Below are 57,671 nucleotides of genomic sequence, written 5' to 3' on the forward strand. Positions count from 1 at the left end.
TTGGTGAACACGCTGCCGAGTCCAACCTCCTGCACCAGCCACAGCGCGACGCGCTTCTTGGTGCCGAATTCCTCGTCGGTCCAGGACGGCATTGCCACCACCATGCTCTTCGGATCCTCTCGTGTACAGCGCAGTGACGGCCCTAGTGGGCTGTCAGCGGGCCGGTTCCGCCTGCTCCTCAAGCGAAGCGCATGCCCCAGGGGCAGGGGAAGGCTTCCCTGTCCCTCGGTGTCCCTCCTCGCCCGGTGTCCCGGCGTGTCCCTGCCGCGCCACAGGACCCCTCAACTGTCGTAAGCGTTTGCCAAGATGGGCTGACACTTCGTCGACCCCCTACCCTCGGGGAGTTTCCTTTGCCTCCACGCGGACAGATGAAGGCCCTTCCGCCCTCCGTTTCCCCGGCGCGCCGCGAACTCGCCCAGGCGGTGCGCACCCTGCTCAGCGCCACGGGCGGGTCGCTGCGCAGCGTGGCAGATCAGATCCACAGCTCCCGCTCGGCCCTCAACCGGCTCGCGTCGGGAAAGGTCCTGTTTCCCGACGCGGACACGGTCATCGAGCTCCACAGACTCGCGGAGCACAAGGACCGCGCCGGGGTGCTGGCTTTGGCAGACCTGAAGTGCCTCGTGCAGCGCGTCTCGGACGAGTACGAGGCCGCTGCTGCCGGAACCAGCAGTGCCGAAGTCGCCGGGCCGGCCGCGGACACCGTTGCTAGCACGCGCGGTGGGGCACCGGCGGCACTGGCGGGCGGGACCGGCGTGACGTCCGCTGCGCCGGTCCCGCCCGCCGAGGGGGACCGGCGCAACGGCTCGGCCGCGGAGCTGCAGTGGCCGGTTGAGGAGCTGGCGCTGCACCTGGACAGCGGCCGCTACGAACACGCCGTCGGCATGCTGGACTATGCCGGCGACGAGGCGCCTGCGGTGGAGTCCGCCGCCGCGATCCAGAGGTGCCGCAGCCGGGGCCTCACAGAGGCCGTAGATACTCTCCTGCGGAAGGTCGGCAGTCGGCCCGACGGGTTCGTCCTCGCAGTGGTCGGCTACCTGATGGACGCCGGCAGCCACGCGGACGCCCGGGCACTGATCAGCTGCAGCGCACACTCGGCGTAAGCCGTCCTGATCCCGGCCCGTTGGCCCGGGCCTGCGCACGCTCCGCGTCCAGGACATCCCTGGAACCAGACGCTGGGCTAGACCAGACCCCGGCTTCATGACTCGGCGTCGGCTGACCGATGGACATGGTGGTAATCGCTGTCCACACCTAGCTCCGTCTCGCCTGGCCGCTCGTCGCCGACCGCGGGAGCCGTGGAAGCGGGCGGCGGAACCGAACAAGCACTGACTATCAGCCACAAGTGCTGATGGTGTAAGCAAGTACGTTGATCGCTGCCGCACTGTTCGATGGAGGCCAGCCCGATGCCGCAACTCGCACTCTCCGTCTCCTTCTGGGAGCAGTACGAGCAGCTGGAGAAGCATGTCCGCTCCGGGGTGCGGAAGGCGGTGGTGAAGTTCCAGCAGCTGAGCGCCGCAGAGCTGCACAAGGACAAGGGCCTGCACCTGGAGTCGGTCGAGAACGCCAGGGATCCCCGGCTGCGGACGATCCGAATCACTGGTTTCTGGCGTGGCGTCGTACTTGCGCCGGACGACGGGGGTGCGACGTTCCTACTGGTGAATGTGTTGCAGCACGACAAGGCATACGAGTGGGCCGCGAAGCGGATCTTCAGCGTAAACTCGGCGACCCGGGGGCTGGAGGTGCGGAACGTCGAGGCCATCGAGCAGATCACACCGCTGCTGGAACGGGTGGCCGCCGCCGCGCCGCGCCGGCTCTTCGACGCCTACTCGGACACGGTGCTGCGTGACCTCGGTATCGACAGCGGTCTGCTGCCGGCCGTGCGCTCGCTCACGGACCAGGCCCAGCTCGACGCCTTCGTACCGATGTTCCCCGAGGACCAGTGCGAGGTGCTGCAGTACCTCGCCGAAGGGTTCACTCCGGAGGAGGTGTGGAGCGACATCGTCTCGCAGCGCCGTCCGGCCGACCCCGGGCCGCTGGACTCGCGCGACGTGTCCACCGCCATCGCGAACACCGCCAGCCGCATCGTCGTAGTGTCCCGGCCGGACGAGCTCGAGTACATGCTCTCCCAGCCGTTCGCCGCCTGGCGGGTGTTCCTGCACCCCAATCAGCGGCGGGTCGCGTACCGCGAGTCCTACAGTGGGCCTGCCCAGGTCTCCGGCGGCCCCGGCACGGGCAAGACGGTCGTCGCACTCCACCGCGTCAAGCACCTGCTGGGCCGACCGACGAATGGCGACCGGCCCCACGTTCTGCTGACTACCTACACGAACGCGCTCGCCGCGATCCTGCGGGAGAACCTGGCCCTGCTGCTTGACGACCCGGCAGCGCTCGCCCGCGTCGAGACCGGGACCGTCAACTCCCTTGCCTTCAAGGTCCTGCGCGAGCACACCGGCCGCGCGCCGCAGGCGGTCGACGACAGCGACGAGCGTAACCGGTGGCGGGCGCTCGGCACGAAGCTCAACCTGCCGTGGTCCGGCGAGTTCCTGATGCAGGAGTACCGCCACGTTATCCTCGCCCAGGACCTGCTCACCGAGGAGGAGTACACCGCCGCGGAGCGCAGGGGACGGGGCGGTCAACTGGCGCCGTCGAAGCGCCCGCTACTCTGGCAGGCGGTGGCCGAGTTCACCCGCCAGCTCGATGCAGAAGGACGCAGCACCCAGCTTCGGCTGTGCGCGGAGGCGGCCCGGGTACTGCGGGCGGCAGGGTCCGGCGCATCCCGCTATCGCCACATCGTGGTCGACGAAGCCCAGGACCTCCACCCTGCCCAGTGGCGCCTCCTGCGTGCCGCCGTGGCCGAGGGGCCCGACGACATCTTCCTCACCGGTGATCCTCACCAGCGGATCTACGACTCTCGGGTGTCTTTTGCGGCGCTCGGTATTCCGGTTGCCGGGCGGAGCTTCCGGCTGCGGCTCAACTACCGCAATACCGAGGAGATCCTGCGCTGGTCCGGGGCGGTGCTGTCTGAGCAGACAGTGAACGACCTGTCGGGAGACCAGCGGGACGGGGGCCTCGCTGATTACGTCTCGCTCCTTCACGGCACTCGACCGACCGCCTGCGGCTACGACTCGGAGGATGCCGAGCTGACGGCGCTCGTCGACCGTGTGCAGCAGTGGCTGGCCGCCGACGTGCCCTCGGCAGAGATCGCCGTGTGCACTAGGTTCCGGCAGCTCGGGAACAAGGTGATGTCCCGTCTGAAGGCGGCGGGAATCGACGCCGTGCTGCTGAAGGACAGTCCTGGTGCTGATGAGGCGGGCGTGCGCGTGGCCACGATGCACGCCATGAAGGGGTTGGAGTTCCGCTGTGTCGCCGTGCTCGGCGCCTCGGAGTCGGCTCTGCCGCTGTTGTCGGCGGTGACTCCGGCAGAGGCCGATTCGATCCAGCACGCGACTGACCTCCTCGCCGAGCGGTGCTTGCTGTTCGTCGCGTGCACCCGGGCGCGGGATGCCATGGCGGTCAGCTGGAGCGGCGCCCCCAGCCCCTTCCTTGCGGACCTGGTGGGCGGGGAAGAGCTGCTCTGAGCCGTTGGCAAGCTGTCAGGATGCCAGGAACTGGGACTCCCCGTTGACGGTCACCGAGGGGTCGGCGATCGGCGCGCGACTGGCGGCTTCCTCCCCGGGCGCCTCCGTACTACCAGTGGCCGGCCCGGGTGCGGAAGCCTTCGGAGTATCGGGAAACGGCCGTACGGTGTGGGCGAGCAGCCTGGTGAGCTCGCCTTCCAGGCCGTCTTGCAGCGGGGTGCCGTCGGGGCCGAAGGAGTCGATCTCGCGTTCGGCCAGAAGCTGTCCGGTGATGGCGTGGGTCGCGGTGAAGCGGAGGATTCCGCTTTCGTTGTAGCGGAAGCGGATGGTGATTTTATTGTGGGCAGGATCGTTTTCCGCCCGCGGCAGCGGGACGTCGAACGCGGCGAGCGGGAACGCCCGGTCGCTGTCGGCCGAGTGCCCGTACTCGCCTTCGACGATCTCGACATGCACGGACGTGGCCCCGGGGGCGGAGGGCTGGAAGACCGACGTGCCCTCGGCTGGGAGAGTGGCGTTGCGGCGGATGATCGACTGGAAGCCGCGCGTCCGGCCGGCGTTGAAAGCGGAGCCCAGGTCGTAGTTGCTCACCAAGGAGAAATCGCTGAGATCGTCTAGCTCCCCGTCGAGCGAGGCCGCGTAGATGGCCGCACCTCGGGCGACGGCCGTCATGGGCCTGCACAGCCGCGGATCGACGATCCGGTCGTGGCCCAGCATTCTTCCGAGGGTTTCGCGCACCAGCGGGATCTGGGAGGTCCCGCCGATCAGCAGGACGGAGTCGATCCCCTGGGCACTGGTGCCCAGGTCGTCGAGAGCCTGCTCGACCGGTCTCAACGCCTGTTCGACCAGCGGGGCGATCGCGGCGTTGTACTCCTCGACCGTGATCTTCGCGTTGTTGACGCTGCGGCCGGACCGCTCGCTCGGCGGGGACTCGAAGAGGGCGTAGCCGTCGGGAGGCAGATGGGAGAGTTCGATCTTGGTGAGCTCGACATGCCGGCGCCACTGCCGGCGCTGCGCCATGCTGAGCCGCTCCGGGACGGTGCCCAGTTTGCGCAGAATCAGCTTGGCGAGCTCCTCGTCGAACTCCAGGCCCCCGAGGGCAGTGATGCCGCGTGACGTCCGTTCCTCGAACAGCCCGTCCACGTAATCAAGCACGGTGACGTCTATGGTGCCGCCGCCCCAGTCGAAGACCAGGAACCGGCCCGGGATGGGGTAGTCGTAGGCATACGAGATCGCCGCCGCAGTCGGCTCGTTGATCAGAGCCTTGACCTTGACGCCGCCGAGCACGGCGGCCGCGCGCGTGCGGTAGCGGGCCCCGCCGGTCGCGTTGGCGGGGACGGTGACGACGGCCTCGGACAGCTCGAGCAGCTCGTCAGCGGCTCCTTCCCGCATGCGGCTGAAGAGCGAGGCGGCGGCCGCCGTGCTCCGGAACTGCTCGCCGCCGATCCACACCCGGTGTTCCTCCAGATGCGGAAGCGCCTCCTCGCCGGCGTCCGCCGCCCGGTCCGCACTGGAACGGGTGCCGAGCATGCGCTTGACGGCATCGAGCGGGTCGCTGGTACCAGTCTTTGCCGCCCACCCGAAGCAGAGCGTGCGGCGGACGTCGCGTACGGAGACGACGGAAGGGAAAAGCTGCCCGAACTCCGGCCGCCGCCAGTTCGCGGGTACGTTTCCGCCGTCCACCGGGACGACCTCGGCGGCCAGCCCGTTCCAGCGTGCGACAACCGAGTTACTGGTACCGAAGTCGATGCCGAAGCTCATCGAGTGCCTTCCGGTGCTATTTGGTGCGGTGGTTCCCGGCAGCGTCGCGGTGCGGGGCGGCATGGGTGCGGGACAGGGGCGATCCGTCCGGCGTGCGGTCCTCCCGGGGGCGGTCCGGTACTGCTGCGGCCCCGGAAGCCCCTTCGGCAGCGGGCTGGGGCGGCCCCGGACGGGCGGAAGGCCCCTTGCGGTGCGGCTTCTTGAGCGCTCCCTGTGTCTTTGCCGGAGCGGGAGGGGCTTGCGGGTGCCGTTCCCGGTCAGGGTGCTGCTGGCGCTTCTTGCGGGGCGTCAAGCTCCTCGGCTGGTCCTCAGGCCGGTCACCGTCCTCGACCCGCAGCCAGCCGATTTCCACAACCCGGCCAGACTCCCGGTCGGTGTAGGCGGGGGCGACTACGGAATAGGCCGGGGCCTCGCTATCGCCGGTGCGGTCCTGGTCCGGGTTCACCAGGCTGAAGAGCGACAGATCCCCGGGCTCGGCGACCCGGACCAGGCCTGCTTTCGTGATCTCGTGGTCGATCCGTGCCTGCAGTGATGTCAGCTTCGATGCCTGGTGCGCGGCGCGGTCGATGACCGCTAGCTGGGCCAGGTGCATCTGCCGCGCGCGGATTCCGTCTACGACGGCTCCGCGGACTGCTTCGGTGAACTGGGGGACGAGACGGCGCGTGAGCTCAGTGCGGATCACGGCCGCTAGGTCGCCGTCCTCAGCGGCGGGCACCGACGCGGCGAGGGAGCAGGCGATCTGCTCGAGCTGCATATCGATCACGGGGCGCAGGGATTCCGTGACGGATGCCAGCAGGGCAGCTGCATCGAAGGTGCCAGGAGCGATTTCCGGCAGTCGGCTCTCTTCTGTCCAGCGGCTGCGCTCGGAGCCTTCGGAGCGGACCTGCGGTTCAGAGATAAGGCGGTCGGAGAGGCTGCGGCGGCTGCCGCCCCTTCCGGAACGTGCCGCCCCCTTGCTTCTGCGGTCGGCGCTTGGCGGGGGCTTGCTAGTCACGATGAGCTGCTCTCTGCTGGTCGAGGTCCGGAAGAACAGGAGGCTGGGACAGGAGGCCCGCGGCGGCCTCGATTATCTCGCGAGCGGCAGCTTCCCGTGCCCAGGCCCGGTCGGCCTCGGATGGGGGCTCGGTCAGCCGCCGCATCGGCTCGGCGGGGAGCTCAAGGAGCCGGCTGACGCCCGGTGGCACTGCCCAGCGGTGCGGGGCGAGGGGGAGCACGAAGCGTGCCACCTCCCCTTGCCCGCGCTCGGCGGCTTCGATGGCGTCCTTGGCCTGGTTGACCGCGACGTTCCCTGATTCGTCGAGTTCGTGGCGGAGTCTGCGCCAGGACTGCTTCCAGTCCGGTGAGGCGTCCTCGACACCCAGCACGAGGTAGGGGTTCAACGGCCCGTTGCGCTCGGAGCGGGGGCCGCTCTTCAGGTAGCGGCGGTTGCGCTGCAGTGAATGGGCGGCGGACTCGCCCAGTTCCCGGAACCGGGGCGGCCGGGACTCTGCATCGAGCTCCAGCCAGGACGCCGCCCTGCCGGGATCGTCCGCGGCCAGCAGGTAGGCGCGCACATTCCTCGCTTCCCACCGGACGGTCTGCGGTCCGTGCTCGAGCCGGTCGGCGGATTCCCAGGCAGCCGCCCGCATCCGCTCCGCGCGCTCCGTCTCGCCGTGGAGTGCGGCACGATGGGCATGGCGGATAGCCCTCAGCATCCTCCTGACACTGAGCCAGCCGGTGAACTGCCGCGAGCCGCCGCGGCCGTCGGGGGCCAGGCGCTCGAGGAGCAGCCAGAGCGAGCGGTCGGCAGCGAGATCCTGGCTCACATAGCCGGTCCGGCGTACCTCCCGGAGTTCATCGAGGAGCTTGCGCACACCCTGCGGGAGTCCGAACCACTCCTCGGTCACGGCTCCGGCGTCGGCCTGCTGCAGCCGGGACAGCAGCCGCCAGGAGTCCGGCCAGTCGGGCCCGGGCTCGGTGCCCGTTCCGGCTGTCCGACGCTCGCGCTCCAATGGCCAGTCCAGCTGCGACAGCTCCTCGTCGGTGAGGGTGTCCGGGGCGAGCCGTGCCCGGAGGTAGACGGCCTGGGGTGAGCCGTCCGGCTCCGGGACCGCGGTGATCCACTCCTCGTCGACGAAGTCGTCCAGGACGGCGAGCGGAAGTACGGAGAGCAGTGCCTTCTGCCGGGTCTCGGAGATGTGGAACTCGTCGATGGACTGCTCGTCCTGGTAGACCTGCCAGGCGCTCCCGGCTGCCCCTGGTACGACGGCGGGTGTGCCTGCGAGCAGGGCACGTGCCCGGGCGGCAGCAGGCGGATCCAGGACGGGAATCCCATGGCCGTCCGCTTCGGTGAGCACAGCCACGCCGGCGACCGGTGCCAGCTGCGAAGCAGCCCGGATGATCTCCGCAGCCAGCTGGCGGGCCATCAGGTCCGGGGCGGGACTGGCATCTGGGGGCGGCCCGCCGAGGACCCGCCGGGCGAAAGCCAAGGCCTCCGCCCACGCCCTGGCGTCGGCGAAACCTTCGGGGACCCGCACAGGGTCCGCGGCCACGCTCCCCACCGGGCCGTGGCGCCGCTCGGCTGCCGCTGGGGACGCGCCGCGGCCCGAGCGCAGCGCAGGCCGCTCGCCGCGCTCGCGTGCTTCGGCTAGCGCTCTGCGCCGGGCCAGCTCACGCCGACGGAGCTCCTCCAGCTCGTCGGCGGGGCCGGTGGCGCCGCCGCCGTATATGACACCGGTGCTCTCCGCCATCACTCCTCCGCGAACCTGCGGACCTCGTCGATCACAGCCGCCGGGGTCCGGTCCAGGCAGTACGCGTCGACGAACGCCAGCCGGTCGGCGATGCCCGCATCGGACACCTCCTTCCGCAGCCGCTCCAGGCGCGGTGCCTCGCAGGCGACGGTGGAGGATTCCAGCGGATGCTTGACTGCGACGGCGACGGGCTCGCCGGTGAAGTCCGAGGTGTGGACGCAGACCAGGCCGCTTCCGGTCTCCGCCAGGCGGACGGCGGGGTCCTCCTTCGCCCAGCCGCGCAGGAGTTCCTCGTGCCGGGACGGTTCCGGCTGGAGATCCCGGCCGCGCAGGGCGCCGACGAGGTCCCGGGCGAGGCGCCAGTCCAGCAGGGGGTGCAGGCGCATGTTCGTGTAGTCCCGGAGGCACGAGTAGCAGGAGCTGCTGCACGCCTCCGCGTGCCGGCTGTCCTCCCCGAACTGGGCGAGGTAGTCGTCCACCGCGTCGAGGAACCCGTTGATCTGGTCGGGCGCTCCCAGGTGGGTGCTGAAACCCGCGCCGTTGTCGAGGCTGTCGGCGAGGTAGGCCATGACCGGTGCCGCCACCGGTGCAGGGGAGCCGTGGATGCCGCTCAGCAGCTCATCAGGCTGGACGTCGAGGTACGGCGCGGCCGCGCGGCGCAGCAGGGCGGCGAGGGAGTACCAGGCGGCACGGCGCCCGTGGTAGGCGTCGGCGAAGCCGTCAGGCTGCGCGGAACGCGAGATGTCGAACCGCAGGCCCCGCCGCTCGTCCACGGCCGCCTTCGCTCCGAGGAACAGCATGTCGGTGTGCTGGGTGGCACCGAGGGCGGTCTGCAGGTCCGCGTCGGCCCTCGGGTTCTCGACGTGCCAGTAGCCCTTCCACTTGCCGGTGTCCTTGCGGAAGCGGAACAGCCTGCCGCCGTTGCTGTTGACCATGTAGCGGTCCCCGCTGCCGCAGTGCACCACCAGCCAGTCGTCCGCCGACCGCAGCACCCGGGGTGCGGTGTTCTCCAGATCGGCGGCGGTGCGCGTGCTGGTCGAACTGCTGCCCCAGTCGCGTGTGCCGTCGTAGTCCCGCGGGTCGGGTGCGGCACGGAAGCCGGCCGGCTCCCGGAACGGGACGACGCGGTAGTTCTTGCCCTCTGCGCCGCAGGCCGGGCAGCGGTCCGGGGGCTCGGCGCCGTCGGGCACCGGATCGATGTTGGCGCAGATCCTGCACATCGCAACCAGCTGCTCCGGGCCGAAAGGGTCCTCGGCGGCGTAGACCCGGCGTGCACCTGGGCTGAGCGAGACGATGCCTGTCGAGCGGAGCAGGCGGCCGTCGCGCGGGGTCTCGCTGCCGGGCGCGAATTTGCTCAGCGCCACGGCGAGATCGCGGTTGATCGAGTCTGAGGGCGGCCACGGGAATGGCTTGTCGGGGAAGCTGGAGTACAGCAGGCGCGCCCTGGTCGGGAACCCGAACATCGGCAGCAGCCCTGTCTCGGCGAGCCGCTGGCTCAGTTCGGCGTGGCCGACCCGCTCCGCGGAGACTGTGTCGATCCGGTCCAGCAGGTCGGCGATGCATGCCACCGGGTCGATCGAGGAGACTGCCTCGGGGGTGCGGGCCTGCAGGGCGGCGGCGGCCGCCCGGATGCGGTCGGGGTGTACGGCGGTCCAGCTCCTGATTGCGTCACGGTGGTCCGCCCAGCCGGCTGAGAGGCCGAACTGGCCGTGGACGTTGTTCGTCAGCGACGGCGTGTCATCGGTGTCGGCGGCGGACAGCGCTTCGAAGGCCTGCCGCAGGACCTCGCCGAGCAGCACGCGCTTGAAGATCGCGGGCATTCCCAGCGCCAGGTAGGGCGGCGGCGTCGGGCTGTTGGTGATGGCCTCGGGGCGGGCGAAGTAGTGCTCGTCGTGACTGCGCCCGCGGCAGACCGTGAGCGCGACCGCGACCGGGCTGTTCCGTCGGCCGGCCCGGCCCACACGCTGCTGGTAGTTGAAGCGGGTCGGCGGCATGTTGGCGAGGAGCACGGTGTTCAGCGGGCCGACGTCGACGCCGGCCTCCATGGTGGTGGTCACCGACAGGAGCTCGAGCCCGTCGGCTTCCTCGACGTCGTGTTCGCCGAGGAAGACATCCTGGAAGATGCTCTGGCGGCGCTGGGCCTCCAGCCGGTCGGTCTGCCCGGTCAGCTCCGCCGTTCGCAGCGCGAAGTTCCCCGTTCCGTGCTCGGCCTTCCATGCGTAGTAGTCGTCGGCGAGTGCCCCCTCGAACTCCTCGGGCTGTGACGGGAGTTCGATGCGGCACTTGGTGCAGATCCCTGCGCCCGGGTGGAGGTGCGGGCGGCGGCAGCCAGTGCACGTCCAGACCTTGCCGATGCCGGTACGGAGCGCCACCTTCTCGGGGTTGATCACATACTCGACCACGGCGTCCTTCCAGATGCCGAGCACGCGGTCCCTGACCGATTCCAGGTCGGTGCCATCGCGGGTCGCCACCTCCTGCCAGAAGTGCTTCAGCGGAGCGGGCGGATTCTGCAGCCCGCTGCGCATCTGGTGGAAGCGGCGCATCTGGCCGAGGATCCGCAGGCTGGCCCGGGCAAGTCCGTCGTCGCCGCCGACGGCCGCCTCGACCGGTGCGCGGTCGTCCTGGAGGCAGAGCCACCCCAGCCCCAGGGACTCGAAGTCGCGTCCCGCGCTGGAGAAGAGCCCGTTCAGGAACTCGGTGCGCAGTCGCTTGCGGATCCGGTCCAGCAGCTCCTCCTGGGCCTGCGTCTCGGCGGCCGACTCCCGGTTGCGCTTCCAGTTGAAGAGCACGGTCCAGCTCTGCCCTGCGGAGGTCTGCTGCAGCGAGGCGGACGGGCCGCCGGGGTTGGTGCCGCAGCCGACGAGCAGCCCCTCGAGGCCGCCGGGGAGGGAATCGAGCGACGGGAGGTTGGCGAAGCGGCGCTCAAGATCGGGCAGCAGCTCCGGCTCGGCGTCGAGGTCGTCCGTCAGGATGGCCTTCAGCTTGCCCCAGTCGGCCGGATGCCGGTCGCGCAGCCGGAGCATGGCGGCCTTGGCCGCTGCGGGTTCGACCTGCTCGCCCGCGTAGTGGGCCTTTACCAGCTGCAGGTCCGCGAACGGGTCGCCCTGCTCACGGACGGCCTTGGCGGTGAGCAGCCGCAGCAGGTCCTGGTAATGGCGCAGCGCGAGGCCGCTGGCGAGTTCGGACGCGTCGTCGCGGCTGTCAGAGAAGGCGATCGCCTTTCGTTCGTCCGCCGGGAGGTGGCCGAGTGCCTCGGTGGCGAGCACCTGGTTGATCTTGTCGAAACCGGTCCGCATGCGGCGCACCGGGGCGCTGCGGAGCCTGGCGGGGTCCTCCAGCGGGATGGGCCGGCCGTCGCGGTCCCGCCGGATCTCCCAGTCGTCGCCGCACGAGGGGCAGTGTGTCGGGAACGGCCGCAGCTGCGCGGGGTCGAGGACAGGCTCCCCTGAGTCCTTGCCGTCCGGCACGGTGATGTGGAACGACCAGCCGCTGTGCCCGACATCCTTGTTGACAAGGCGTCCGGTGGCGGGCTGGTATGCGCTGCGCCGGAACTCGAAGCCGACGCTGCCCCCGCTGTTCGACAGCCCGGCTGACCAGTCCGGCTTGTCCAGGCCGAGGGCCTTCGGCCTGGGCCAGTACACGATGTAGTTCGCCGCTGTCGGGACGCCGCTGGCCTCGTCCGGCAGCAGGTCGAGTTCGGGGAAGTCGGTGTGCAGCGCGCCGGTGAACCTCCGCTTCCGGGTGTCCTCAGGGCTGGCGTACCCGCCGAGCATCAGGTCGCCGCAGGTCTGGCAGTACAGCAGTTCCAGCACCCGGGCGCCGCAGCTGCAGCGGGAGGCTGGTTCGGCGAACAGGCGGCCGACCCGGCGGTCCTTGTCCGCCTCCACCGGGATGTCTGGGCACTGCGGGTCCGAGCAGGCCCAGATGCCGCCGATGTTGCGGAAGAAGAGGTGGGCCCGCAGCTTGGGCAGGTCGGGGTCCTCGGCCGCACCGAGCACCCGCAGCGCTCCGTGCAGGGCCGCCTCGCGCTGCTCCGGGGCCGCGATGCCCGGGAAGAGCTGCTCGGCGAGTGCGGAGATCCGCAGTGTCCGGGGCGTCCCGCCGGGGGAGAGCACGTGGGGGATCGCACCGCCGAGGCCGGTGGCTTCGGCCAGGCCGCGCGCCTGGTCCTGGCGCAGCTCATCGTTCGCGGCTGTGGCGAGGAGCTGCGCGTGGGCGGTCAGGTCGGTGCTGGCGCGCTTCGGCAGCAGGGCGGTGCCGGGGATGATCCTGCACCGGGACCGGGGGAGCGCGAAGAAGTCCTCAAGGAACGCGTCGTCGCGTCCCTCCTCCAGCGACGCGGAGGCCGCCAGTACCCGGAACTTCTCCGGGGCGGAGTCCAGCCCGAGTCGGTGCCGCAGGTTGCGGAGCAGGTACGCGACCTCGGTGCCGGCCGTGCCGCGGTACATGTGGAGCTCGTCGAGGACGAGCGTGAACCGGGCGTCCGGCGTGGTCTCCAGCCATCGGCGGGTGGCCGCGAACAGGCCTGCCTCCTGCGGGCGCAGGAGCATGATGTTGAGCATCGAATAGTTGGTGACCATGACGTCCGGCGGTGCGGCCTGCATGTCCCAGCGGCTCTGCATCTCCGCCCCGCCCAGGCGGGGGATGAATGCGTGGTGGCGGCTGTCCGCGCGCTGCTCGCGCGCGTCCAGGGCCCGCAGGTACTCGCGCAGCCTGGCCGCGGCGGGTGCGGACGTGCTGGCGCCCGGTACGGGTGTGGCGCCGGTGTAGCGGCCGAAGTAGAAGCGGTGGCCGTTCCGGTTGGCGTCGAGCCATGTGCGGGCCCCCTCGCCGTCCAGTGCCTTGCGCAGCCGCATCATCTGGTCGTCGGCGAGGGCGTTGGTGGGGTAGAGGATCAGGGCCCGGACTGCCGCGGGGTGGCCGTTCTCTCCCGTGCGGCTCGGGCGGTACTCGTCCTCTCCTCGCCACCACGTGATCTGTGCGGCGCGGGTGCCGGTCCAGGAGGCGGACTCGGCAACCAGGTCGGCCAGCACCGGCAGCAGGAACGCCTCGGTCTTGCCCGAGCCGGTTCCGGCCGTGACGACGAAGTCCTTGCCGTCCCGGCAGGCCGCCACCAGAGCTTCGTGCTGGTGGCGGTAGAGGCTCGATACCCCGTCGGGCAGTGCGAACCGGGCGAAGCCGGCGGCTTCCGGGTGAGCTGCGGCAGCGGCGAACGACTCGGGGACGGTCATCCCGCTGGCCTCGTACTGGGGGCGCAGCTCGATCAGCGGCTCGCGCCAGGCGCCGTTGTCGCGGTCCAGCAGCAGGCGGCGCTCCTCCATCACCGAGACGTCGTCGACACCGAACGGGGTGTCGTAGTAGCGGAACAGTGCCCGGCGGAGATCGCCGAAGGTGGCGATTACGTCGCCGGGTGCCGCACTTCCGGTCGAAATGCCCTTGTCGGCGCTCAATGTGCCCTCCCGGGTACGGCCGCCAGCGGCGGCAGGATCTCCAGGTCCTGTAGCAGCGAGGCAGCCACGGCCTCGGCCAGGACTTGCGGGACGTTGTCGTAGGCCAGGGTCTGACCCTGGCTTCCTCTGATCGGCGGCAGACCCGTGCACAGCACGGCAGCACGGGCGTGGAGCGGCGGCAGCGGGGAGTTGCAGTCCACGAACAGCCGCCCGAGACGGGCACGTCCTTCGGCCGCCTCCGGGCGCCAGCGCACGGCGTTCTCATGGTGGCGGGCGAGTTCGAGGTAGATACCCGTCTCGTGTTCGGTCCGGGTGAAGCGGCCGTCGCGCAGCAGCCGCACCAGCCGGGCGTGGTCGGCGCCACGCCAGCGGTACAGTCCGTCCTCGGTGTGCGAATCGGCCGGGACGAAGCGCCGCGAAGCAAGGTCGTAGCGCTCCACGGTGTCCAGCCCGGCGCCGCCCGGAGGGGCCGCCTCGGCCCCTGTCTGGGCAGGCGGCAGGAGCGCGGCCAACTGGAGTGCCGCACAGGGGACGTAAGCGGCCCCGATGCGCGCGGCCAGCTCGTCCAGCCGTGCTGCGTCGTCGTACTGGACCATCAGTGTTGCGGGCAGCGGCACGGCCCTCTCGCGGGTCTCGCCGGGGATCTCCAGCAATTCCAGCCAGTCCGCAGCGGCGGACCCGAGGGCCGCACGCACCGCCGCCGTACGGGCACCGGTGATCAGTGCCAGACCGTCGGAGAACGGCAGGCGGGTGAGGACCAGCGGAGCGGCGGACCACCGGTCCGCCCGGATGTCCGCATCCAGGAATCCGAGCGAGGACACGGCGCGCACCCATTCCCAGTCCGCGTACTCGGCGGTGTCGATGCCGTATGCCCGCACCGTGCTGCGGACACCCTCCCGCAATGTCGTTACCGAACCGCCCTGCCGCTCGCTCAGCCAGCGCAGCAGCAGATCGCCGATCGTCTCAGTGCTCACCGGGCTGCCTCCTTCGCCGCGTGAACGTAGGCGGCCCACCTCGAATCCGCTGTGCAGTCCCTTGCCGCGAGGACCGCCTCGGCCCAGGTGCTGACGTTCGGCGACGAGGCCGGCTCCGGGATGCCGGGGCTGACGGCGCGCCCGCGCCAGCGCCCGGCGCGGCGCTCCAGCAGCCAGCCGCCGACATCGTGCAGCTCAACCTCGAACAGGTACGGCGCTGACGCCTGCGGCAGCCGCTCTGCCAGCCAGGTGGGCGGCTCGGGAGCGGTGATGCGCCACAGCCTCCCGTCGGAGGCAGCGAACAGCAGCTCGTCGGCGCCCCGGCGGCTGAGGACCACTTCGGGGACAGCACCAACCCGGTGCCCGGCGCAGTCCGCCCCGGACAGCGCCGCCCCGCTCCCGCACACCGCCGGGTACGCCGAAGCCTTGAAGCCGGACACCTCGAATCCGCAGCGGCGCTCCGCCGCCGCAGGGACGGGGAGCCCCTCGGCCGTGGTGAACCGGACGGCACTGGCACCGAGTGAGACCGTGTGGACGCCAGCGGGAAGGCCGAGCCCCGCCAGCGGCACCAGACCGCCGAGGGCCCTTGCCCCGTTCAGCTCCGGGCGCGCGGTCCCGTCGACGAGGAGCGTCTCCGACGCGTCGTCCGGGATGACAACGGAGGGCTCACCCCCGACGAGATAGAGCTGCCGCTCCAGTACTGGGGCGAGGCGTAGGCCGCCGACCAGCCGCAGGTCGAATTCTTGGGTGGGCCGCAGTGAATCGACGGCGCCCTGGATCTCACTGACGGCCCGCCGCAGTGTCACGGCACTGTTGAAGACCACTCCCGTGTGGACGGCCCAGCCCTCAGGGACCCACGGCAGCCTCCCTCCCTCCCTGGGCCGGCCTGGAGACGCGGCCCGGTCCAGGAGGCGCCGCACGTCCGACTGTGCCTCAGGCGCCGCCAGCACTATGTATTCCTCACCGGGGACAAAGGCGCTGGCACTCACCCAGGTGCCCAGGACATCGTCGCGCCCGAGCGCCAGCACGGGTGTCGGCGACCGGTTCAGCGCTGCCTCATCGGAGCTGGCGTTCAGCCAACGGTTCAGGTTCCGTGCATCTGGCACGCCCAGCCCGTCGACCGAGTAGTAGGCGGTGTCAGCGAGCCGTTCCAGGACCACTCCACCGGAAAGGCTGATGTGCGGCGCCCCCGCATTTGGGACGCGAGCGAGCCAGGACAGCCTGCCGGCCTCGAACTTCACAAGCAGCTCGGTCCGCCCGCTGCCGCGGCTCGCCTTGAATGCCGTGCTGTCCCAGGACACAGCGAGTTTGCCCAGGAGCCGGGCTATGTGTGAACGGAAATCGGGAACCTTCTTCGCCCGTCGGAAGCCGGCCGAGAACCTGCTGTCCCAGCCCCACTGTTCCAGAGTGGCCAGCAAGGTCTCTCCGTCAAGGGGCCAGGCGCCGGAGTTGTGGCTTCGCAGCTTTGCGAAGATCTCCGGAAGTGCCTGCCGGTCGCCGCCGTTCAGCAGTGCCTGGGACAGCGGGAAGCCGATCCTCGACTGGTTGCGCGGCAGGTCCGCGGCGGCGGGGATGGTGCAGACACCACGGGCCGTGCCCTGGCTGTGCTGCCACCGCGCAAGGACCTGCCACATCTGTGACACTGCTTCGAACTCTTCACCGCGAAGGAGGTCTTCACGGTTGGTCAGCAGCTCGGAGAAGCGGACGTGATAGGCGCTCACCGGGTGGTGCCCGTCATTCACCATCCTCGTTGCCGCGAGCACGGAGGCGGCGAGCAGTGGCAGGAACGCAGGGATCGCTTCCTTGTCTTCCTTCCACTTCCGCCAGCGGTATGTCTCCACTGGGGCGTAGGGCCGATCCGTGCCAGAGTTGAGGAAACGGCCCACACACTCGGCTAGCGGCACACCGATACCGTAGCGCTTCCGGAGCTCCCGCTCGACATCGTCATCGACATAGAACAAGGTCGGGCGGCCAGCCTGCGCTGAGCCGAAGAATTCGTCCTCCAGCGCCTGCTGCCACGCCTGGTAGGGGAGGTCCAAACTATCCTCACGAGGTGTGCGGTGTTGCTGACTTCAAGTCAGCGCTGCTGCTCATCAAGCCTATCGCGCGAGGGTACTGCGATGTGTCCCCAAGCGCGGGCTAAACGGTGCGTCCGGGTGCGGGCCGCCTCAAAGCTCAGTCGTGACTGGGTGTCGTCCGGGTGCCGAGAAAGACCAGGTTGGCGAGAGCGGCCATCGGGCCGGTCGGGAGTTCGACGGCAAGCTCCCGAGCGTAAGCCGCCGGCCCTGACGCCCCGCACGACAAGCCCTCCGCAGGTGGCTCTGACACCGATCAGCTGGGGCAGTCGGCACCGGGGCGGACTACTGCGAGGGCTGATCCAGTTCGCGCGAGAAGGGCACGGCAGCGCGGGCAGTGGTGACGGCGCCCTCAGGTGAGTCCCGCGTAGCCGAGGTCGGCCGGACCAGCCTCCTGCTTCCGCGGCTTGAGGCAGATCCGGGTTGCAGCCAGCCGGGGGACTGCCAGGGACCACGCGCTGCGCACCACCACGCACCGAGGTGTGCTTCGGTCAACGGACAGCGCGTGCTGTCTACGGTCTGACGTGCAGCGATGCACATCGCCGGGCGACTGGGGGTCAAGGGGTCGCAGGTTCAAATCCTGTCGTCCCGACAGAATGTCGGAAGGCCGCTGGCCGGGAGAAATCCCAGGTTGGCGGCCTTTTGCGTTACATGGCGCCAGAATCAACAAACGGTTGTTCGCATGAGACTGGGGACCGGCCGGGGAGCAAGCGGTCTCGAAGTGGTCGCATCCGGGGGTCAAGGGGTCTCTCAGTGGGCATTTCTGTCTCGAAACCGACCACCCAAGGTGACCGAGACCGAATCGTAGCCATCGATCTTTCGACACCCCCATGACGCAATCCGGCGATGTTTTCCGGCAGTTGCGCGACCGACTCCGAATCTTTCAAGACGTCAGCCGGTTCCGTGGCCTCACGCCGGAGGCGTCGCGCGGCCTCTCCCGGACGCCTCCGCAGGCCCGCTCGGGGACCTGTCTGCGACCCCTGATCATCTACGCACGGTGACCATCGGTGCGACAGCGCGAGTGGGAGAATCGGCCGACGACCGCGAGCGCGCGGAGGCCGCAGAGGGCTGGCAGGCGAGTTCCGGCACAAGGGAGCCGGCCCACTGCCGGGCGCTTGACGGCCCGGCGAGCGGGAAGAGGGGTCCGCGGATGCGAGTCGTGATCCGACCGACGGGCCGACGTCGCCTCGGCGGCTGCCTCCATCGGGTCCCCCCGTTGCCCCGACCGCCTCATGAGGATCCCGGCGGGGACGCACCTGGGAGGAGGCGCCGGGGCCACGGTCTCGGTCCGGTCCTACCGGCCGTCGGAGAAGTTGTGCACTCCCCACCAGCCGGTTTCGTCGTGGTAGATGCCGACGCCGACCTCGGTGAACGAGGCGTTGGTCTGGGCCTTGTAGTGGCCGGGGCTGTGGCGCCACATCGACTGGAACTTCTCCGCCGCCTCCTGGGCGGTCATCGAGGCGTCGCTCCACCACACGATGTTCTCGCCGATCCAGGTCCGGGTGCCGGTCACCAGGTACTGGGAGTCGGTGTTGCTGGAGTGGCCGAAGCCGTTGTCGCGCATGTGGTGGGCCCAGTTGCGGGCGTAGTCGCTCAGGTCGGCCTTGAGGGTCAGGGGAGGGAGCCCGACCGTGGCGCGCTCGCCGTTGAGCAGTTGCAGGGACTCGGCCTCGGCGTCGGTGACGGACTGGGAGGACGAGCGTGGGCCCGGGAGCACCGGGTCCGGTCCGACCGGTCCGGCGGCGAGACCGGCGGGACCGGCGGGGGCTTGGGGGGCCGGCGCGATGGCCGCGGGCTTCGGGTCCGGTCCAGTGGTGGTGGCTGTCGAGGGGTGTGCGGCTCGCGCGGGCGTTGGCACGGGCCGGGGCGTGGGCTTGAGGGGGGAGGGGGTGCTGGTGGGTGACGGGGTCGCCGAAGGGGACGGGGCCGCGGGAGCCGTAAGCGAGGTCGGAGTGGGGGTCAAAACCGTGGTGACCGGGGTGGCAAGGTCCGTTGCGGTCGGTGCTACCGCCGCGCTGATCGGGGCGCCGTGGCTACCGGCCGTGTTCGACGCCGGGTCCGTCGTGGTGACCAGGACGACGCCGGCGAAGGACAGGCCGGCGGCGCCGATGACGGACAGGCCGATGGTGACTCGTCTCGTGTTCCGGTTGTCGCGGCGGCGTCCGCGGCCCTTTTCGCGGTGACCGTCGGGGGACCGGCCGTCTCCGCTTACCGGGGGCATGTGCTGGGTCGGCCGGTCTTCGTGGAACTGCATGTGTCGTTGCTCCGTGTGGTCCAGGGAACGCCGGTGGGAGGGCCGGCGATGAAGGAGAACGGAACGGAGCGTGGAGATAACGCTTTCCCGCAGCTGGGCCGAGTCCCGCCGGGAGCGGGCCACGGGGCGGCGGGCCGGATCGGTGCACGGCGGCGGGCCCGGGGCGCACTGCCCCGGGCCCGCCGTCCCCGGCCGTCGGTGTGGGGCCGGGATCAGAGCCCGGCGTTCACGGTGGCGCTGACGACGGCACCGTTGCCCACGTTCCACCTGTCGAGGATCTTCTGGTAGGTACCGTTGCTGACCAGCTGGTCGACCGCGCGGGACAGCACGTCCGACAGGTCCTTCCGGTCCCGGCTGACCACGATCCCGTAGAGGTTCGACTCCTGGTATTTGCCGACCAGTTGGAACATTCCTCTGCGGTTCGGCGCGGTGGTGTTGTAGGAGGCGGCGGGGTAGTCGTTGAGGTCGGCGACGGCGGTTCCGGAGGAGACCTCGGCCACGGCCTGGCCGTCGGTGTCCGTGGAGTCGATCCTGAGCGGTCTGCCGGTCCGGGTACAGGCGGCGGACTGCGCCTTGGCGACTTTGATCTGGACCGAGTTGGTCTGTACGGCGATGGTGTGGCCGCACAGGCTGTCCAGGGTGGACAGGCCCAGCGGGTTGCCCGCCTTGACCAGGATCGAGGTGCCGGTGAGGAAGTAGTCGACGAAGTCCACGCCGGGGTTGGTGACGTGACCGGTGGCGTCCGTGCCCTGCTGGCGGTCGCGGGTGTCGATGACGGCCGACATCGCCAGATCGAGTTTCCCGGACTGGACGGCCGGGATGAGGTCGCTGAAGGGCATGTCGAGGATCTTGACGCGCAGGCCGAGGTAGGAGCCGAGGGCTGCGGCGAGTTCCGGGTCGAGGCCGGTGGGCGCGCCGCCGCCGTCCTTGAACTCGACCGGGACGTAGTTGAGGTAGGAGCCGATGCGCAGTTCACCGGTGGCGCGGATCGACTGCGGCAGCCGGGCCCGCAGGGCCGCGGGCGAGTTGTCGGGGGCCTGACCGGAGGCGCAGCTGCCGGCCAGCAGGCCGCAGAGGCCGGTGGCGGCCAGGGCTGCCCGGCGGGCGGAAGTTCGGGGCATGGGTGAGTCCTGGGCGCGGGTGACGTGGGGTGGTGGGTGGACACGCTGCGGCGGTGGGCGGGGAGGTTCCGCCCACCGCCGAGTGGTGGGTCAGCCGCGGGCGAGCTGGTCGGCCTGGTGGATCAGGTCCTCGGCCTGGCGGGCGAGGTTCCTGGCCGTTGCCGGGGTGAGCCGGCCGGATCCGGGGGCGGTGGGGTCGAGGAGGTCGCCGATCTGCCGGGCGAGGCGGTCGCGCTGTTCGCCGAGGCTGACGAGCTTGGCTTCGGTGTCCTTGTAGCGGGTGTCGCCGGGGGTGTCGGAGGCGGCGGCCGTGGTGGCGGCGGCGAGCGTGGCGGAGGCGAACTCTCCAACTCCGGCGTTGAGTTGCTTGTAGTCGGCGGCCAGCCGCCGGTTGTCGGCCTGGTCCGCGGCGCGCAGACTCCTCGGGAGTGCGCGGGGGGCGAGGAACTCGGTCAGGACGCGGCCGTCGTGGGCGTAGACGTCGTGCAGACCGAGCAGGGCGAGCATGGTGGGGCGGATGTCGGTGTGGTCGGACCAGACGGCGCCGGTCGCGCCGAGGCGCCTGACGCCGGGGCCGGCCAGGCCGAGCCAGGTGGTGTTGATGTCGGGAGCGAAGTCGCCGTGGTTCCAGGCCTCCTCCGCGTTCAGGCCCACGCAGGGGGTCGCGCAGTTCGCGGCGCCGGCGACGGCGAGGTAGTTCGGGTCGAGGAAGTCGGTGAAGGTGGCGGTGCGCAGGGGATCGCCGGTGACCATGTGGAGGAGCTTCATCTCGGCGCGGTCGGCGAGTCGGTGGCTGATCGCGTCGGTGGTGCCGGTGAGCGGGTTGACCGCGGTCAGTTCGGAGACGGCGCGTTCGAAGTCGCGGGTGGTGGTGGCGTCGGGGGCGGGGTTGCCGTCGAGGTAGAAGCTCGGGGCGGACTCGGACTTCAGCTGGAAGGGGGTGGTGAGGTGTTGCTGGGTGGCGAGCAGTCCGCGGACGTTGGCGTTGATCTCGCCGATCCGCTGATAGCTGCAGGGGGTGGTGACGCCGTCGCAGCCGGCCGGGCTGGGCTTGCCGCCCACGAAGTGGTCGTTCTCGTCGGAGGTGACGACGAAGAGGCTGTTGGCGGGAGTGATGCCGTCCTTGGCCAGGCGCTGGAAGAAGCCGTCGAAGGCCTGGTCGTAGGCTTTGAGCTGGGCGACGTATCCGGCTTCGCCGGGGCCGTAGGCGCTGCCGCCGGGGTAGCGGTCGTGGGCGTCCGAGATGTAGCCGTAGGTGACGGGCACGCCGGCTTCCTGCATGGTGGCGAGGTAGCCGAGGGTGTTGTCGGCGGAGGTCGAGTCGAAGCCGGGGAATCCGGGGTTTCCGGCCTTGTCCGTGACGGGGGCTCCGCCGATCGCGCGGACCGGGTGGTCGGGGGAGATCACGGCGTCGACGCTGCGGGCGCCGTAGAGGGCCCGGTATCCGTGGTAGCCGCCGGGTTCGTCGGGCAGCAGGTCCGGCCGGGCGGCGGGCGTGGCGCAGTGCGCGGAGCCCTGCGCGCAGTGGACGCCGATGCCGACGATGTCGGCCTGGGCCCGGACGGGGTCGGCCTTGGCCTCGGCGGCCTCGGGGGAGCCGGGGCCGAAGACCTTGTCGATGTCGGAGGTGGTGTTCTCCAGCACGGTGTTGGCCGTGGAGACCGTTCCGAAGTCGCAGCCCGCCCGGGTGTAGGCGGTCCAGGGGGCGGGGGTGTTCCGGCCGTCCGGGGTGACCATGGTCGGCGCGGTGTCGCCGGGGGTGGGGGTGGCCGGGTCGGCGATGCCGTCGGTCCAGTAGGCGAAGGTCCGGGCGGAGGCGCTCGTCCCGTCCGGCTTGTAGTAGCGGTAGGAGTTGGAGACCGGCTGTCCGTGGTTGCCGCCGTACAGGCCGGTGAGCTGGGTGAGGATGTCGTTGCCGGTGTGGGCGATCAGCGGGGTGTGGTGCGCACTGTCCAGGGTGCCGTTGTGCTCCAGGAAGTCGAGCAGGTGTGGCATCTGCTCCAGGTCGGAGGGCACGTTCGGGTTGTCGCGGGTGAAGTGCACGTTGTCGAACGTCAGGTAGATGACGTGGTCGACCGGGTGGTCTCCGGCTCGCATGACGCATCCGCTCTCGCGATGGTGGGCGTCGGGGTGCTCGCCGGCGGCGAGGGCCTGAGGGGCGGCGAGCAGGCCTGCGCCGAGGGCTGCGGCTGCGGCCAGGGCGACGACGGTGGGGCGTCGGGGGCCCATGCTGACTCCTTGTGAGGCGGGGAAGGGGGTACGCGTGAACGGCAGTGCGCGGGCACGACGATGTGCGGGCACGGCGGCGCGTAGGAAGGGCAGCGCGCGGGGACGACGGTGCGCGTCGACCGGGTGGTGATCCGGCGAAGTGGACGAAAGGTTGCCACAGCCTGAACTCCTGGCAACAGTCTGTAGAAGGCAATCGGGTTGATATTCCATCTACTGAGACGCGATCCGTTCGGCATCGCGCGTAGACCATGCGCGTAGACGTGTCTTGACCTGCCAGGTTCACCGACCCTACGGTGCGGGGCAGCACGGAGCCGCCGCACAGCTCGACGGGCGAGTCGCGTCCCTCGTGGCGCGCGGCAGAAGGAGCCAACCCTCATGCGTAGAAGTACCCTGACGTCACCTGCCCGCGGCCTGGCCGCCCTTGCCGTCGGCGTGGTCGCCGGCGCGGTGGTGGCCGGCGGAGGACTTGCGTCGGCGGATGCCAAAGCACCCCGGACCGACCGTCAGATCACCAACATGACCGACGAGGTGGCCGCGATCAAGGCGTACTACGGTGACACCGTCGACGCCAACGGCGAGCACTGGCCCTCCTCCGACGGCAACTACGCCGTGCAGGTGCGCGGCATCGAGAACCAGGCCGAGAAGTACCTGGCCCAGCGCGCGAAGCGCGATCACGGCGAGCACCGGGCCATCGTCCTCGACGTCGACGACACCTCGCTGTCCACGTACAACTACGAGCTGGAGACGACGTTCGTCTACAACCCCGTCAGCAACGCCCAGTACATCGCCACCAAGACCATGCCGGCCGTCTTCGGCATGAACGACCTGGCGACCCGGGCGCAGCAGCAGGGCTACACGGTCTTCTACGTCACCGGCCGTCCCGAGTCCCAGCGCGCCGCCACTGCGGCCAACCTCGCCGCCGTCGGCTTCCCCGCCGCGGACTCGGCGCACCTGTTCATGAAGGACAAGAGCACGCCTCCGTCCTACCTGCCCTGCGGCGCGAACTGCTCCGTCGTGGAGTACAAGTCCGGTACCCGGGCCCACATAGAGAGCCTCGGCTACGACATCGTGGGCAACTTCGGCGACCAGCAGAGCGACCTGTCCGGCGGTCACGCCGACCGGACGTTCAAGCTGCCGAACCCGATGTACTTCCTGCCGTAGCCGGGGAGTGCCGCTGAGCCGGCCCGATGCCACCCGTCGGCGGCATCGGGCCATCGGCGCCGTCGCTGCCCGTGCCGGACTCAGCTGCTGGTGACGCTGATCTCGGAGGTCTGCGTGCCGTCGGAGAAGTCCACCACGAGCGAGGTGGGGCCGGGCTGTTTCACCTTCATCGTGTAGCCGGAGGCCGGCACCGCGGACACCAGGCAGATGACGCCGGGGTCCACCGCGACGGTCGCCGTACCGCCGGCGGCCTGGTACGTCCTCAGCACGGCGTCCTGGGAGCAGCCGGACGGACCGCGGTCGGCCGACGGGTGCCGGGAACGGCCGGTGGTCGGTTCCACCCTGCCCATCGAGATCCTCGGGGTGGCAAGCGTCGGTGCGGGCGTGGACGTCGCCTGCTCGGACGGCGTGGCGGAGAGGGCGGCGCCGGCAGTCGGCGTCGGGCCCGCGGTGGCCGTCGGCGTCGTCGTTGCCGGCACGGGGGTCACCGTGACGACGGTGGTGGGGATCGAACGGGCTGCCGGAACACCGGCCGTGGCGGGACGGATCGCCGCACGTACCGTCAGGGCGACCGCGGTGACGCCGATGGCCGTGCACCCCAGCCAGATGAGCGGATAGCGCAATGCGGGCTTCATGGGGACATCCTGGCCCATCGGTTACGGTGTGCCGCATGACGTCCGTCCTCGTCGTCGAAGACGACCCGATCATTCGAACATCGCTGGTCAAGGCGCTGACCGCGAGCGGTCGCACGGTGCGCGGCGTCGCCGCCGGATTCAGCGCCCTGCAGGAGATCACCCAGTGCCCGCCGGACGCGGTCGTGCTGGACCTCGGGCTTCCGGACCTGGACGGCGAGAACGTCCTGCGCATGATCCGCGGCCTGTCCCGTGTCCCGGTTCTGGTGGCCACCGCACGCGACGACGAGCGGGAGATCATCAGGATTCTCGAAGCCGGCGCCGACGACTACCTGGTCAAGCCCTTCTCCGGAGCCCAGTTGGCCGCCCGCCTGTCCGCCGTGCTGCGCCGCTGCGCACCCGTGGCGGCCGGGGCGGAAGCGCCGGCCAGGGCGTACGGGCCGCATTCCGCTGCCGCCGGCGGGGCGTCGGACGCGGCCGACGGGGAGCGGCCGCCGGTTGTCGTCGGCGAGTTGCGCGTCGACCCGCTCGCGCGTACCGCGCACCTGGCGGGTCAGGAGATCCGGTTGACGCGCCGTGAGTTCGACCTGCTCGCCTTCCTGGCGGAGAACGCCGGGCGGGTGGTGTCCCGCAAGCGGATCCTCGCCGAGGTGTGGCGCCAGCCCTACGTGGACGAGCAGACCGTCGACGTCCATCTCTCCTGCCTGCGGCGCAAGCTCGGCGAGCGCGCCGCGAGGCCGCGCTACCTGCACACCGTTCACGGCGTCGGTGTGAAGCTGGTCTCTCCGCTGTGAGAGCCACCCTGGCCATGGTCGCACTGGCTGTGACCTCCATGGTGGCGCTGTCCTTCCTGATCCCCCTCGGTCTGTTGTTGAGCACCCAGGTGCACAGTCAGGCGACGCAGTCGGCGCAGCAGCGTGCCGCTGTACTGGCGCCCGTTCTGGCGGTGTCCACCGATCCGGCGGCGGTGCGCCAGGTGGTGGCGGGCCTCGACGCGTCGGACCGGCTCTGTGTCCATCTGCCGGATGGCACCGTGATCGGTGTCGGCCATGCCTCCGAGCGGCAGCTGAGCGTGGCGGCGGCCGACCGCGAGTCGGCGGGCCGCGACGTGCCCGGCGGCTGGGACTATCTGCAGCCCGTGTTGCTGGGCGGCGACCGGGTCGCTGTGGTCGAGGCGTTCGTTCCGGAGGAGGAGCTGGTCCGGGGGGTGGCCACCGGCTGGACGGTGATGTCCGTGCTGGCCGCACTGCTGGTGGCCGGTTCGGTGCTGGTCGCCGACCGGCTCGGCTCCAGGGTCGTGCGCTCCTCGCGCGGCCTGTCCCAGGCCGCGAACGCGCTCGGGGCGGGCGATCTGGACGTCCGGGTGGAGCCCGCCGGTCCCAGGGAACTCCACGAGGCGGGCTCGGCGTTCAACGCGATGGCCGAGCGGATCGTGCAACTGCTCGACAACGAACGGGAGCTGATCGCCGATCTGTCGCACCGGCTGAGGACACCGCTGACCGCACTGCACCTGGCCGACGAACAGGTCGGCGATGTGCCTGGTGCGGAGCGGATGACCACTGCGATCCGCCAGTTGGAGTCGGAAGTGGACTCGATCATCCGCACTGCCCGGACGCGGCCCGCCCGGCACCTGTCCGGGCAGGACGGGGCGTCGGAGGCACGTCCCGCTCGGCGGGACGACGGGGGCTGCGAGGTCTCCGCAGTGGTGCGTCAACGGGTCCGTTTCTGGTCGGTTTTGGCGGCACAGCAGGACCGGGAGTGCGTTTTCACGGCCACCGGTGTTCCGACGCCCGTGGCCCTGTCGGCGGATGAACTCGGCGCGGTCGTGGATTCCCTGGTGGGCAACGTCTTCCGGCACACCGCCCGGGGGACGGCCCTGCGCGTGAGCGTCCTGCCCGCAGCGCGGGGCGCCTGCCTGGTGGTCGAGGACGACGGGGACGGGATCCCGGATCCGGGCCTGGCCCTGTCGCGGGGCGCCAGCACGGGCGGGTCCACCGGGCTGGGCCTGGACATAGCCCGGCGTGCGGCCTCGTCGACCGGTGGTGAGCTGCGCATTCTGCGCGGTGCGGCGGGCGGCGCCCGGGTGGAGGTCGAGCTCGGCCGTGCCACGGTTCAGGACCACCGGGCCGCCGACGCGGGCCGTCCGGGGCGGGGACGGTGGCGATGGCGACGCCCGACGGGCGGGTGAGCAGAACCTTATGGGTTCTTTAGGGCCTTCTGTGAGCGGCGATCCGTGCGTGTCCGAGTTGCCTACGATCGGTCCCGTCGGCCCGCCCTCCCCCGGGGTGGCCGACTCGCTCCGTCGGCGACGGACGGCACACTCCCCCGCCGTTCCGGCACCGGTCGTCGAGCGCTCGCGGGCGTCCCTGATGTGGGATGCCGTTCAGGGACGCCCGCCCGGACGAGAAGGCAAGGACTGATCCTGACCATGTTTGCTGAAGCGGCGCCGCACGTGCTGTCCGTGCTCCTCGGGGCGCACGGGGCCGGAGCGGCCCCGATCCCCGGCTCGCCGCTGGACGCGTACGAGAAGCACGTGACGTACGACTCGGGCGTCCACAGGATCGCCCGGCTGATGGCGCTGATCTCCTACGTGCTCATGGTGGTCGCGGTCGTCCTCGGCGCGGTGCTGCGCATGCGCTGGTTCCAGCGGATCGTCAACCGGCCCACGGTGTACGGCGCGCACATGACCATCGCCCTCGCCGCCCTGATCTTCGGAGGGGTCCACGGGGTGACCTTCCGCTACCAGCCGGTCTGGGAGATCGGCGCGCACGAACTCGTCGTTCCGTTCACCGGTGGCCTGCAGAGGGTCCCCGTGGGCTTCGGCATCCTGGGCACCGAGCTCGGCATCGCGGTCGGGTGCTCGGTCTGGCTGCAACGGCGCCTCGGGTACCGGCGCTGGCTGAGGTTCCACCAGCTCGGGTACGCGGCGTTCGCGCTCGTCTGGTTGCACATCTTCACCGTGCATCCGGAGCCGCGCCACTTCGACCGGGTGGCGGTGACGGTCGCCGCCGGTGCGGGCACCTGCCTCTTCGTCTTCATGACCCGGGTGCTGCCCTCGGAGTCCAGGCTCCGTCGGCGCGTCTTCGACAACGACCCGGGCAGCGCACGGTGATCGGCACGCCGGATCCGGTCCTGCCTCCGCCGACGTCGGTCCGCCCCTGGCCCGTCCTGCCGGTCCGGCCCGAACTTCTGGCCGAGAGCGGGCCGGTGAAGGTCAGCGTGGACAACAGCCGCTGCCACGTCTACGGCATCTGCCAGCAGGAGGCCCCCGAGGTTTTCCGGATCTCGGAGAGCGGCTCACTGCACTACACGGCGAACCTCCCGGCCCGGCTCGCCGCCCAGGCCCGCCAGGCGGCTCGCTGCTGCCCGATGCAGGCGATCACCGTCCGGGCCGGCGCCCGTCCCGGTGCGGGGCGTCGTACCGGTCGGCGCCGCCCCGGCGCCTCGTCCGGCGGTCGGCGGATCGTGGTCGCCGGAGGTGGCCTGGCCGGGCTGAGCGCAGCGGCCCGCCTGCGCGAACGCGGCTTCGACGGTGAACTCGTGCTCGTGGGAGAGGAGTTGCACCGGCCGTACAGCCGGCCGCCACTGTCGAAGCAGTTCCTCTCCGGCAAGCTGAACCGCGCGGACCTCGCCTTCCGGGCCGACGAGCCGCTGGACGCCCACCGACTGCTCGGCACCCACCTGACCGGGCTCGACCCGGTGAGCCGGTACGTGCTCCTCCGGGGCGGTGAACGGCTGTACTACGACGGACTGGTCATCGCCACCGGCGTGGACGCGAAGCGCCTGCCGGAGACCCCGGTCGCCAGTGAACGCATCCGCACCGTGCGGACGTCGGAGGACGCCGATGCCATCCGGCAGGCCGTGTACGCGGCCCGCGCCCGCCGCGTGCTGATCCTCGGCGGTGGCTTCGTGGGCTGCGAACTCGCCTGCACGTTCCGGGAGATGGGACTGGACGTCACGCTCGTGGTGCACAGCGCGCCGCTGCTGCGGAGGGTGCTGGGCACCCGGCTCGGCCGGGTGGTCGGGCGCATCCAGGCACGGGCCGGTGTCGATGTCCGGCTGAGCACCCGGATCACCGAGTGGACCGACACCGGTGACGGCCTGCGTCTGCGGCTGGACGACGGTGGGACGGTCGAGGCCGACTTCGCCGTCCTCGGCCTGGGCGGTGTGCCCCGGACGGACTGGCTGGCCGGCAGCGGACTGGACGTCTCCGACGGTGTCCTGTGCAGCGCGGGCTGCCACGCCGTGGACCGGGCAGGGCGACTCGTTCCGGACATCGTGGCGGCGGGCGATGTCGCCCGCTGGCCCAACCTTCGTTTCGACGCCGTGCCCCGCCGGGTCGAACACCTCATCCACGCGGTCGAGATGGGCCAGCACGCCGCGGACTCGCTGCTGTGGGGGCCCGACCGGGCGATGCCGTTCACTCCCGCCCCCCGGTTCTGGTCGGAGCAGCACGGCACGCGCCTGCAGGCCGTCGGGCTCCCGGCGTTGGGGGAGCGGATCGAGGTCGTGGAGGGTTCGTTGCGCTCCGAGCGCTTCGTCGCCACCTACCACCGCGACACCCCGCTGGGCGAACAGACGGTGGCCGCGGTCGCGTTCGACATGCCGAGGGAGCTGCTGGACCACCGCGACCGCATCGGCTCGATCCGTCCCGGGTCCTCCCCGCCAGCGCCGAGGGCGGCGGGCGGGAGGGGGTCGCGATGAACCATCGGGCACCTCGGCGCCGACACCGGACCGACCTGCCGCCGGGCGGATCGCTGCGGTCGCTGCCGGCCCTGCTCGGCATTCGCCGACCGTTCATTCTTGTCGCGACAGCCGCGGCCATGGGCCTGTACGCGCATGTCCTGCTCACTGCGCCACCCATGCCGCCGAGTCGGCCACCCGTGCCCGCTGCCACCTCCCGATAGGCGGTCGGCGGACCCGCGGACGTGCGCCCACGCGCCCACCCGCCCCGCTGCCGTTCCCTGCCAGGAGAGGAGTTCCATGCCTGCCGCCAGACAGCCGAGCCGTCACCGCCGTCGCTTTCGGGGCCGCCGGTTCGCCCTGCTGAGCGTCTCGCTCGGCTGCGCGCGCGCCGTCGGCTGGCAGTCTTGCACGCCAGCCTCGGCCGCCCGCAGGCCGGCGCCGCCGGCCAGGCCGCAGCACCGCCGTCCGGGGCAGCAGCGACGAGCGGGTACGAGGCCATCGGCCCCGCCCGGGTGGCGCGCGCGGTGGGAACGGGCACGGACGGACGACCTTTCCTGGCAGCCGCCCTGGCGGCCCCGTCGGGCCCGGTGGGATGTCCCCCCGTCCCGCCGCGCCCGGTTGACCGGCGACGTCGACCGGCCGGGCGCGGCAGTGGAGAGACCGATGAAGAGAGCGGACGACAGATGCTGACTGCGAGCGGGCCCGGGGTGCGGGCGCGGTCCGAGGACGACGAGACGACCGCTCGGCTCCTCGCCGAGGCGCTGCCCCTGGCCTACAACATCGTCGGGCGGGCACTCGACGGGTGTCCGGGCACAGATGAGGCGGTGCGTGCCGCCGTAGCCCGTGCGACGGTGGTGCGGGCGATAAGGGCGCATGGTGGCCCCGACGCCGCAGCCCGGCTCCGGCTACGGCTGGCGGCGATCGCGGTGGACGAGGTCCGGCGGCACAGCCGGACCGTCCCTCCGCCCTCCGCCGCCCCGGGCGGCGGAGGGTTGGAGGAACCGGCCCCGCCCACCGTCGACTTCGTCGACCTCACGGTCGTACGGCTGGAGCTGACCGGCGAGCGGCGGGAGATCGCGGAGGCCACCAGGTGGCTCGGCGACACCGGGTGGGACGTGCTGGCCCTGTGGTGGCTGGAGTCCTGCGGCGTCCTGGACCGGCCCGAGCTGGCTGAGGCGCTGGACCTCTCGCGCCAACACGCGGCGGTACTGCTGGACCGGTTGGCAGGCGGCCTCACCTCCGCCCGGGTTGCTCAGCGGGCGCTGGCGGCCGTGCCCGGCTGCAGGGAGCTGAGAGCCCTGGTCGAGGCCTGGAGCGGCGTGCCGGACCCCGGCTGGCGCGAGCGGATCGCCGACCACGCCGCCGGGTGCGTGGCCTGCTTCCGGTGCTCCGGTGCCATGATGCCTGCCGAGGTCGTGCTCGGGGGACTGCCGCTGGTACCGCTGCCCGGTGCTCTGGCGGCGGGGGTGTCCTTGGGTGCGCCCGCCGGCGAGGGATATCGCCGCCGCCGTTCGGGCAGGCGACGGCCGGCTGCCGCGGTGCCGATGCGCGTGTGGGTCTGGCTGTCGGCAGCGGGCGCGGTGGCCGGCGTCTGTGCTCTCGCCGCCCTCGGCTGCGGGGGCCCGGCGCAGGCACCGTCCGTCGTGCTGGTGGGCCCGGTCGACGCGCCGCAGGCCGCGGCGGCTCGTCCCGCGCCGCCCGACGGGCCCCCTGCCATGGCCGCTGCCGGGTCCGCGTCACCGGCGGCCTCCGCCGCCGTTCCCATGGGGACGCAGAGCCCGTCCGGTATCCCGTCGGCCGCCGCATCGGTCACCTCGCCGGTCACGCCGGCGGCTGCCCCGTCGGCCGGGTCGTCCCCGCGCGCCAGCGCTTCCCCGGCGCTGCGCCCGTCCGCCACACCCACGCCGTCGTCGACCACGCCGGCCCCGGCCCGGGGACCGGCCCCCGAGGTGGTCACGATGCTGAACGCGCAGCGCCGGGACCTCGGGTGTGCTCCCCTCCGCACCGATGCACGGCTCCAGTACGTCGCCCAACGGCACGCGGACGACATGGCGGCCCGGCACTACTTCGGGCGCGTCGACCCCGATGGGGCGGGCCCGGAACGCCGGATCGACGAGGCCGGGTACCTGTGGACGGCGGCGATCGAGGCCAACGCCCGCGGCCAACAGGACGCCGCCACGGTGACGTCGGGCTGGACGGCCGATCCGAGCGCCCGCAGCCGCCTCCTCGACTGCGGCTTCACCGACATCGGGGTCGGCGTCCACCCGGGCGACGGCGGCCCGTGGTGGACGCTCGACCTCGGCGCCGCGAGATGAGCTCCGATGCGCGACACGACTGCCCTTGCCGAAGACCTCATCCGCCCTGCTCGGAGGGCAAGTTGGTACTCGTGGAGGAGGCCGCCGAGTCGGTCGGTTCGGCGTATGTCGAGGCGTGCGATCTTCTCCAGGTTGTCGATCGGCCGGGGAACGGCGCAGAGGAGGCGGGCGTCCGCGATGCCCTGGTGCCGCCTGTGGCCGTTGTAGAACGTCTCGAACTCCCGCAAAGCGTGGAGTAGAGGCAGCTCGTTCCCGATCAGGGCGCGGTCCGGCAGCTCGCGGCGGCAGGTCCGCACCCAGCGCTCCATGAGGAGTTCGTGCGGGGCCCGGACACCGCTGAGCACGACCTGGATCCCCGCGTCTTCGGGGACGGCGTCGAACAGTTCGGGGACCGGAGCACCGCTGCCGCGCTGGTCGTGCCCCGAACTGGAAGGCCGGGGCATCACCGGCCCCATCTCGCGCCCCACCGTGTCCGTCGAGCCGTCGTCGTTCCTGGCCCGCCGCGAGTGGCACGCGAGTGGCGGACCGGCAGGGCGGTCAGCCCGGGCTGCCCAGGTCGAGGGTCCAGAGCAGGCCGTTCGTGTCGGGGGCGGCGCCGACACCGGCGTCGGTGTACTGGCAGTCGAGCATGTTCTGCTGGTGAATCGCGCCGTCCGACCAGTCCTTCAGCACCGTGTTCGGCGAACTCGTGTCCCGGTCGAGGTTCTCGGCCCACGCACCCCACTGGTAGCCGGAGGCGGTCATGCGGCTGTCGGCGTGGTCGCCGTGCGGGTCGACGTGGTCGAAGTAGCCGGCGGCGGCCATGTCGTTGGAGTGCCCTTGCGCAGCCGCGTGCAGGCGCTGGTTGACGCGCAGCGGTCTGCAGCCGTTCTTCGCCCGTTGGAGGTTGATCAGGTCGACGAGCTGCTGTTCGAGGGTCTTCCGAGGTGCGGACGGGGTGGTGGCGGCCTTCGGAGAAGCGGTGGTGGCGGGCGGCGGGGCCGGGGGCTCGGTGGTGGGCGGTTCGGTGGCGGGCGGTTCGGGAGACGGCGTGGTGGGGGCTGGCGCCGGGGACGCGGGCGTGACCGCGACCGACGGAGCGGGCGCGGTGTGCTCCGGGCCGGGGCGGAGGATCTGCACTCCGGCGAGGACGGTCAAGGCGACCGTGACTGCCCCGGCTGCCTTGCCCGTCCTGATCGCTCGCCCGTCGCGTGGGCGGCGCCTGCGTGTCGGGGTGGTCGACCGTGCCGTCGCGGGCGCTGTGCGGGAGAGTGCCTGCTGTGCGGCCGTGGTGGCGAACGCGGCCAGGTGCGGTGAGGCCAGGTGCGGTGGCGGGAGCAGCAGTGGGAGGCCTGCGAGCAGTCCCTCGACCGGTACCAGACCGTGCTGGTGTCCCGCGCAGTGTGGACAGTTCCGGGCGTGCCTGGCGATGCGCTTGCGCCACAGTACGGCCGGCTTTCCGTCCCAGGCCGTGGTGAGCTCCGTCAGTTCGGCGCACGGTGGGTCGGCGGCGAGTGCTCGCACCACCAGGCGGCCGATCTCCAGTTGTTCCTTCATCCGCTGGACCCGTACGGCTGTGTGCTGCGGTGTGAGGCCGAGGGCTGTCGCCAGTTCGGGCCGCGTGAGCTCCCCGCCGGTCTCCAGCCACCAGAGGGAGAGCAGGTCGCGCTCGCGCTCGTCCAGCCAGCGGGTGGCTTCGGCGACCTCCCTGCGCTGGCCCGTCAGGCCGAGCCGCAGGATGGTCAGGTCCACGAAGTCGGCGGCTGGATCGACGACCTGCGTCAGCTCCTGCAGACCCGGCACGGGTGCCGCCTTCCGGGCCGTCCAGCGCCGGCGGACCTCGTTCATCGCCACCGCCACCAGCCAGGACCGGAAGGAGGACGGCTCGCGCAGCGTCTCCAGGGAGTTGACGACGCGGAGCATGGTCTCCTGCACCACGTCGTCCACGTCGGCATGGCCGTCCAGCGCGCGGCCGACGACGTTGTAGACCAGCGGAAGGTGGTCGGCTATCAACCGTTCGCGGGCCGCCGCATCTCCTGCCTGCGCCGCGGCGACCGTCTCGCTGCCGCTTTCACTGTTCATCAGCGTCCGACGTCCTCACCTGGGTGATCGTTCCTCCCGCGCCGTGTGCGACCTGCTGGGAGGGTGGGAACAACAGAAATCGAGCCGGCGGTGGGCTCACCGTCCGCTCACTGGGGACGGGCGAAGTCCTCGGTCCACCAGGGCCCGTTGGCGCTCAGGTTCACGCCGACGCCGGTCTCCGTGAAGACGCAGTCCAGGATGTTGTCGCGGTGCGCGGGACTCTTCATCCAGCCATCCATGGCCGTGGCGGGGTCCTTCGGGCTCTCGTAGATGTTCTCGCCCCAGTTCTGCCAGCCGTACCCGGCGTTGGTCATCCGGGTTCCGGGGTCGACGCCTTCCGGGGTGTCGTGCTCGTAGTAGTTGCGGGCGGCCATGTCGTCGGAGTGCTCCTGCGCCACGGCCTGCAGCTTCGCGTTCACGGTGAGCGGCTTGCAGCCGGCCTTGGCACGTTCGGCGTTGACCGCGTCGACGATCTGCTGGGCGAACTGGGCAGCGGTACCGGTCGCCGGTGTCCCCGCGACCGGCGCGCCGTGCGTGGCGGGACTGGTGGGCTTTTGGCCCGCCGGGATCGCCGGGGCACTGCTCGCCGGAATCACCGGGGCACTGCTCGCCGGCCTCGCCTGGGTCTTGCGAACGGTAGGCGTACCGCTCGGCGTACCGGTCGGCGTACCGGTCGTCGACGGATTCGCCGACGGGGTCGCCGCGGCACTCGCCGTCGCGGTCGCCGCGGCACTCGCCGTCGTGGCCGCAGTGCCCGCCCAACTCGGCGTACCGGTGGGCTGGACCGAGGAGGCGAACGTGACACCGGGTCCCGGCGACACCACCCCGGCCGCGGCGGACGGCGAAGCGGACCCGCCCCCCGAGGACACCGCCGCAGCGAGCACCCCACCCGTGACCGCAACCAGCCCCACAACCCCGGCAACCGCCGCCTTCCCACGCGGCCGCCCCACAGCCCGCCGCCGACCACGCCCACGCCCGTGCCGCGACACCCCCGACCGGCCGCCTCCCGCAGCGTCCGGCTCGGACACCACCGTATCGATCACCACGGTCTCGAACTCACTGCTCATGGATACGCCTTCGCTCCTCGTCGACGCGTCGTTCGCGTCGACCCCCAGGAGACCGACGAACCGGATCCCGATAACGAAAACCAGAGAGCGGTTCCCGCCCCCCGCCCCGCCTGGTAGGCCGTGCACCGGGACCCCGTTCCACCGGCGGATACGCACGCACCCGGCCAGGGCGGCAAGGAGCTGACCGTGGCACGGCGGTGCACGGTCTACCCCTGCCACACCTCGTGGCAACGGCGGGCAGGAGCGCCGGCGGACCGCGGCCGGGTGAAGGGGCTTGGCGTGGGCGTCCTGAAAGACGTGGTCGTCGTGTCGGCCGAGGTGTTCCCGGCCATGGCGCGCTGGAGGGCGGCGACGCGGGTTGCTTGCGTGGCGGCGGCAGCGCCCTGTGCGGCGACGCCGTCAGGTGAGGCGGTTGACCAGGGCGGTGAAGAGCGCGGGAGCGCGGGTGGCCAGCGGGACGATTCGCGGGGCCAGTACCGGGCTGGCGCGGATGCGTACCAGTGCGTCGGTGAGCAGGCGGTGGTTGAGGGTGGCCCGCCGCCATGCCCGCTCGTACTGCTGCGGTCGGTCGGCGCGGACACAGCGCACCAGGTGGGCGGCGCCGGTGAGGGAGAGCGAGATGCCCTCCCCGGTGAGTGCGTCGATGTAGCCGGCGGCGTCGCCGACGAGCAGGACGCGCCCGGCCACCCTGGCCCGGACCCGCCGGCGCATCGGTCCGGCGCCGCGGACGGCGGAGACGGACCGGGCGGCGAGGCGGTGCAGGAGCCCGGGGAACGCGGGCAGCAGCGCGTCGAACGGCATTCGCTCGCCGGTCAGGACGGCGACGCCGATCAGGTCCGGGCCCAGCGGGGTGACGTAGGCCTCGCCCAGTGCGGACCAGTGGACTTCCACGCAATCGGTCCAGGGCGCCACCTCGAAGTGCCGCCGCAGTCCGTAGCGCGGCGGTCGAGGGTCGGGGAGCTCCAGGCCCAACTGCCGCCTGATGGGCGAGTGCAGGCCGTCCGCGGCGACCAGGTAGCGGGCGGTGAGGCCGGCGGCGGTGACGCTGTCGCCGTCCTGGTGGACTGCGGTGACCTTCCCCGGCAGCATCGGCACGCCGAGCTCGGCCGCCCGGCGCGACAACGCCGCGTGCAGGACGGTGCGCCGTACGCCCATCCCGGCGTCGTGACGGAACCTGCCCTCGGCGCGGTGGCGGTCGTCGAGGTAGCGGATGCCGTGGATCGGGTGGCCGGCCACGGCCACCCCCAGCCCAGCCAGGGCGCGGACGGCCCCGGGCATCAGTCCCTCGCCGCACGCCTTGTCGATCGGGGCCGGCCGTGGTTCGACGACCACCGCGTCGAGCCCGGTCAGGGCGGCGTGGATCGCGGTGGCGAGGCCGGCGGGTCCGCCACCGGCGACCAGCAGGTCGATCACGTCGGCACCGCGGCGCAGCTGGCCAGGGCGGCGTTCTCGCAGCGCAGCCGGGTGGCGAGCAGGGGCAGGTTGAGCAGGGTGAAGGCGGTCGCGGTGAGCCAGGCGCCGTGGACGAGGGGCAGAGCGGCCCCTTCGGCGACGACGGCGAGGTAGTTGGGGTGGCTGAGCAGCCGGTAGGGCCCCCTGGTGACCAGGGGCAGTCCGGGTACCACGATGACCCGGGTGTTCCAGCGCGGCCCCAGCGTGCCGATGCACCACCAGCGCAGTGCCTGAGCGCCGAGTGCCAGGGTGAGCATCGGCCAGCCGAGGGCGGGCGGGAACGGACGGTCGGCGAACCGGACCTCGGCCAGGCAGCCGGCCAGGAGCCCGGTGTGGAGCAGGACCATCACGGGGTAGTGGCCGCGGCCGTACTCGACGCCGCCGCGCGCACGGCTCCAGGTGGCGTTGCGTCGCGCGACGGCGAGTTCGGCGAGGCGTTCGGCGGCCACCAGGAGGATCAGCAGGGTGTAAGGGAGCACACGGACCTACCAGCGGAGCAGGACGAGTTCGGAGCAGAAGCCCGGCCCCATGGCGAGGAGCAGGCCGGGCGTGCCGGGCGGCGGCGGGCACAGCGCGAGGGTGTCTCGCAGGATGTGCAGTACCGAGGCGGAGGAGAGGTTGCCGACCCGGGACAGCGAACGCCGCGTCAACTCCAGCGCCCGCGCGTCCAGTCCGAGTGCTTCGCCCAGGGCGTCCAGCACCTTGGGCCCACCCGGATGGGCGACCCAGCCGGTGACGTCCGGCGGCTTCAGGTCGTGCTCGGCGAGGAAGGACCGGACGTCCTCGCCGACGTGCAGCCGGACCAGCTCGGGCAGTTCGGCGCCGAGCACGATCTTGAATCCGGTGTCGCCGATGTCCCAGCCCAGCGCGCGCTCGGTGCCGGGGTACAGCCGGCTGCGGGTGGCCACCACCTCGGGGCCCGCGCACTCTCGGGCGAGCGGGTGCCGCCGGCCGACGGCCACCAGCACGCCGGCGCCGTCGCCGAACAGTGCACCGGCGACCAGGTTCTGCACCGAGGTGTCGGTGCGCTGCAGGGTGAGCGAGCACAGTTCGACCGACAGCAGGACCGCGACCTGTTCGGGATGTCCCTCAAGGTAGTCGTGCAGGCGGGCCAGGCCCGCCGCGCCCGCGACACAGCCGAGGCCGAAGACGGGCACGCGCTTCACGTCCGGCCGCAGGCCCACCCGCCCGGCCAGCCGGGCCTCCAGCGAGGGCGCGGCGATGCCCGTCACGGAGGTGGAGATCACCAGGTCGACATCCTCGGGTGCCAGCCCGGCCGCCGCAAGGGCGCCGGTCAGTGCCTGCTCGGCGAGCTCCACCCCGGCTTCGACGAACAGGTCGTTGGCCTGCCCGAAGCCGTCCAGCTCCTGGTAGCGCTCCAGCGGCAGGACCAGGTGGCGGGTGCCGACGGTCGAGGTGGCGTGCAGCCGTTCCAGCACTCCGCGTTCCCCACCGGGCGGAAGGCACATCGCCGCGAGGGCCTCGGTGATCTCGTCCTGCTCGTACCGGTGCGGCGGGAGCACCCCGTGGACGGCGGCGACTCTGGTCATCTGGCCAGACTACGGCCAATGTGACTATTCATCATGAAATGGCCAGCATTCGGCAGTTTGCCCGATCTAGCATGGGGCCGTGCACGCTGTCGGATCCCGGTACACACCCGCGGCCGGGCGGTCCCGTCCGGGCGGGGGCGGCCCGGTCCGTGGGCTGCTGGCCGCCTCCCACGCCCTCCCCTCGATCGCCGTCACCGCCGTGGTCACCGCCCTGGCGGTCGCTTCCGGGCGGGGTCCGGCGGGAAGCGCGCTGACGGCCTCGGCGGTGCTCGCCGGGCAGCTGTCGGTGGGCTGGTGCAACGACCGAGTCGATCTGCACCGGGACCTTGCCACCGGGCGGGGTGACAAGCCGCTGGTGGCCGGCGCGGTGCGCCCGCGGACCGTGGCCGTCGCCTCCGGGTGCGCGCTCGCGCTGTGCGTTCCGCTGTCGCTGGCCAACGGGCTCGCGGCCGCCACGGCTCACCTGGTGGGGGTCGCTGCGGCCTGGTCGTACAACCTGGGCGTCAAGCGCACGGTGCTCTCCTGGCTGCCCTACGCCGCGGCGTTCGGGCTGCTGCCCGCCTTCGTCACCCTCGCGCTGCCCGGACATCCCTGGCCGGCCGGATGGGTGATGGTCGCCGGCGCACTGCTGGGCACGGGCGCCCACGTCACCAACGTCCTGCCCGACATCGACGGCGATCTGGCCACGGGCGTCCGCGGCCTGCCCCAGCGCCTCGGCCCGCGACCGGCGAGGGTCCTGGCCGCCGTGCTGCTGCTCGCCGGGGCGTTCGTCCTCGTCCTGGGGCCGTCCGGGCGGGTGGGCGCCGCGGGCTCGACCTCACTCGCCCTCACCGGCGCGCTGGCACTCGTCGTCGCGTGGCCGCCGCGGTCCGACCCGCGCAGCCGGCTGCCCTTCCTGGCCACCCTCGCCCTGGCCGCCCTCGACGTCGGCCTGCTCCTGCTGCGCGGCGCCGTACTCACCTGAGCGAGCATCCGGAGCACGGGCCTGAAGTCGGAGGTCAGGCAGGCGAGGTGTCGTGCTCCGCCGGTACGACGACCACGGGAAGGCGGGTGTGGCGGACGACCGCCGTACCGGTCGGCCCGGGGGTGAGGCGTCCCCAGGCCCCGACCCCCGGGAGCCGACCACGCCCAGACGGGCGTCCTCGCCCGCTTCGAGGAGCACCTGTGCCGGATGATCTCGTTCGCAGGCGACCTCCACTTCCACGGAGAGCCCGCCGAGCCGTTGCCGCAGTTACGTCACGGAGTCCATCACGGCCGGCGTGACGAGATGCGTCGCTGGGGAGACGGGGGCACTGGCAGGGCTGCCGGAGGCTGCGGTCCGTTTCGAATTCCGAGCGCCGAGCAGGGATGGTCATGCGGGTTCGCACCGGTCGGCGACGTGAGCCGAGCTCTCTCCCAGCTGCACAGGCTCAGGAGTGGGCCTCAGTAGCTGCCACCGCCGCCCGTGGAGCTGGCCGACGGCGAAGCCGCCGCGGAGGCTGCGCTGGTGATCGCGTCACCGCTGGGACTGACGACGTACCACGAAGCGCCGAAGGCGTTGACGCCCTGGCCGTTGGTTTCCCCGGGCTTCGTGTCCTTGAAGAAGTGGTACAGCGGGTGGCCGTTGTAGGTCACCTGGGTCGAGTTGTCCGAACGGGTGGTCGTTCCGACCAGGGACGGGGTCACTCCATTGCTGTCGGGTGCTCCGGTCGTGATCTGCGGGGGCCAGTTCTGCGCACAGGTGCCGTTGCAGGTCGAGGTCGTACCCGTATCGGCCTTGAACTGGTACAACGTCCTACCGGAACCGTCGACCAGGATCTGGCCGAACGGCGAACTCGCCGTCTTCACCGTGGCGGCGCTTCCGCTGGGAGCGGCAGAGCCGGCGGCGGTCGTGGGCGTGCCGGTGCTCGCGGTCGGAGTCGAGGAAGCCGTGGTGCCGGAACTGCTGCATCCGGAGGCGGTGGCCACCGCGGCGACCACACCGGCAGTGAGCGTGATGAAACGATTCATGACATACCTCTTGGCCCTGGGGACACGGCGACGCCGGTCGACCGGCCCACCGACGGTGACTTTCCGGACCACGTTAGGCACCGAACCCCGACCTGCTTCCGCCGGCGATCCGGCTCCACGCCGACCTTCACTCGTGCGGGTGACCAAGGGTCGCAGCGGCGTCCGACCGTCAGCCGGGACGTCCGTGGGCAGCAGCCGACCGGCAGGCGTGGAGGCGCGTGAACCGGCCTGATCCGCTGGAGCCCGATCACATCGGCGGCCCGCGGGTATTGCCCGCGGGCGATCAGGGTCCGGGCCTGGCAGGGGCGGGACACGCTCGGTGATCCCCAGGCCGAGACCGAGTGGTCACGCGAGTAGCCGGACCGGCCGCGGCCGGCGGCGAGAAGTCACGGCAGAGGCCGGCGGCGACGGGCATGGTGTCGTCCGCCGCTGATCGTTGTCATCCGTCTTTCCGCGGGTCCGCGGTCGGTGCGCCCGCGGCTGTCAGGAGGTCGGTGCCGGTGCGGGTGTCGGCCGGGTCGGCCGCCGCTGTCATCAGCCGTCGGTGCCTGCCGGGATCCGGTGCCGGGCGCGGCTACGCTCGGCAGCGGTGAGTGCGGTGAGCCGCCGCACCGGATCGATGGCAGGAGGCCACGTCGTGTCCCGCGTGCGAGTCCACAACTTCTCGATCTCCCTCGACGGCTACGGCACCGGGGAGGGCCAGAGCCTCGACCAGCCGTTCGGCCACGCCGGGGGGCGACTCCACCAGTGGTTCTTCGGCACCCGGACGTTCCGCGAGATGCACGGGGAGAAGGGCGGCAGCACGGGCGTCGACGACGCCGTGGCGCGCGCGTGGGGTGAGGGCATCGGCGCGGAGATCATGGGACGCCGCAAGTTCGGCCCCCAGCAGGGGCCTTGGGAGGACCACGACTGGAACGGCTGGTGGGGTGCCAACCCGCCGTTCCACACCCCGGTGTTCGTCCTCACCCACCACCCGCGCCCGTCCGTCGAGATGGACGGCGGCACCACCTTCCACTTCGTCGACGGCACCCCGCACGAGGTGCTCCACCGGGCGCGCGAGGCCGCGGGCGGCCTGGACGTCCGGATCGGCGGCGGCCCGAGCACCGTTCGCGCCTTCCTCGCCGCGGACCTGGTCGACCACCTCCACGTCGCGGTCGTCCCCATCGTCCTCGGCCGTGGCGAGCGCCTGTGGGACGGTCTTGAGGGCCTGGAGGAGCGCTTCCGCGTGGAGTCGGTCACGACTCCGAGCGGCGTCACGCACGTGACGTTCACACGCCCGTAGGGGCGACGGCCCGCGGGCGCGCCGTCCTCTTCCGGCCGGGATTTAATCCGGCCGGGGGAGTGCCGGTGCCCGGTACGGTGGGGTCGACGTGGTCAACGGGCTTGCAGGGCAAGGGGCGTGTGGAGGGTGTCGGCGTGGTGAGTGGGACGGGGCCTGCGGAACTGCTCGGGGAGTACCGGGCGCGGGGAGCGGCCGAGGCTGCGGACGTTGAGCGGGCGCGGGGGCTCCTCGGGAGCGGTGCGGACGCGTGGGACCGGGGGACGCCGCTGCACTTCACGGCGTCCGCGCTGATCGTGCACCCGGAGAGCAGGCGGGTGCTGCTGCGGTGGCACGTGCGGCAGCAGGCGTGGCTGCACGTCGGCGGGCACGGCGATCCCGGGGAGACGGAGGCGCTGGCGGTCGCGCTGCGGGAGGGGCGCGAGGAGACCGGGCTGGCGGACCTCGCGCCCTGGCCCGACGCGGCGCTCGTGCACGTCGCCGTGGTGCCGGTGCCCGCCTCGACCCGCGAGCCGGCGCACGAGCACGCGGACCTGCGCTTCCTGCTGGCAACCGCGACGCCCGACGCCGTACGGCCGGAGAACCCGCAGTCGCCGCTGGAGTGGCTCACGGTGGCGGAGGCCCGGGAGCGGACGACGGAGGCGAACTTCCGGGAGACGATCGACCGCGCCGGGCGGCTGCTGGGGGCCTGAGCGCGGTGCCGGGCGGGCGGTAAATCGGGTGTCGGGCGGAAGAGGAGCGGGTAGCGTCGGGCGTCCGGTCTTACACGTGAGGTGGATCAGTGGGGCAGACGCTCAAGGGCCAGACGCTCGTCTTCGACGCCGACGACACGCTGTGGGAGAACAACGTTCTCTTCGAGCGCGTCATCGACGGCTTCATCGACTGGGTGGCGGCCCCCGGGGACGAGGAGCGGACGAGGACCCTGCTCGACGGGATCGAGGCGCGGAACGCCGCCTCGCTCGGCTACGGCTCCGACGTGTTCCGGCTGAGCCTGCGCGAGTGCCTCCAGGAGGTCCACGGTCGGGTGGCGACGGACGAGGACGACGCCCGGATCGCCGAGCTGCTGCGCCCGTTGACGGATCGTCAGGTCGAGCTGATCGAGGGCGTCGCCGAGACGCTCGCCGCCCTCGCCCTGCGTCACGAGCTGCTGCTGCTCACCAAGGGCGCGGTGGAGGAGCAGCAGTGGAAGGTGGACGCCTCCGGCGTCGCCCACCACTTCCGGAGCGTCCACATCGTGCCGGAGAAGGACGAGGGCACCTACCGGCGGCTCACCGCCGAGCTCGGCCTGGACGCCGGCCGCACCTGGATGATCGGAAACTCGCCCAAGTCCGACATCCTGCCCGCCGTCCGCGCCGGGCTGAAGGCCGTCTTCATCCCGCACGAGCACACCTGGGTGCTGGAGCACGAGGAGCTGCGTCCCGAGGACGCGACGCTCCGACTGGCGCGCTTCGACGAGCTGTTGCGGCACTTCTGAGGTGACCTGAAGAAGCCGGGGACGGCCCTCCGGGACGGGGGGCCGTCCCCCTTCCGCGTTGCCGCAGAGCGCCCGGTAGATGCGTGGGGGCGATCGGGCAGGGGTTCATCGCTGGTCGGGGCGGTCGGCTCTCCGGATTCAACGCTGTGCGTGTGGCGCGGAGCGGATACGAGGAGACGGGCAGTAGACCGGCGGTGCCATCGCGAAACCCTTGACCCCGACCCGGCCCCGACGCCTGCCCCCGGCGCAGGGGCCCGGACCAGGAGGGGCGGTCGGGGGCGGGCGGTCGCGGGCAGGACAAGGGCGGGCGGCCGGGGTCAGTTGCCGCCGGCGCGCGGAACCGCCGGGCTACAGTCGGCCGCATGCGCCTCAGCACCGTGATCCTCCCCGTCCACCGGTGGGGCGAGGGACAGAAGCTCTGGCGGCGGGCCGAAGAGCTCGGCTTCCACGCCGCCTACACCTACGACCACCTGTCGTGGCAGTCGTTCCGCGACGAACCCTGGTTCGGCGCGCTGCCCACCCTGACGGCGGCGGCCACGGCGACCGAACACATCCGCCTCGGGACCCTCGTCACCAACCCCAACTTCCGCCACCCGGTCACCCTGGCCAAGGAGTTGATCACGCTCGACGACGTCTCGGGCGGACGGCTCACGGTCGGCATCGGCGCCGGCGGGACGGGCTTCGACGCACAGGTGCTCGGGCACGAGGAGTGGTCGCCGAAGGAACGGGCCGACCGCTTCGGCGAGTTCGTGCCCCTCCTGGACGCCCTGCTGCGCCAGGACGCGACCACGCGGGACGGCCACTACTACGCGGCCGTCGGGGCCCGGAACGTTCCCGGCTGCGTCCAGCGCCCGCGCGTGCCCTTCTGCGTGGCCGCGACCGGCCCGCGCGGGCTGCGGCTCGCCGCCCGGTACGGCCAGGGCTGGGTCACCTGCGGGGACCCGGCCGACCCGGACGTCCCGGCGGAGCGGGCCCAGGGGGTCGTCGCGGCACAGCTCGCGAGGCTCGCCGCCGCGTGCGAGGCCGAGGGGCGGGAGGCGGCCTCGCTCGACCGGCTGCTCCTCCAGGGCTTCAGCGGCGAGCAGCCGCTCGACTCGCTCGACGCATTCGTCCAATGGGCGGGGACGTACCGGGACTTGGGGATCACCGAGCTGGTCGTGCACTGGCCGATCCCGGACTCGTGCTTCGCCGCCGACCTGGCCGTGTTCGAGCGCATCGCCACGGAGGGCCTGGCCCAGCTGGGGTGAGCGGGCCGCGTCGTCGCCCGACGCGGCGAGGGCCCCGGAGGCGTGCGCCCCGGGGCCCTCGTACCGCGTCTCCTCAGGCTCTCGTCTCTTCGGTCCCCCGGCCGCTCAGGCGAGGTTCGCGCCGTACACGTGGTCGACCGTCATGGTGACGAGCACCCGCCGGTCCGCCACCATCACCGCCCGGTACTCGTCCCAGTCCGGGTGCTCCCCGGCGGCCGTCCGGTAGTACGCGACGAGCGCCTCGACCTCGGGCCCGTGCGGGTCCGTCCCCGGCCCGGTGAGCGTGACCGTCCCCTCCGCCGTGGCCCACGAGCGGCCGTCCGGCCCGGTGACCTCCAGCGCGGCCCGCGGATCGCGCCGCAGGTTCGCGGTCTTCGCCCGCCCCTCGGTCGTCGAGACGAGGATCACCCCGGCCGCCCGGTCGAAGTACGGCAGCACGGGCGACAACTGCGGCCGCCCGTCCCCCTTGATCGTCGCGAGCACCCCGAGCCTGCTCGCCTCCAGCAACGCGTACGGGTCGAACCCAGTGTCGGTCATGGGCCCATGGTGCCCCCTCACACCGATGTGAAGGTCAACCCCGGCGGGGCGTGTCGGCCCGGCGCGTCGGCCCGGCCGGCCCTGTCGATCGGCACAATTCTCCGTCGGGGGGTGCAGCTAGGTGCACCTGAACCCTGCAGAAAGGCACATCCCCTCGCCGTTGCGGGCGGTCTAGCGTCGATCCCGGGGCCGTCGGTGTGCGGTGGCCGTGGTCGAGGGGACGGGAGTGCACACGTGGGGGCGGTTCGTGGGCCGGCGCTGCGGTTGTCGGGGCTGCGCAAGCGGTTCGGGCGGACGACGGCCGTGGCCGGGGTGGAGCTGAGCGTGCCGGGCGGGTCCTGCTACGGGCTGGTGGGTCCGCGCGGAGCCGGGAAGAGCACCGTGCTGGCGATGGCGGCGGGCCTCGTGCAGCCGGACGAGGGCACGGCGGAGGTCTTCGGGGCGGACGTCCGGAGGGATCCGCAGCGCGCCCTCCCGGCGGTCGGGCTGGTGCCGGACCTGGTGGCTCTGCCGCCGCGGCCGCGGGGGCGCGAACTGCTCTACTCGCTCGGCCGGTTGTGCGGTGAGGACGGGCCGGCGGGCGAGGCACGCGCCGGGGCGCTGCTCGCCCTGCTCGAACTCGACGGCGCGCAGCGGGCGTCGTCGCCGGAATACGATCCCGGGCTGCGCAAACGGATGGGACTGGCCATCGCGCTGATCCACGCCCCCCGACTGCTGCTGCTGGACGAGCCGTTCGATGCGGTGGACGCGCGGTCGGCGGCGGTCATGGGGGCCGTCCTGACGCAGTTCGTCGCGGGCGGCGGCTCGGTGCTCCTCGCCGGCGCGGCCGCGGCACCGGTCGAGCGGCTCTGCGACCACGTGGCGGTGATGATCGGTGGGAGCGTCGTGGCGAGCGGACCGATGGCGCCGGGCGGTGACGGACTCGCGCGCGCGGTGGACGAGTTGTCCGGAGGGGAGTGGAGCCCGCCGAGGGCCCCGGTCTGACCGGGCGCGTCCCGTCGACTGTCTGCCAGGCACCGGCCCGGCGGGTGTGGCGTCGCCCTCCGGGGTCAGGGCTGCTCGGCGCGGTCGGCTCGCGCCGGCGGTCCCGTGACGGGCAGGGCGGCCCAGGCGTAGAGCGACTGGGCGGTGATGATCAGCAGGCTGGGCCAGAAGCCGGCGAGCAGGAACAGCGCGGGCATGACGCTGGTGACCAGGGCGAAGACGGTCCGGACGGGCCGCCCGCGCAGCGCGTGCGGCGCCAGGAGGAGCAGGAGCACCAGCGCGGGCCCCGCCAGGACGGCTGTGCACAGGAAGAATCCCAGCGCGATGCCGCCGCCGTCCCCGTGGGCGCAGCCGTCCGCGATCCGGCATGCGGGTGCCGTCGCCATGCCGATCAGCAGGAGTGCGTACAAGGGTGTCGTACAACACAGGAGGTAGCGCGCCGCCGCCTGCGCGAGCCACCGCGTCTCCGTGAGGAGGCGCTGCCCGGCGTTCCGGCGGGCGCAGCGGACCAGCAGGATCAGCAGGGCGGGGGCACCCGTCGTCAGGCACGCACCGCGGACGTCCCGCATGCCGTAGCGGTAGCCGTACAGCCCGAGCGCGAGGGCGGGTTGAACCAGGACGGCGGTCAGCACCGGCGCCCCGAAGGCGCGCTCGACCGCCCGTCGCCCGACACCTTCGACGACTGTTTCCACAGGGTTTCCCCCCGGGAGAGCCGAACGCGTTCACGATGAATTGAACGCGTTCAAAGTAGCGCTGTGGGGATCCCTCGGTCAACGCGGGCCGGGGGAGGCCGTCGGATCGAAAATCCGCGAAGCTACCATGTGGGCAACACCCTCAGCTCGAAAGATGGACTTGTGACTGTCAACGACGACGTGTTCACGGACTGGAAGAACCGCGAGGAGATCGCGGAGTCGATGATCCCGATCATCGGGCGGCTGCACCGCGAGAAGGACGTCACCGTCCTGCTGCACAGCCGTTCCCTGGTGAACAAGTCGGTGGTCAGCCTCCTCAAGACGCACCGCTTCGCCCGCCAGATAGCCGGCGAGGAGCTCTCGGTCACCGACACCATGCCGTTCCTCCAGGCGCTGACCGCCCTGGACCTCGGCCCCTCGCAGATCGACCTCGGGATGCTCGCCAGCACCTACCGGGCCGACGACCGGGGCCTGTCGGTGGAGGAGTTCACCGCCCGCGCCGTCGCCGGTGCCACCGGTGAGAACAAGCTGGAGCGCCGGTCCGCCCAGGACGTCGTGCTGTACGGGTTCGGCCGCATCGGTCGCCTCGTCGCCCGCCTGCTGATCGAGAAGGCCTCGGGCAACGGCCTGCGCCTGAAGGCCATCGTCGTGCGCAACAGCGGCGGCGACGACCTCGTGAAGCGCGCCTCGCTGCTGCGCCGCGACTCGATCCACGGCCAGTTCCAGGGCACGATCACCGTCGACGAGGCGAACAACAAGATCATCGCCAACGGCAACGAGATCACCGTGATCTACTCCGACGACCCGGCCAAGGTCGACTACACGGAGTACGGGATCAAGGACGCCATCCTGATCGACAACACCGGTCGCTGGCGCGACCGCGAGGGCCTGTCGAAGCACCTGCGCCCCGGCATCGCCAAGGTGGTGCTCACCGCGCCGGGCAAGGGCGACGTCCCGAACATCGTCCACGGCGTCAACCACGACATGATCAAGCCGGACGAGCAGATCATCTCCTGCGCCTCCTGCACCACCAACGCGATCGTCCCGCCGCTGAAGGCGATGGAGGACGAGTACGGCGTCGTCCGCGGCCACGTGGAGACCGTCCACTCGTTCACCAACGACCAGAACCTGCTGGACAACTACCACAAGGCCGACCGCCGCGGCCGCTCGGCACCGCTGAACATGGTGATCACCGAGACCGGTGCCGCCTCGGCCGTCGCCAAGGCGCTGCCGGACCTCAAGGCGAAGATCACCGGCAGCTCGATCCGCGTGCCCGTGCCGGACGTCTCGATCGCCATCCTCAACCTCCAGCTGAAGCGCGAGACGAACCGCGAGGAGGTCCTGGACTACCTGCGCGGCGTCTCGCTGACCTCGCCGCTGAAGCGCCAGATCGACTTCATCGACTCGCCCGACGCGGTGTCCAGCGACTTCATCGGCTCGCGCCACGCCTCGATCGTCGACGCCGGTGCCACCAAGGTCGAGGGCGACAACGCGATCCTCTACCTGTGGTACGACAACGAGTTCGGTTACTCGTGCCAGGTCGTCCGGGTCGTCCAGTACATCTCGGGCGTCGAGTACCCGACCTTCCCGGCCCCGGCGGCCTGAAGCGCCCGGACCGCGTGACACCGTGACGGCGGTGGGCGGCGGCCTCGTGAGAGGTCGCCGCCCACCGCCGTTCCGTTTCCCGGGGTGGTGGGGCTCCCGGGGCGGTGAGAGCCCCGGGGTGATGGTGGCTCCCAGGGGTGAGGCCGCCCGCGGCTGGTCCGGGAGCGAACGGCTATCTTGATGGGTCACGGACACCGGGAGGGAGCGGGCGATGGGCAGGATCGGTCGGCGGACGGCCGCCGTAGTGGCGGCCGGGTTGCTGGTGGGGGTGCTCGGCGGGTGCGCGTCGGGTGACAAGGACGCCGCCAAGGACGCTGCGGGCAGGGCCAGTTCGGGGTCGAGCACGTCGCCGACGGCGACCGGCGCGGCCGGCGGCCAGGCGTCCGGCCCGGCTGCCGGGGGAGCCGCGGGCGGCGCGTCCGACGCGGCCTCGGTGCCCTCGCCCGGTGCTGTGACACCGCCGGCCGGTGGCGCCGGCGGGGCCGTGCCACCGCCGGCCGCGGGCGGGGCCGGGACGCCCGGGGCGGACTCGGACGCGGTGTTGCTGGACGACAAGCTGGTCCTCCAAGTGCTGCCGGACGTCAAGGCGATGGCCGGGTGGGAGGAGGAGAAGCGGCGCGTCGACACCGCCGACCACTCCACCACCTGCACGGCGGCGGCGCCCTGCACGGGGAAGCCGCTGAGCGGGTCGGTCCGGTTCTCCTCGGGCGACGTCGTCGCTCGGTTCATGATCGACACGTTGCCGACCCGGGACGCGGCGAAGGACCGCCTCAAGGAGACGTACGCGTCGTACCGGAGCGGGCCGTTCAAGGCCGTGGATGCCGCGGTGCTGGGGAGCGAAAGTCAGGTGTTCCAGGGGCAGTTGGCCGGCAGCGAGGGTGTCGGCATCGTGCTGCGCTCGGGCACGGTGGTGGCGAGCGTGACGACCGAGGGCGGCCCGGTGGACATCGCGGCGACGCGCCGGTTCGCGGCGATGCTGGTCAAGCGGATCGAGCAGGCGCAGACGGGCAGGACCCCGGACGCGGGACTCGCCGCGTTCTGACGGCCCGGCCACCCGGCCGTTCGCCTAGTCGCCCGGCCACCCGGCCGTTCGCCTGGTCGCCCGGCTGGGCCGCCCGGATTGATCGGATCGTCCGAACGTCCGGTGATCCGATCTGACCTCAGGGTGAGCGGGCGGACAACGCATGGCGAACAGATGACAGAATCTGTTCGCTGAAATCTGTCATCTGTTATCTGTCCGTTGTCATCTGTTACCCCCCTCGTCAGGCCCGGTGCGGGCTGCGCGAACGGATGTCGGGTGCGCGTGATATGTACTGCATCTGGGCGGCCACTGTGCGGCCATGCGAGAGATGCCGATCACGTTCGAGGGGGACCACCCGATGCCGCTTTTCCGTCGCCGCTCCGGCGAGGACGCCACGCAGGGCCGGTCCGGCCGCCGCGGGCTCGGGTTCGGGCGCGGGGCGCGGACGGCCGGGCCCGCCGCCCCCGTCTCCGCGGCCCCGGCCCCGGCGCTCGACCCGGCCTTCGGCGACGACGCGGTCCGCGTGATGCTCGGCCAGGCCGCCGCAGGGGACTGGACGGCGCTGCGCCCGGCGCTCGCCGCCGTCGAGGACCAGGCCGACCGGACGTGGATCCTCGGTGCCCTCGCCGACGTCGACGGCGTCGAGGCCTGGACGGCCCGCGCGGTCGCCGACCACCCCGACGACGCCCTTCCCCTCCTCCTCTCCGGAGCCCGGCACATCACCTGGGCCTGGGAGGCCCGAACCGGCGCCCGCGCCAAGCACGTGACGGACGAGCAGTGGAAGCTCTTCCACGAGCGCCTGGACACCGCAGAGGAACAGCTGCTGGAGGTCGCCGAGCGCGAGCCCGGCTGGCTGGCGCCGTGGTACTTCCTCCAGATCAGCGCCCGCGGAGCCTCGCTCGACGCGGACGTCGCCACCTGCCGCTTCGAGGCCGCGCTGCGCCGCGTGCCCGGGCACGCCGCCTCGCACCGCCAGCGGCTCCAGCAGCTGTGCGCCAAGTGGGGCGGCTCGCACGACGAGATGCACGAGTTCGCCCGCTCCGCGATGCTCGCCGCCCCCGAGGGCAGCCAGCTCGGGGAGCTGGTCGCGCTCGCCCACCTGGAGCGCTGGCTGGACCTGCCCGACGGCGAGGACCACGCCTACCTCACCAGCCCGACGGTCCTCGCGGAGCTCCAGGAGGCGGCGGCCCGGTCCGTCCTGCACCCGGACTTCACGCCGGCCCGCGGCTGGCAGGCCGCCTTCAACGCCTTCGCGATGGCCTTCTCGCTGGCCGACCAGCGCCAGACCGCGCACCGGCTGTTCGAGGCCCTGGACGGCCTCGTCACCGAGTCTCCCTGGCACTACCTGGCCGGCGATCCGGTCGCCAACTTCCGCGCCCACCGCGACCGTTGCGCCCGATAGTGCCGGCTGCGACCCGCTGACGGCCATTGACGGCACCCGCCCGCCACCGCGCCGCACGCCCGCCGCGCCGCCCGGTGCCCAGACCTCCTCACCCATCCAGCAATCGAAAGAGCCCCCGGTGTCCCCATCCGAGAACCCGACGAGTGCGCAGGCCCCGGCCAGTGCGCACACCTTCCAGGTGGACCTGCGCGGCCTGGTGGACCTCCTCTCCCACCACCTGTACTCCAGCCCCCGCGTCTACCTGCGCGAGCTCCTGCAGAACGCGGTCGACGCGATCACCGCCCGCCAGAAGCTCGACCCGGCGGCGCCGGCCCGGATCACCGTCCGCGCCGACGACGAGCTGACCGTCACCGACACCGGCATCGGCCTCACCGAGGCGGACGTCCACACCTTCCTCGCCACCATCGGTCGCAGCTCCAAGCGGGACGCCGACGGCGGCCTGGACGGCGCCGGCCTGGCCCGCGCCCGCGGCGACTTCATCGGCCAGTTCGGCATCGGCCTGCTCGCCTGCTTCGTGGTCGCCGACGAGATCACCGTCGTCACCCGCTCCGCGGCCACCCCGGACGCGCCGGTGGTCGAGTGGCGCGGCAGCTCCGACGGCCGCTACACCATCCGCACGCTGCCCGCCGAGGCCAGGCCCGAGCCCGGCACCACCGTCACCCTCGCCCCGCGGGCGGACGCCGCGGAGTGGACGCGTTCGGGCCGGGTCCTGGCCCTCGCCCGGGACTTCGGCGGCCTGCTGCGCCAGGAGGTGACGGTCGTCGACGCGAACGGCACCGAGCACCGCGTCAACCGGACGCCGCCGTGGGCGCAGCGGCACGGCTCGCCGCTGGCCCGCCGCGACGCGCTGGCCGAGTACTGCCGTTCGGCCTTCGACTTCACCCCGCTGGACAGCATCGACCTGGACCTCCCTCTGGTCGGCCTGCGCGGCGTCGCCTACGTCCTGCCGGACGCCGCCCCGCCCTCCCGCCGCTCCGGCCACCGGGTGCACCTCAAGGGCATGCTGCTGACCGACCAGGCCGACGAACTCCTGCCCGACTGGGCCTTCTTCGTCCGTTGCGTGGTCGACACCGACGGCCTGCGCCCGACCGCCTCCCGCGAGGGCCTGTACGCGGACGAGACGCTGGCCGCCGTCCGCGACGCCCTCGGCGCCCGCATCCGCGACTGGCTGACCGGCCTGTCCGCGAGCGACCCGGCGCTGCTGCACCGCTTCCTGTCCGTGCACCACCTGGCGGTCAAGGAACTCGCGCGCTACGACGACGAGTTGCTGCGCATCATGCTGCCGTGGCTGCCCTTCGAGACCACCGACGGCAACGTCACGCTGGACGAGTTCGCCCGCACCCACCCGGTCCTGCTGGTGACCCGGACGGTCGAGGAGTTCCGTCAGGTGGCCCCGATCGCCGGCGCCGCCGGGCTCGGCGTCGTCAACGGCGGCTACACCTACGACCGCGACCTCGTGCACCGGCTGCCGGAGATCCGCCCCGGCGTCTCGGTCGCCGACCTCGACCCGGGCACCGTCACCGCGCACCTGGACACCGTCGACCCGGCCGCCGAGCTCGCCGCTGCCGCGTTCCTGACGATCGCCCGCGAGGTGGTCGGCCGGTTCGACTGCGACGTCGCGCTGCGCAGTTTCCACCCGACCAGCGCCCCCGCCCTGCTGCTGGACAACCGGGAGGCCCGGCACGAGCGCACCCGCGCCCAACTCGCCGACGAAGCAGACGGGTTGTGGGCGGACATCCTCGGCTCGCTGCGGGCCGAGGTGCCGCGCGCCCAGCTGGTGCTCAACCACCTCAACCCGCTGGTGCGCCGTGCCGCCTCGCTGGCCGGCAGCCGCGACCTGACCGTCACCGCGGTCGAGGCGCTGTACGGGCAGGCGGTCCTGATGACCCGCCGTCCGCTCAAGGCGAGCGAGAGTGCCCTGCTCAACCGCTCGTTCATCAGCCTGCTCGACCACGCCATGCTCGGCCACGAGGCGGCCGGCGGCCGCGGTGCCGGCAGCGACCCGAAGGAGGCGTGATGCTGGACACCCCCGATGCGGTGATGGCCGCGCTGCGCGAGAACGACGCCCGCCCCTACGGCCGTCAGCGCACCGTGGCCGCCGAGGAACTCGTCGACGCCGCAGAGCAGTTCGACGACACCGGGGTGCGCTCGATGGCCCTGCTGGAGCTCATGGAGGCGTACCAGTACGACGGCGAGCGCAGCAAGTCGCCGGTGGTCTTCGCCCGCGTGCTCAAGCTGTGGGACACCGACCCGGACGGCTTCGGCGAGTGGGCCAGGGACCAGGTGTTCTGGCGCTTCAAGTGGGTCGCGGGCTCGCTGACGGGCACCCCGGACGTGCCGCTGGGGGCGATCCGCCGCTGGCACACCGAGATGCGCACCCGCTACGAGAAGGCCGGCTTCGGCCTCCAGCCGTACTACGCCCAGCGCTACCACCTGGCCGCGCACACCGGCGTCGGCGCCGAGGACGCCTACGAGCTGTGGGCCGGCCGCCCGCGCACCGAGCTGAGCGACTGCCACGCGTGCGAGCTCCGCGCCCGCGCCAACCACCACGTGCGCGCCGGCGACGACGCGCGGGCCCTGGAGGTGTGGCGGCCGGTCCTCGGTGGCCACAGCACCTGCTCCGAGGAGCCCTACCTCAGTCACGCCGCCGCCCTGCTTCCGCTGCTGCGCGAGGGGCGCCTGGACGAGGCCCGTTCCAGCCACCTGGTCGGCTACCGCTTCGCCCGCGGCAAGTCCGGCATGGCCCGCCCGGTCGGCCAGCACGTCGAGTTCTGTGCACTGTCCGGCAACGAGCCGCGCGGCCTGGAGATCCTCTCCGAGAACCGCCACCTGTTCACGGTCACCGGCGACCCGAGCGGCCGCCTCGACTTCCTCACCGGCGTCGAGGTGCTGATCGCCGCTCTCGCCCGCCAGGGCCACGGCGAACTCGCGGTCAGCGGCCCGCCCGGCCGAAGTTGGACGGTCGACACGCTGCTCGCCCACCTGCGCACCGAGGCCGACGCACTGGCCGCCCGCTTCGACGCCCGCAACGGCACCGATGCGGTCAGCAGCCGGCGCCGGGCCCGGCTGGAGCGCGGGCCGCTGCTCGCCGAGCCGCTCGCCCTGGGCGTGCGCGCCGCCGCGCCCGAGCTGGCCGGCGCCCCGGCCGCGGTGCCCGCGCCGCGGCGCGAAGCCGAGCCGGAGCCCGAGGAGTTCGCCGACCTCGTGGTCCGCGCCCGCGAGCTGGACCTGGTCGGCCACCCGGACGCCGACCGGCTCTGGCGCCGGATCGCCGAGCGCTTCGAGGCCGACGGCTACGTGCACGAGGACGGCACGGCGGCGGGCACCGCGGGCCGGCTGCGCGCCGAACTCGCCGAGCAGCGTGCGCACGAGGCGCTGGACCGCGACGACTACGCCGCCGGCAAGGCCCAACTGCTGGCCGCCGCCGACCTGTTCGAGCAGGAGGGGCTGCCCGGCCAGGCCCTCATGGTGCGCACCCGCACCCTCGTCGTCGAGCTCGGCGAGGTCGAGGGTCTGGCACCCGACTGGCCCGCACTCGACGAAGCGCTGGTTCGGGCGAAGGAGTTGCGCGCCACGGGCGGCATCAGCGACGACGACTACCTGATCGTGTTCCAGTGCCGGGCCTTCGCCGCGCACCACGACCTGATCGCCGCGCTGCCGGAGCCGCCGGCCGGGGCCGTCGCCCGCTTCGAGGAGGCCGTCGGCGCCTACCGGGCCGAGAGCGGCGCGCTCGGGTCGGCCCGCCGGGCGGCCACCTCGCGCCAGTACGCCGCCGACGCCGCCGCCCGGCAGGGCCGGATGGCCGAGGCGACGGCCGAACTGCGCGAGGTCATGGCCCAGTTGGACGCCGCCGAACTGCCGTGGCAGACGCCGCGGGTGCTCGGGCTGCTCGGCCAGGTGTTGCTGCAGAGCGGCGAACCCGCCCAGGCCGTCGAGGTGTTCCACCGGGCCTTGGCCGAGGCCGCCCGCTGGGGCGACGACTCCTACCCGTTCGCCCCGACGTACATGATGCTCGGCCACGCGAGCTCGCACACCGGCGACGACGGCGGGGCGATCAGGGCCCTGTCGGAGGCGGCCGCGCGCTTCGACCGCAAGGGCCGGCCGGCGGCGGAGGAGGCCGCCCAGGTGCGGCTGCAGCTGGCCGACCTGTTGCGCGGCAGCGGCCGGGCGGCCGACGCGGTGGCCGTGCTGGAGTCGGTGCTGCTCGACGCCGCCGCTCCGGAGCTGGACGAGCGACTGATGGCCCAGGTCCGGCTCGACCTCGCCCGCGGGTTGTTCGCGCTGGAGGAGTACCGCGACGCGGCCGAGGAGTACCTGCGCCTCGCCGACGCGGTCGCGGGCTGGGAGGACCAGTCGACGCACACCATGGTCGCGTGCGAGGCCTCCCTCGCGCTGGCCCACGCCGACCGCTGGGAGGCGGCCGACGCCGCCCGCGAGCGCGCCCTCGCGGCGCACGCCGAGGCGCCCCAGTGGGATCAGATGGCCGGGACGCTGCGCGATTTCGCCAAGCTGGTGATGCGAGCCCGCGGCGAGGAAGGGCTGGAGACCGCGCTCGCCCGGCTGGCCGAGGCGGACGCCGTCGGCGAGGCCGCCGAGCGCGCCGGTGCCTCGTACAACTCGTGGTTCCTGCGCGGCGGTTCGCACTACGAGCGGGCGCGCTGCCTGGCCATCGCCGGGCGGCACGAGGAGGCGCTGGCCGAGGCCGAGCGGGCGATCCCGGTGTACGAGGAGGGCGGCGAGGAGGCCGAGTCGCCGCGCGCCGAGGCGGTGCGGATGGCCGCGCTGATCGAGGGCACCGACCTCGGGCGGACGCGGGCGGCGGTGGCGCGGTTGACCGCCGCCGCCGACCGCTGCCGGCGGGTCGGGCTGCCGGAGGCGGCGGAGGTCCTGGCCGACCTGCGGGAGCGGATCGCGGCCGACCAGGGCTGACGGAACGCCGGAGGGGCGGGCCCGGTGCTGCCACCGGGCCCGCCCCCCTGTGCGCGGACCGCCGGCGGGGACCGCCAGGAGGTGCGTCAGCGGGAACCGCCGGAAGGGGACCGCCAGGAGGAGCCGTCAGCAGGGGCCGTCGTCGGCCCAGACGCCCCACTGGCCGCTGGCGGTCGGCGCCTCGTTCAGCGTCCACCACTTGGCGTGGTAGTCGTGTCCGTTGTACGAGACCTTGTTGCCCGCGGTGTACGTCGTGCTCGCGCTCCACGCCGGGAGGGTGCAGGCCCCCGGGGTCGTGGGCGGAGTCGTCGGGGGAGTGGCCGGCGGCGTGCTCGGGGGAGTGGTGGGCGGCGTCGCGCCGGCGAACTTCACCGTGTACTTGGTGAAGTCCCAGTCGCCCTGCGCCACGCTGGAGCAGGAGCCGGACAGCCCCGGGTCCACCGGGCCCTGGCACTGGCGGTCGCGGTTGACCGACCAGAAGGTGTAGCGGGCCAGGTTGTGCGCGGTCGCGAAGTCCAGCACGGTCTGGAAGTCCGCCTGGCGGAAGTACTCGGCGGCGTCGGTGCGGCCGTTCATCATCGACACGCCCTCGTGGGCGTACGCGGTGGCCTCGGACCAGCCGAAGGTGTTCCGCAGGATCTGGTTGAACTTCACCAGCGCGTCGGTCTGGGCGGCGGCGCCGTTGAACCCGCCGTCGAACGGCATGATCGAGAAGTTGTCGGGCGTGAAGCCCTGGGACTTGGCCTCGCCCAGCATCTGGGTGCCGAACCAGCCGGTGCCCGCGTTCGTGCCGGCCGTGGTGATCGACACGTACAGCCCCGGGTTGTTCTGCTGGAGGATGCGGGCGGCACCGATCTCGTTGTGGATGGCGGCCGTGTTCTCGTACTCCGGCTCCTCCAGGTCGAAGTCGATCGCCTTGAGCTGGTACTTGGTGACGACCTGCTGGTAGCCGGCGGCGGTCGCCTCCGGTGTGCCGCAGACCTGGCCGAGCTTGGTGCCGCCGTAGCCGCCGACCGACACCGAGACGTCCCCGCCCTTGCCGCGGATCGTCTGGATCACCGAGGGCATCGTCGTGTCGGAGTCGATGGAGGACGTCCCGCCCCACGCGGGGGCGCAGCTGTTCCCCTGCGCGAGGATGAACGCCAGCTGGAAGGCCTTCTGTCCGGTGGCGTCCATCACCGCGGCGGCGTCCGGCGGACTGTTGTCCTCGGGCATCAGGTACGGCGCCGAGGCGTACCAGTTGCTGCCCAGGCCGGTGGCGGTGGCGGTGGCGGTGGTGGTGTCGGCGGACGCGGAGCCGGAGGCGGTGACGGCGGCGACTCCGCCCGCGACCAGGCCGAGCACGCCGGCGACGGCGGCCCGGCGCGTGGCCCTGCGGGTGGCGCGCGCGGTGCGGTCGGCGCGATGGGTGCGGGGCCGGTGGGCCCCGGGGGCTCTGTGGGGCGCGGCGTGTGGGGGAAGAGCGCGTTCCATCGGAAGCCTTTCCAGGAAACGGCAGGGGGAAGTGGCCCGTCCGCGCCGGACGTGGGGGCGGGCGCGCGGGCCGAACGGTCCGTCGGCACGGGGTCGTCGCCGAGGGGACTGTCACTGGTATAGACCTGTTCCCGAAGGGCGGTCAACCCCGAAACGGTCAAGCGTCAGTGGGAGGCCCGGGTGGGCGGCGGCGGAACCGGCCCGGCGGACTTGAGGGTCCGCAGGACGGGGGTGGACTCCAGGGCGGTGATCTCGGGGAGCGCCGCGAGGTGACGGGTGAGGTAGCGGTGCAGGTGGGCCGGGTCGGCGCAGAGGACGGTGGCCACGAGGTTGGTCCGGCCCGTCGTCGCGGCGATGAAGGCGAGCTCGCGATGACCGGTGAGCGCGAGGGCGACGCGGTCCAGGTGCGCGGGGGCGACGGTCATCCACAGGAGCGCGTGCAGGCCGGCGCCCTGCAGGCGGGGATCCAGCTCGACGTCGAGGAAGACGCTGCCGTCGGCGCGGAGTTCCGCGAGGCGGCGGGCGACCGTCGCGGGGGTGCGGCCCGTGGCGGCCGCGAGGTCCCCGAGGGCGGCGCGGCCGTCGTGGTGGAGCACGGTCAGCAGCGCCAGGTCGGCCGCATCGAGGACCGTCGGAGGGTCTGAGACGGGCTCAGGAGCGGGCAGGCACAGCAGCTCCTGCTGCTCCTCGCTGAGCGTGCAGGCCCCGCCCGGCCAGACGGTGGGGCCGCCGCGGTATGTGTGCAGCAGGCAGTGGGCGGAGACGGCCGTGACGGTGGCCGTGCGCGGGATGTCGCGCAGCAGCAGGGCGTGGCCGTCGTCTCCGGGCGCGGTCTCGACGACGGCCGTGATCTCGGTGCCGCCCGAGGTGAGGTGCACCCAGGCCGTGTCGCCGCGCCGCACCAGGGCCCGGGCGACGCCCTGGGCGGCGTGCGGACCGGCGGTGAGGCGCAGCAACCACCGCGTGCGCCCGGCCCGGTGCGGGTCGGCGAGCCCGACGACCCGCAGGCCCGCCCCGGAGCGCAGCCGCCGGTAGCGGCGGGCGACGGTCTGCGGCGAGACGCCGAGCACCGCGGCGACGCGGCTGAACGGGGCGCGGCCGTCGATTCGCAGGGCGTGGACGAGTGCGCGGTCGAGCTCATCGAGCATGCGTGGATTCCAGGGGTTCGGCGGCCGGTTCCGGAGCGGCCTCCGATTCTGCCGGGCCCGCCCCGGGGCTTCCGGTCACGTCCGGACCCTCGACCGCGTCCGGATCGCCGCCCGCGCGCATCGCCCGCCCGGCGACCGTGACCAGGGCCAGCGCGGCGAGGGCCGCCCAACAGGCCCGCTGCGCCCCGGCGGTGTCCGCCGACGCGAGGTAGGTCCGGCCGAGCGCGGCGACGCCGAGGGTGGTGCCGAACTGCTGGACGGCGTTGAGGAGCCCGGCGGCGGAGCCGATCTCCTGCGGCCGCAGCGGGTGCAGGGCGGCGGTGAAGAACGACGGCGTGAAGAGGCCCTGCCCGACGCCGACCACGGCGAGCGCGCACGGCAGCAGCGCCGGGTGGCCGCCCACGCCGAACGCCCCGGCGGTCGCCACGACGCCCGCCGCCATGACCGCGAGCCCGGCGCTGCGCACCCGCGACCCGTACCGGCCGACCAGGTGCGCGCCGGCGCACCAGGACGCCGCGGCCATCCCGGCCGAGCACGGCAGGAGCGTCAGCCCGGCGGTCAACGCATCGGCGCCGGAGCCGACTTGCAGCTGGAGCACGACGACGAGGGTGAGCCCGGTGCCGGCCCCGAAGAACAGCGCGGAGCACAACAACGCCGCCGGGAAGCGGGCCGACCCGAAGAGGCTGGTTTCCACGAGCGTGCCGCGCCCGCGCCGCGCGCCACGACGCTGGTGGGCGGCGAAGAGCACCGCGACCGCGCACCCGGCGGCGAGCGAGGCGAGCGCCGGGCCGTCCGTCAGTCCGCG

General features: G+C 72.4%; 41 protein-coding genes (2 of these 41 cut by a window edge). 19 read left to right on the forward strand and 22 right to left on the reverse strand.

Annotation, left to right across the window (positions count from 1 at the left end; genetic code table 11):
* Positions 1 to 104, reverse strand: the 5' portion of a protein-coding gene (locus AB0C76_RS17665; RefSeq protein ID WP_359965522.1) for a hypothetical protein. The gene continues 580 nt to the left of window position 1, outside the view; only the first 104 of its 684 coding nucleotides appear in the window; its start codon is at positions 102 to 104; its stop codon lies off the left edge, out of view.
* A gap of 264 nt (positions 105 to 368) precedes the next feature.
* On the opposite strand from AB0C76_RS17665, the gene AB0C76_RS17670 reads away from it, so the two are divergent.
* The gene (locus AB0C76_RS17670; protein WP_359965525.1) at positions 369 to 1,100 is read left to right on the forward strand and encodes a hypothetical protein; all 732 of its coding nucleotides are present in this window, start codon (positions 369 to 371) and stop codon (positions 1,098 to 1,100) included.
* Between the two features lie 300 nt (positions 1,101 to 1,400).
* Positions 1,401 to 3,572, forward strand: coding sequence for a DEAD/DEAH box helicase (locus AB0C76_RS17675; protein ID WP_359965528.1), 2,172 nt, complete (start codon positions 1,401 to 1,403; stop codon positions 3,570 to 3,572).
* Between the two features lie 15 nt (positions 3,573 to 3,587).
* Here the strand turns inward: AB0C76_RS17675 and AB0C76_RS17680 are convergent, their stop codons facing one another.
* The 9 genes from AB0C76_RS17680 to AB0C76_RS17720 all read right to left on the reverse strand — a co-directional run bounded on the left by AB0C76_RS17680 (position 3,588) and on the right by AB0C76_RS17720 (position 22,162).
* Positions 3,588 to 5,330, reverse strand: a complete 1,743-nt coding sequence (locus AB0C76_RS17680) for an Hsp70 family protein (RefSeq protein WP_359965530.1) — start codon at positions 5,328 to 5,330, stop codon at positions 3,588 to 3,590.
* A gap of 16 nt (positions 5,331 to 5,346) precedes the next feature.
* Positions 5,347 to 6,324, reverse strand: coding sequence for a hypothetical protein (locus tag AB0C76_RS17685; RefSeq protein WP_359965533.1), 978 nt, complete (start codon positions 6,322 to 6,324; stop codon positions 5,347 to 5,349).
* Positions 6,317 to 8,059 (reverse strand): hypothetical protein, encoded by a 1,743-nt coding sequence (locus AB0C76_RS17690; RefSeq protein WP_359965536.1) that lies wholly within the window; start codon positions 8,057 to 8,059, stop codon positions 6,317 to 6,319. Before AB0C76_RS17690 ends, AB0C76_RS17685 begins: the two co-directional genes overlap by 8 nt.
* A complete protein-coding gene (locus AB0C76_RS17695; protein WP_359965539.1) occupies positions 8,059 to 13,509 on the reverse strand; it encodes a DEAD/DEAH box helicase in 5,451 nt (1,816 codons plus the stop codon). The genes AB0C76_RS17690 and AB0C76_RS17695 overlap by 1 nt, the downstream gene beginning before the upstream one ends.
* Complete coding sequence (locus AB0C76_RS17700; RefSeq protein WP_359965542.1) at positions 13,506 to 14,483, reverse strand: hypothetical protein; 978 nt, start codon at positions 14,481 to 14,483, stop codon at positions 13,506 to 13,508. Before AB0C76_RS17700 ends, AB0C76_RS17695 begins: the two co-directional genes overlap by 4 nt.
* On the reverse strand, positions 14,480 to 16,522 hold the full coding sequence (locus AB0C76_RS17705) for a hypothetical protein (protein WP_359965545.1): 2,043 nt from the start codon (positions 16,520 to 16,522) through the stop codon (positions 14,480 to 14,482). The genes AB0C76_RS17700 and AB0C76_RS17705 overlap by 4 nt, the downstream gene beginning before the upstream one ends.
* A gap of 1,330 nt (positions 16,523 to 17,852) precedes the next feature.
* Positions 17,853 to 18,275, reverse strand: coding sequence for a CAP domain-containing protein (locus AB0C76_RS17710; RefSeq protein WP_359965548.1), 423 nt, complete (start codon positions 18,273 to 18,275; stop codon positions 17,853 to 17,855).
* A 749-nt stretch (positions 18,276 to 19,024) separates the two neighbouring features.
* Positions 19,025 to 19,933, reverse strand: coding sequence for an ABC transporter substrate-binding protein (locus tag AB0C76_RS17715; protein WP_359965550.1), 909 nt, complete (start codon positions 19,931 to 19,933; stop codon positions 19,025 to 19,027).
* Positions 19,934 to 20,023: 90 nt separating this feature from the next.
* A complete protein-coding gene (locus AB0C76_RS17720; RefSeq protein ID WP_359965552.1) occupies positions 20,024 to 22,162 on the reverse strand; it encodes a hypothetical protein in 2,139 nt (712 codons plus the stop codon).
* Positions 22,163 to 22,537: 375 nt separating this feature from the next.
* Here AB0C76_RS17720 and AB0C76_RS17725 point away from each other — a divergent pair, with 375 nt between their 5' ends.
* The gene (locus tag AB0C76_RS17725; protein ID WP_359965555.1) at positions 22,538 to 23,323 is read left to right on the forward strand and encodes an HAD family acid phosphatase; all 786 of its coding nucleotides are present in this window, start codon (positions 22,538 to 22,540) and stop codon (positions 23,321 to 23,323) included.
* A gap of 80 nt (positions 23,324 to 23,403) precedes the next feature.
* Here the strand turns inward: AB0C76_RS17725 and AB0C76_RS17730 are convergent, their stop codons facing one another.
* Positions 23,404 to 23,958, reverse strand: coding sequence for a hypothetical protein (locus tag AB0C76_RS17730; RefSeq protein WP_359965558.1), 555 nt, complete (start codon positions 23,956 to 23,958; stop codon positions 23,404 to 23,406).
* 35 nt (positions 23,959 to 23,993) lie between these two features.
* On the opposite strand from AB0C76_RS17730, the gene AB0C76_RS17735 reads away from it, so the two are divergent.
* The 5 genes from AB0C76_RS17735 to AB0C76_RS17755 all read left to right on the forward strand — a co-directional run bounded on the left by AB0C76_RS17735 (position 23,994) and on the right by AB0C76_RS17755 (position 30,956).
* On the forward strand, positions 23,994 to 24,749 hold the full coding sequence (locus AB0C76_RS17735; protein ID WP_359965561.1) for a response regulator transcription factor: 756 nt from the start codon (positions 23,994 to 23,996) through the stop codon (positions 24,747 to 24,749).
* Positions 24,750 to 24,787: 38 nt separating this feature from the next.
* A complete protein-coding gene (locus tag AB0C76_RS17740) occupies positions 24,788 to 26,143 on the forward strand; it encodes a HAMP domain-containing sensor histidine kinase (protein ID WP_359965564.1) in 1,356 nt (451 codons plus the stop codon).
* A 240-nt stretch (positions 26,144 to 26,383) separates the two neighbouring features.
* Complete coding sequence (locus AB0C76_RS17745) at positions 26,384 to 27,067, forward strand: ferric reductase-like transmembrane domain-containing protein (protein WP_359965566.1); 684 nt, start codon at positions 26,384 to 26,386, stop codon at positions 27,065 to 27,067.
* Positions 27,064 to 28,659 (forward strand): FAD-dependent oxidoreductase, encoded by a 1,596-nt coding sequence (locus AB0C76_RS17750; protein WP_359965568.1) that lies wholly within the window; start codon positions 27,064 to 27,066, stop codon positions 28,657 to 28,659. Before AB0C76_RS17745 ends, AB0C76_RS17750 begins: the two co-directional genes overlap by 4 nt.
* A 665-nt stretch (positions 28,660 to 29,324) precedes the next feature.
* Positions 29,325 to 30,956: a CAP domain-containing protein gene (locus AB0C76_RS17755; protein ID WP_359965569.1), complete on the forward strand. Its 1,632-nt coding sequence runs from the start codon at positions 29,325 to 29,327 to the stop codon at positions 30,954 to 30,956.
* Positions 30,957 to 31,493: 537 nt separating this feature from the next.
* Here AB0C76_RS17755 and AB0C76_RS17760 read toward each other — a convergent pair.
* From AB0C76_RS17760 to AB0C76_RS17780, 5 genes are all read right to left on the reverse strand, one after another.
* Positions 31,494 to 33,017 (reverse strand): sigma-70 family RNA polymerase sigma factor, encoded by a 1,524-nt coding sequence (locus tag AB0C76_RS17760; protein ID WP_359965572.1) that lies wholly within the window; start codon positions 33,015 to 33,017, stop codon positions 31,494 to 31,496.
* A gap of 107 nt (positions 33,018 to 33,124) precedes the next feature.
* Positions 33,125 to 34,084, reverse strand: coding sequence for a CAP domain-containing protein (locus tag AB0C76_RS17765; protein WP_359965574.1), 960 nt, complete (start codon positions 34,082 to 34,084; stop codon positions 33,125 to 33,127).
* Positions 34,085 to 34,483: 399 nt separating this feature from the next.
* Positions 34,484 to 35,497, reverse strand: a complete 1,014-nt coding sequence (locus tag AB0C76_RS17770; RefSeq protein ID WP_359965577.1) for an NAD(P)/FAD-dependent oxidoreductase — start codon at positions 35,495 to 35,497, stop codon at positions 34,484 to 34,486.
* Positions 35,494 to 36,015, reverse strand: a complete 522-nt coding sequence (locus AB0C76_RS17775) for an isoprenylcysteine carboxyl methyltransferase family protein (protein WP_359965580.1) — start codon at positions 36,013 to 36,015, stop codon at positions 35,494 to 35,496. Before AB0C76_RS17775 ends, AB0C76_RS17770 begins: the two co-directional genes overlap by 4 nt.
* A 6-nt stretch (positions 36,016 to 36,021) precedes the next feature.
* Positions 36,022 to 37,086, reverse strand: a complete 1,065-nt coding sequence (locus AB0C76_RS17780; protein ID WP_359965583.1) for a type III polyketide synthase — start codon at positions 37,084 to 37,086, stop codon at positions 36,022 to 36,024.
* 79 nt (positions 37,087 to 37,165) lie between these two features.
* Between AB0C76_RS17780 and AB0C76_RS17785 the strand changes: the two genes are divergently transcribed.
* On the forward strand, positions 37,166 to 38,050 hold the full coding sequence (locus tag AB0C76_RS17785) for a UbiA family prenyltransferase (RefSeq protein ID WP_359965586.1): 885 nt from the start codon (positions 37,166 to 37,168) through the stop codon (positions 38,048 to 38,050).
* Between the two features lie 458 nt (positions 38,051 to 38,508).
* Here AB0C76_RS17785 and AB0C76_RS17790 read toward each other — a convergent pair whose 3' ends face one another.
* Positions 38,509 to 39,156 (reverse strand): hypothetical protein, encoded by a 648-nt coding sequence (locus AB0C76_RS17790; protein ID WP_359965589.1) that lies wholly within the window; start codon positions 39,154 to 39,156, stop codon positions 38,509 to 38,511.
* Positions 39,157 to 39,712: 556 nt separating this feature from the next.
* On the opposite strand from AB0C76_RS17790, the gene AB0C76_RS17795 reads away from it, so the two are divergent.
* The 4 genes from AB0C76_RS17795 to AB0C76_RS17810 all read left to right on the forward strand — a co-directional run bounded on the left by AB0C76_RS17795 (position 39,713) and on the right by AB0C76_RS17810 (position 43,075).
* The gene (locus AB0C76_RS17795; RefSeq protein WP_359965592.1) at positions 39,713 to 40,357 is read left to right on the forward strand and encodes a dihydrofolate reductase family protein; all 645 of its coding nucleotides are present in this window, start codon (positions 39,713 to 39,715) and stop codon (positions 40,355 to 40,357) included.
* Between the two features lie 137 nt (positions 40,358 to 40,494).
* Positions 40,495 to 41,046 carry an NUDIX domain-containing protein gene (locus tag AB0C76_RS17800; protein ID WP_359965595.1) on the forward strand — a complete coding sequence of 184 codons (552 nt, stop codon included), beginning with the start codon at positions 40,495 to 40,497 and terminating at the stop codon, positions 41,044 to 41,046.
* 89 nt (positions 41,047 to 41,135) lie between these two features.
* Positions 41,136 to 41,828: an HAD family hydrolase gene (locus AB0C76_RS17805; protein ID WP_359965598.1), complete on the forward strand. Its 693-nt coding sequence runs from the start codon at positions 41,136 to 41,138 to the stop codon at positions 41,826 to 41,828.
* 362 nt (positions 41,829 to 42,190) lie between these two features.
* A complete protein-coding gene (locus tag AB0C76_RS17810; RefSeq protein WP_359965601.1) occupies positions 42,191 to 43,075 on the forward strand; it encodes an LLM class flavin-dependent oxidoreductase in 885 nt (294 codons plus the stop codon).
* A 105-nt stretch (positions 43,076 to 43,180) separates the two neighbouring features.
* Here the strand turns inward: AB0C76_RS17810 and AB0C76_RS17815 are convergent, their stop codons facing one another.
* Positions 43,181 to 43,612 carry a PPOX class F420-dependent oxidoreductase gene (locus AB0C76_RS17815; protein ID WP_359965604.1) on the reverse strand — a complete coding sequence of 144 codons (432 nt, stop codon included), beginning with the start codon at positions 43,610 to 43,612 and terminating at the stop codon, positions 43,181 to 43,183.
* A gap of 234 nt (positions 43,613 to 43,846) precedes the next feature.
* Between AB0C76_RS17815 and AB0C76_RS17820 the strand changes: the two genes are divergently transcribed.
* Positions 43,847 to 44,596, forward strand: a complete 750-nt coding sequence (locus tag AB0C76_RS17820; RefSeq protein WP_359965607.1) for an ATP-binding cassette domain-containing protein — start codon at positions 43,847 to 43,849, stop codon at positions 44,594 to 44,596.
* 65 nt (positions 44,597 to 44,661) lie between these two features.
* Here AB0C76_RS17820 and AB0C76_RS17825 read toward each other — a convergent pair whose 3' ends face one another.
* Positions 44,662 to 45,288 carry a hypothetical protein gene (locus AB0C76_RS17825; RefSeq protein ID WP_359965610.1) on the reverse strand — a complete coding sequence of 209 codons (627 nt, stop codon included), beginning with the start codon at positions 45,286 to 45,288 and terminating at the stop codon, positions 44,662 to 44,664.
* A gap of 162 nt (positions 45,289 to 45,450) precedes the next feature.
* Here AB0C76_RS17825 and AB0C76_RS17830 point away from each other — a divergent pair, with 162 nt between their 5' ends.
* The 5 genes from AB0C76_RS17830 (at position 45,451) to AB0C76_RS17850 (ending at position 54,245) form a co-directional block, all read left to right on the forward strand.
* Complete coding sequence (locus AB0C76_RS17830; protein WP_359965613.1) at positions 45,451 to 46,893, forward strand: glyceraldehyde-3-phosphate dehydrogenase; 1,443 nt, start codon at positions 45,451 to 45,453, stop codon at positions 46,891 to 46,893.
* Positions 46,894 to 47,104: 211 nt separating this feature from the next.
* Positions 47,105 to 47,935: a hypothetical protein gene (locus AB0C76_RS17835; protein WP_359965616.1), complete on the forward strand. Its 831-nt coding sequence runs from the start codon at positions 47,105 to 47,107 to the stop codon at positions 47,933 to 47,935.
* A 298-nt stretch (positions 47,936 to 48,233) separates the two neighbouring features.
* The gene (locus tag AB0C76_RS17840; protein WP_359965619.1) at positions 48,234 to 49,316 is read left to right on the forward strand and encodes a hypothetical protein; all 1,083 of its coding nucleotides are present in this window, start codon (positions 48,234 to 48,236) and stop codon (positions 49,314 to 49,316) included.
* A gap of 118 nt (positions 49,317 to 49,434) precedes the next feature.
* On the forward strand, positions 49,435 to 51,333 hold the full coding sequence (locus AB0C76_RS17845; RefSeq protein WP_359965622.1) for an HSP90 family protein: 1,899 nt from the start codon (positions 49,435 to 49,437) through the stop codon (positions 51,331 to 51,333).
* Positions 51,333 to 54,245, forward strand: coding sequence for a hypothetical protein (locus AB0C76_RS17850; protein ID WP_359965625.1), 2,913 nt, complete (start codon positions 51,333 to 51,335; stop codon positions 54,243 to 54,245). Before AB0C76_RS17845 ends, AB0C76_RS17850 begins: the two co-directional genes overlap by 1 nt.
* Before the next feature lie 126 nt (positions 54,246 to 54,371).
* Here the strand turns inward: AB0C76_RS17850 and AB0C76_RS17855 are convergent, their stop codons facing one another.
* From AB0C76_RS17855 to AB0C76_RS17865, 3 genes are all read right to left on the reverse strand, one after another.
* On the reverse strand, positions 54,372 to 55,718 hold the full coding sequence (locus AB0C76_RS17855; protein WP_359965628.1) for a carbohydrate-binding protein: 1,347 nt from the start codon (positions 55,716 to 55,718) through the stop codon (positions 54,372 to 54,374).
* A gap of 164 nt (positions 55,719 to 55,882) precedes the next feature.
* Positions 55,883 to 56,866, reverse strand: coding sequence for an Lrp/AsnC family transcriptional regulator (locus tag AB0C76_RS17860; RefSeq protein ID WP_359965630.1), 984 nt, complete (start codon positions 56,864 to 56,866; stop codon positions 55,883 to 55,885).
* Positions 56,856 to 57,671, reverse strand: partial view of an MFS transporter gene (locus AB0C76_RS17865; RefSeq protein WP_359965633.1) — the 3' portion only. Its footprint extends 672 nt past the window's final position; only the last 816 of its 1,488 coding nucleotides appear in the window; its start codon lies beyond the right edge, outside the window — the gene reads right to left on this strand; it ends in the stop codon at positions 56,856 to 56,858. The genes AB0C76_RS17860 and AB0C76_RS17865 overlap by 11 nt, the downstream gene beginning before the upstream one ends.

This window comes from Kitasatospora sp. NPDC048722 (assembly GCF_040650235.1).
In the GTDB taxonomy this organism is placed as follows: domain Bacteria; phylum Actinomycetota; class Actinomycetes; order Streptomycetales; family Streptomycetaceae; genus Kitasatospora.

Coding starts and splice junctions, on each gene's coding strand:
- AB0C76_RS17670 (WP_359965525.1), top strand. CDS start 369: ATGAAGGCCCTTCCGCCCTCCGTTTCCCCGGCGCGCCGCGAACTCGCC.
- AB0C76_RS17675 (WP_359965528.1), top strand. CDS start 1,401: ATGCCGCAACTCGCACTCTCCGTCTCCTTCTGGGAGCAGTACGAGCAG.
- AB0C76_RS17680 (WP_359965530.1), bottom strand. CDS start 5,330: ATGAGCTTCGGCATCGACTTCGGTACCAGTAACTCGGTTGTCGCACGC.
- AB0C76_RS17690 (WP_359965536.1), bottom strand. CDS start 8,059: ATGGCGGAGAGCACCGGTGTCATATACGGCGGCGGCGCCACCGGCCCC.
- AB0C76_RS17715 (WP_359965550.1), bottom strand. CDS start 19,933: ATGCCCCGAACTTCCGCCCGCCGGGCAGCCCTGGCCGCCACCGGCCTC.
- AB0C76_RS17720 (WP_359965552.1), bottom strand. CDS start 22,162: ATGGGCCCCCGACGCCCCACCGTCGTCGCCCTGGCCGCAGCCGCAGCC.
- AB0C76_RS17725 (WP_359965555.1), top strand. CDS start 22,538: ATGCGTAGAAGTACCCTGACGTCACCTGCCCGCGGCCTGGCCGCCCTT.
- AB0C76_RS17730 (WP_359965558.1), bottom strand. CDS start 23,958: ATGAAGCCCGCATTGCGCTATCCGCTCATCTGGCTGGGGTGCACGGCC.
- AB0C76_RS17735 (WP_359965561.1), top strand. CDS start 23,994: ATGACGTCCGTCCTCGTCGTCGAAGACGACCCGATCATTCGAACATCG.
- AB0C76_RS17740 (WP_359965564.1), top strand. CDS start 24,788: ATGGTGGCGCTGTCCTTCCTGATCCCCCTCGGTCTGTTGTTGAGCACC.
- AB0C76_RS17745 (WP_359965566.1), top strand. CDS start 26,384: ATGTTTGCTGAAGCGGCGCCGCACGTGCTGTCCGTGCTCCTCGGGGCG.
- AB0C76_RS17755 (WP_359965569.1), top strand. CDS start 29,325: ATGCTGACTGCGAGCGGGCCCGGGGTGCGGGCGCGGTCCGAGGACGAC.
- AB0C76_RS17760 (WP_359965572.1), bottom strand. CDS start 33,017: ATGAACAGTGAAAGCGGCAGCGAGACGGTCGCCGCGGCGCAGGCAGGA.
- AB0C76_RS17765 (WP_359965574.1), bottom strand. CDS start 34,084: ATGAGCAGTGAGTTCGAGACCGTGGTGATCGATACGGTGGTGTCCGAG.
- AB0C76_RS17780 (WP_359965583.1), bottom strand. CDS start 37,086: ATGACCAGAGTCGCCGCCGTCCACGGGGTGCTCCCGCCGCACCGGTAC.
- AB0C76_RS17810 (WP_359965601.1), top strand. CDS start 42,191: ATGCGCCTCAGCACCGTGATCCTCCCCGTCCACCGGTGGGGCGAGGGA.
- AB0C76_RS17815 (WP_359965604.1), bottom strand. CDS start 43,612: ATGACCGACACTGGGTTCGACCCGTACGCGTTGCTGGAGGCGAGCAGG.
- AB0C76_RS17835 (WP_359965616.1), top strand. CDS start 47,105: ATGGGCAGGATCGGTCGGCGGACGGCCGCCGTAGTGGCGGCCGGGTTG.
- AB0C76_RS17840 (WP_359965619.1), top strand. CDS start 48,234: ATGCGAGAGATGCCGATCACGTTCGAGGGGGACCACCCGATGCCGCTT.
- AB0C76_RS17850 (WP_359965625.1), top strand. CDS start 51,333: ATGCTGGACACCCCCGATGCGGTGATGGCCGCGCTGCGCGAGAACGAC.
- AB0C76_RS17855 (WP_359965628.1), bottom strand. CDS start 55,718: ATGGAACGCGCTCTTCCCCCACACGCCGCGCCCCACAGAGCCCCCGGG.
- AB0C76_RS17860 (WP_359965630.1), bottom strand. CDS start 56,866: ATGCTCGATGAGCTCGACCGCGCACTCGTCCACGCCCTGCGAATCGAC.